Raw genomic sequence first — 46,578 nt, 5'->3', positions numbered from 1 at the left:
CACACCGGCATCAGCGGCCAAACACCAGCCAGCCGCGTCACCAACCTGTCCGGCCAGCACACCTAGGGGGTGTCTCGGCGATCATGCCGGGCTCGCGGCGCCTGGTGCCGCACCTCGCCGCGTTGTCGTCGGTCGCCGATGCTCCGCATCGACTCCCTCCTCCGCCTTGCGAGGCACGGCACCAGCCACCGCTCCCTGATCCGCCCTGATCGACGAGACACCCCCTAGTGCTCGGTGCGGCCCGCGGCGGTAACGGGACCGCGGGGGCGCCCGCTACTGCAGGCTTCGGAAGTCGTCGAGCCAGGCGTAGCCCGGTGCCGACATCCCGGCTCCGCGGGGCTGGACCGTGAGGGTGGCGAACACGCTGTTGAGTAGCCACGGCGGCTTGTTCGCGTTCCAGCCCGCCGTCATCGACGGCACCTGCCGGAACCCGTACATCGCGGCGGCGAGCCGGCCCGTGCTCCGGAACCGCGCCATCTCGTCGCGGAGCAGATGCTTCTCGGACTCGAACCACGGGCTCTCGGCGAGCAGGTCGTCCCACTCGCGCGACGGGAACGGGTGCGCGATCGCGTCACCGATCACCTGCCACACCTGGGTGTCGGGGGCATAGCCGTACCGCTTCGCGAACGTGGCCGGGATCGGGTCGCTCATGTGCTGCTGCCAGCGCCAGACCAGGGAGAACTCCGTCACCAGGAATGTCTGGTCGGAACGCAGGCGGGGCAGGGTGTAGTCGAGGAACGGCTGGATCGCGTCCTCGTCGGGCACATGGGGGTGCAGGTCGACGCCCTCGAGCTCGGGCGTCTCGCGGACGAATCCGAGGTACCGCTCCACCGCCGGAGTGCGGTTGGCCGGTATGTCCAGCCGGTTCAGGGCACCCATGTACAGGTGGGTGGGGCACCCGGACCCGCACAGCCGCTCCCGCGCCTCGATCACGTGCCGCGCGACGGTCTCGTAGAACCGGTTGAGTCGCTGATCGCGCTCGGCGGGGATGCTCTCGATGAACGGTTCGTTGCCGATGGTGACGATGTCGGCGATGCCGAGCACCAGCGGCAGCACCCGGTCCAGACGGGCCAGCTCCGCATCCATGGCTGCCGTGCCCGGCTGCGGGAACGAGCGGTCGGCCATCGGGAACTTCAGGCTCAGCACGGTGTGGAACCCCCGCGCGTGTGCGTCGTGGAGGGCCACGATCGTGCCGCTCCGCGCGGGCGGCACCTGGTCGGCTTCGGGCAGGGCGTAGAACCCCCGGACCCAGTCGGCGCGCGCCGTGCGCAGCTCCGGGTAGCTGAGCTGGTCGAGGTTTTCGTTGAAGTTGGCCCCCAGCACCCCCAGTGCGGGCAAAGGCGCGACCTGGCCCTCATGTTCGTCCACGGCCGATGCCCCGCCCCCGGAGAGCGAGACGGCAAGCGTGGTGGCGCAGGCGATGGCGAGCTTGGACAGTACACGTCGGTGTCGCGACATGGTGTGGCTCCTTCTGGGCTCAGCCCCGCAGCGTGCGGCCGTGGTTCCGCCGTCGGGCGAAGCTGTGGTTGCTCGGAGGGACGGGGCGCTCGTCGGCGGCACGCCGCGGGTGGGGGGACCGCCCGGGCAACGCCCCGGGCACCGCACCCGCGGTCCACCCGCGGGTCAGCTGGTCGTCCCGCCTCCCGCAGCTTGTGTTCCAGCACCCTGCGCCATGTCGTAGGTGTGCACGTAGTCGAACTTTGCGGTGGCTCCGGCGGTGTTCATGGACACGAGACCGATGCGCAGGTCGCCCTGGTCGGACAGGGACCACGTACCGCCCCACTCCCAGCGTTCACCGTCGGTGCTCGATGCCATGCGCACGTCGTACTCGTCGTGAACGACGTCATGCCGGACGTACAACCGCAGCCAGGTCGTCTCTGCGGGGGCTGCCCCGAACATCGGGCCGTTCGCCACGGCGACCGGCGGAGTGGCCGTCGGGCGCTCTGCTTCCTTGCCGAACTCCGTCTGGTGCAGAAGCTGGCCGGGCTTGCGGTTGAGCGGCAGGAGGGAGTGCACCAGCTTCAGGTACCGGTCGTCGTTCTGGTAGAGAACCAGCCCGGCCTGCTGAGAAGCCCGGCTACCGTCGAAACTGAGCTTCGTCTCGACGAGGTAGTCCGACCGGGGAGCGTCCCGGAGCAGCACCGAAGCTGTGTTGCTGCCCGTGTACAGCTCAGCGGCCTGGGTGGGCCACACGAGCCGGCCGCCCTCCAGCCGCGGCCCCGCGGCGGGCTGCCGCACCCACGACCACGCAGAGCCCCCCGTTCCCGGCATGCCGGTCCCTTCGAAGTCGTCGGAGTATTCCGTGAGCAGTCGGCCCGGCACGGGGTCGGGAACGCGCTCGGTGACCGGTCGAGCCGCCGGGGCAGCGCTCACGTTGTCGACGTCGCCACCGCGGCGCGCGCTCACCGCGATCGCGCCGCTCGGAGTCGCGTTCCTGAGTGCCGTCGCCGTCGTCACCGCGAGCGGATCGATGAGATCGTCCTCCGACACCGATGCTGTGACGTGATCGCCGACCCAGTCGAGCGTCAGCACCTTCCAGGTACTCGCGTCGAACGCCGCCGGCAGCGGAGCGGCCGAGCGGACGGTCGTGTCACCGTGCGTGACTTCGACGCGGAGCTCGCCGGCCTGGGCGTCGAGCCACGCGACGGCGCCGTTGCGCCCGTTGACGCCGGCGCGGAGCCCGACGGCTCCACCCGGCGAAGTCCGCACGTCTGCCCGTGCGTGCAGATCGCCCTCGACACGAACCTTGCTCGTGAGCGCGGCCCCATCACCCAGACGTGCGAAGCGGCCGGGGTCCGTCTCGTCGCCGACGACGGCCGGGCCCCGGGACACCCAGGCGCCAAGTCCTGTGGCGAAGCTGTCGTCGACAGGTCCGGTCGTCACGGGCGCCGCTGCCCCGGAGACGCTTCCGCCCGCGCCCGCGTTGGCCACGGGCCAGCCGTCGATCCAGGCCAGCCGATCGATCAGCATCGGGCGCTTGGAGAGCTTCAGTTCGCCCGCGCGCGACTGCACCGGCGGGAAGTCGGGGTCCGCGTTCGAGATCCCGTGGTAGACGATCCAGTCCTGGCCCGACAGATCGGTCTGGACCGCGTTGTGCCCGACGCCCGTGAACCCGTTGCCGTTCGGGGCGAGGACGAAGCCACCCTTGCTCGAGAGGCTCATCAGATCGGTTCCCTCGTCGTCCTCGAACGGGCCGTAAGGACTGCGACTGCGCCCCACCTTGACGGTGTAGCCGCTGAACGCTCCGTCGCAGCATCCGCCGTCGGAGTACATGAGGTAGTAGAAGTCGCCGTGCTTGACGACGAACGCGCCTTCCATGCGCCGCCCCTGGGCGACCTGGGTGACGGGTCCCGTGAGTGCGGTCGCGTCGGCATTCGTCTTGGAGACGCAGATGACGTCGTAGCTGCCCCAATAGAGGTAGTGCGTGCCGTCTGTGTCCGTGAACAGCGCCTGGTCGATGTTGCCCGTCGGGCAACCGGCCACCGCCGCGCTCGGGACGAGGAGACCGTGCTGAGTCCACGGACCTGTCGGCGTCGGCGCCGTCGCCAGCGCGATGCCCCCGGTCGAGAGCGCATACGTCAGGTGGTACTGACCGTCGACGTAGCGGATGTCCGGCGCCCAGGCGCGGGAGTTGCTCTGCCAGAAGGGGGGAATCGCGTCAGGCGAGACGACATCGCCCACGTAAGTCCAGTCGACCATGTTGTCGGAGCGGAGAACGGGGAGGATGTGCTCGCCCGGCTCACCCGCGCTGTTGAAGATCGGGTTCGTCGTTCCGTACGCGTACCACGAACCGTCCTTGCCCCGGATCATCGCCGGATCCGGGAACGTGTCCACCACATTGGAGGTGATCGGGTTGGTGTAGGTCGCGGACGGCGATCCGGCTCCGTGGGCGGTCACCGCGTCGGCCGGTGCGACCGCCGAGAGCCCGCCGGCCAGCAACAAGCCGACCGACAACACCGTCGCAGCCGACCGCGCCGGCCTTCCTCGCAATCCCATGACAATTCTCTCCCCATTGAAGAACCTGCGCCTTGGGCGCAGCGAGGGCAGGAACGACCGAAGCCGCCCCCGCACTCATGCAACGGATCTCGAATTTTTCCGTCAAGGGGTCGGCAGAACAGAAGTGATGATGGGCGTCCTGGATCGGCCGGGGTGAATTCATCCGGGCCGATCCGGACGAATTCTCCGACCTGTTGACGAAAATCAGAAAGGCTTCGCATGCTGGGCTCAGTGCATTCAGAAGATTCCTTGTTCGAGCTGCTGCGTGCGCCGGTGCCGGCGTGCGGAACGACGAAGGTGAGTGCGATCGATGAGCACCGGTCCCCAGAAAGGGACGCCCATCGGCCGACGGGCGCTGTTGGCCGGGGCGGCCAGGACGGCCGGCGCGGCCGGTGCCGTCGGCCTCGCCGGTGCGGCCGGATCGCTGGGCGTGGTGGCGCGGGCGGCGGCCGCGGTCCCCACGGACGGCACGGCGAGCGGGCGCTACCCGTCGAACTGGCCCGACCTCGAGCCGTACGGTCTCGCGGACACCCGCATGGATCTCTGGCCGAGACAGGACAACTCCTTCGTCCTGCCGCTCGAGCTGCGTCCGCGCGACGAGGAGCTCGGCCGGGTCTGGATGCGCGACACCTATGTCAACTGCTTCAGGATCGCGGGCCGCCGCCCGCTCTACGTCGCCACCGGCACCACCCGCGTACCCGGCCTCGACACGGCCGGCCCCTGGAACGACGGGATCTTCATGTGGACGGCGGGTTCTCTGCGCGGCCCGTGGCATCTGGTCGACACGACCGGCATCCGGCCCGGCGCCGAGAAGGGCAAGGTCTGGTCGCCGGAGTTCGCCGACGAGAACCGGCCCGGGCGCACGGTCGTCGCCCCCTGGCAGCAGTACTGGTACGACGACCGGTTCGGCAAGCGCGGCAACGTCTGGGCACCGGAGGTGCACTACTTCCGGGACACCTGGTACATCGTCGCGTGCATGGGCGACCGGGCACGCAAGGTCGGCTCGTTCCTGCTGGTGAGCGAAGGCGGCGTCGAGGGACCGTACCGGCTCGTCGAGGGCAACCTCGACAAGCCCTTCGGCGATGCGCTCCCCGACGCGCCGAACATCGATCCCGGGGCACGTTTTCACATCGACGGCAGCATGTACACCGAGGGCGACGACGCCTGGCTGGTGCTGCACAACAACCTGTACGCCCGCTTCCGGGACGACATGGAGGACATCGTCCCGACGACGGGACTCCCGGCGTTCCGACAGCAGCCCTACACCCCTGAGCCCTACCTGGAGGGTGCGTACGTCTTCAAGCACGGCGGGAAGTACTACCTGCTGCACGCCGCGTGGGACCGCACCTCGACGGACGCCGACGGCAGCATCCGCCACGCCTACGACACGCCCGCCCCCGGCCGGACGCAGTACCACTACGACGCGATCGTGGCCGTCGCCGACCACTTCGAGGGGCCGTACTCCCGCCGCTGGACCCTGGGCGTGGGCGCCGGCCACAACAACATCTTCGCGGACGTCGACGGCCGGCTGTGGGCGACGTTCTTCCGCAACCCGAACTTCGGCTACTGGGCCGACCCGGCACGCATCGCCGACGCCGCGGTACCCGGCGTCGTCCGCCTGGAGTGGACCGGCCCGCAGGGCAACCGCCTGTACGTCCGGCGCCAGAGCCGAGGCCATGCCGTCAGCGAGTGAAGGCCCAAGGCGACGCGATCTCCGGTTGCGGGGCGTCAACCCACGTGGCATGCCGCTTGGTTGATTCGCGTCCCCGCCCGATTGCTCCGATCGCGTTCTCCTCCTGGAAGGGAACACTGTGACCTGCCCGACCGCCCCCAACATCGTGTTCGTGATGACCGATCAGCTCCGCGCCGACTTCACCGCCGGCGTCGGCTTCGACCTGGACACGATGCCCTTTCTCGACTCCATCGCGGCCCGGGGCACCCGCTTCCGTCGCGCGTACACCACCGCCCCGGCCTGTGTCCCGGCGCGCACCAGTCTGCTCACCGGCAGATGGCCCAGCACCCACCGGGTACGGCAGAACTCCACCACCGACCCGCAGGACGTGTCCCGCGGAGACGACCTGATCGATGTTCTGCGCGGCGCCGGCTACCAACTGTTCTACGCCGGCAAGACGCACATGTACCGAGACGATCCGGACGACTACGACGCCTTCTCCGGCCCGTACGGCCACACGAAGGGGCCGGACACCACCACCGAGCAGCGCGCCTTCACCGCCTGGATGAACTCCATCGACATGGGCCCGACGACTGCGCCCACCCCGTTCCCGCCGGAGCAGCAGTACGCGTACCGGATCGTCTCCGACACCATCCGGCAGGTGGACGCCCGGGACCCCGACAAGCCGTTCTTCGCCTGGGTCTCCATGCCCGAGCCGCACAACCCGTACCAGGTGCCGGAGCCGTACTTCTCGCTGTTCGACGAGGACGAGATCCCCGACCGCTCCTGTGGGCCCGAGGCCGCGGAGGCCAAGGGCGGCGCCTACAAGTGGCTGCGCGAGCTGGTGGAGGAGAAGCGCCCCGGCTACGACAAGCTCTGGCGCCGCTACCGCGCCACCTACTGCGGCATGCTCCGCCTCATCGACGACCAGTTGCGCCGGCTCGTCGGCCATCTGAAGGAGCAGGGCCTGTGGGAGAACACCCTGCTGGTCTTCCTCGCCGACCACGGCGACTACGTCGCCGACTACGGCCTGCAGCGCAAGGGTGCCGGCATCCCCGAGGTCCTGGCGAACATCCCGATGATCGTGCACGGCTGCGGCGTCGAAACGCGGGACAACGACAAGGACTTCGTCTCGATCGCCGACCTCCTGCCCACCGTGTGCGAGGTGGTCGGCCGCCCCATCCCCCTGGGCGTCCAGGGCCGCAGCCTGTGGCAGATGCTCACCGGCTCCGACTACCCGGCCGCGGAGTTCGCCGACATCGTCACCGAGCGCGGCTACGGCGGTCTGCCCTATCCCGACGACGCCCGGCCACCGCTGCACTTCCCCTACGAAGGCACCAGGTACGACGAGCTGAACAGCGTGACCCAGAGCGGCTCGTCGCGGATGATCCGGCACGACCACTACAAGCTCTATGAGCATGTCGCAGACGTCGGTGAGCTGTACGACCTCGACAAGGATCCGATGGAGCTGGACAACCGCTGGGACGATCCGAGCCTGCGCAAGGTCAAGGCCGATCTCATGCAGCGGCTCCAGCGATGGTCGGTCCGGCTCACCGACGACCTGCCGAAAGGGGTCTACGAGCCCAGGCTCGCCCGGCACAACTGGTACCGGACCTCACAGGAGGACGGAGCATGACGGAACCGATCCGCAGCAGCGACGGCAACCGGCAACCTCCCCCGTCACGCCGTACGGTGCTGCGTGGTGCCGCCGCCGTCACCCTGGCCACGGCAGCCACCCCCGCAGCCGCCACCGGCACCGCTTCCGCGGCCGGCGACGGCTCTCACCCCGCGGTCGTCGACCATCCGGGCGCGCAGTGGCTGCCCGCCGACCCCGCCAACTACCGGACCGCGCGGCGCCCCCGTAGCCATCCGGTCGACCACGTGATCATCCACGTCACGCAGGAACACTTCGACGACGCCGTCGCCGTCTTCCAGGATCCCGGCCGGAGAACCTCGGCCCACTACCTGGTCCGCTCGGCAGACGGCCACATCGGCCAGTGCGTCCGCGAGAGGGACATCGCCTGGCACACCGGTGATCCCTCCTACGACAACCGCAGCATCGGCATCACACACGAGGGTTGGGTCAACTCCTCTGCCTGGTTCACCGAGGAGATGTACGCCTCGTCCGCGGCGCTCACCGCGGCCGTGTGCGCGCGCCATGCGATCCCACTGGACCGAACCCACATCCTGGGTCACCACGAGGTGTCCAGCGCCACCCACACCGACCCCGGAGCCAACTGGGACTGGGACCACTTTCTCGAACTGGCACGGAAGGTGAGAGCCGACACGACCGCTGTGAAACGCAGGCCCGTCACCACTGGGCGATGAGCGGCGTGTCCGGTTCGCGCTGGCGCCAGGCTTCGATGAGGCGGGCAATGCGGGTGGGGGCGGCGATGCCGCGCACGGTCGCGATCCTGCCGTTGGCGACGTCGAACGTCACGGCGCCGACGACCTGGTCGCCGACCACGAAGAGCATGGCGGGGGCGCCGTTGACGAGCGCGTAGTGGACGGCGGGCGTGCCGCCGGCCAACCGCCGTTTCGCGGGTGTGGGCTTGAGGCCGGCGCGTACGACGGCGGCGATGCGCTGTGGAGTGTCGTAGTGCAGCAGCGTCTTCGCCAGGCCGGCGCCGTCGGAGATCGCGGTCGCGTCGTCGGTGAGCAGCGCCACCAGCCGTTCGGTGCGGCCCGAGGTGGCAGCGGCGAGGAATTCCTCGACGATCCTGCGGGCGGATGCCGGGTCGACTTCGCCGCCGCCGCGGCGCGCGGTGGTGATGCGGCGGCGGGCCCGGTGGAGGTGCTGCTGGCTCGCGGACTCGGTGATGTCGAGGATCTCGGCGGTCTCGGCGTGGCTGTAGGAGAACGCTTCGCGCAGCACGTAGACGGCCCGCTCGAGGGGCGACAGGCGCTCCATGAGAGTCAGCACGGCCAAGGAGACCGATTCGCGCTGCTCGAACGTGTCGGCCGGGCCGAGCATCGGGTCGCCGTCGAGGAGCGGTTCGGGCAGCCAGGCGCCGACGGCGCGTTCGCGGCGGGCCTGTGCCGAGCGGAGCCGGTCCAGGCACAGGTTGGTGACGACCTTGGTCAGCCACGCTTCCGGCACCCTGATCCGCTGCCGGTCGGCGGCCTGCCAGTGCAAGAACGCGTCCTGCACGGCGTCTTCGGCGTCGGTTGCCGAGCCGAGGAGACGGTACGCCAGCGAGGCCAGCCGGTTCCGGCTGGCCTCGAACCGACTGGTGTCGAAGCCGTCAGCGGCGGTGCTTTCCACGCGGACCACCCTAGGCGGCTATGCGACGGCCTTCTCCGCGGAGGTATGCGCGGAGGTGTGCGCGGACGTATCCGGGGCGGCGGTCAGGCGGCGTCGGCGCTTGGGCATGCCGAAGGTGGGGTGCGAGGTGGCCCACAGCGAGGTCTTGAGGATGCCCGACTTGATCCGCGCGGCCTTCCGGCCGCCGAGGTACTTCGGCTTCGCCTGCGCTTCCTCGTCGACCATCTGCAGGATCCCGTCCCGCCGCCCGAGGCTGATGTGGTTGCCCACGTACTCCAGCTTGGTGTGCGGGATCTTGCGGCCGGTCAGACGCCCCACGATCGCGCCGATCGCCTGCATGCTGGTGTAGCCGGCCGAAGCGCAGGACATCGGCAGCGGCCGGCCGTTGTCGCCGATGGCGTAGGCGCTGTCGCCGGCGGCGTAGACATTCGGGTGGGAGACCGACCGCATGGTGCGATCGACGACGATCCGACCGTTCTCGGTGACCTCCAGTCCGCCGGCGGCGGCGATGGGACTGACCGCGAACCCGGCTGTCCACACGGTCGCGTCGGAGGCCAGGGCGGTGCCGTCGGCGCACAGCACCCGCGCCGCTTCGACGGCCTCGACGCGGGTGTGCTCCAGGACGGTGACGCCCAGCCGGTCGCAGGCCCGGCGCAGGTGGCTGCGGGCTCCGGCGGAGAGCCGGGCGCCCAGCTCGTCGTGGGCGACCAGCGTCACCGACAGGCCGGGCCGGGACTCGGCGATCTCGGCGGCGGTCTCGATGCCGGTCAACCCGTCACCGACGACCAGCACACGCCCGCCGGCGCCCAGGCCGTCCAGACGCTCGCGCAGGCGCAGCGCCGACGGCCTGCCGGCGACGTCGAAGGCATGCTCGGTCACCCCGGGCACGCCGCCGTCGGCGACGTGGCTGCCGAGCGCGTAGAAAAGCGTGTCGTAGCCGAGTTCGCCTTCTGCCTCGCCGCCGCCCTCGGTGTCGGCCACGGCGACGACCTGACGCTCGGGGTCGACGGCGGTGACACGGGCCACGCGCAGCCGTATCCCCGTGCCCGCAAAGACGTCGGCAAGCTTCCGAGTCTCGATCTCCTGACCGGCCGCCAACTGATGCAGCCGCAGCCGCTGGACGAAGTCCGGCTCAGCGTTGACCACAGTGATCTCGGTGTCCGCCGGGGACAGCCGACGGGCCAGGTTCCCGGCCGTGTGGGCCCCGGCATAGCCGGCGCCGAGGACGACGATGCGGTGCTTCATCTGCAGCTCCTGTTGATTCGCTCGCTTCTCGTGACCTTGAGCGGAGCGGCGACCCGATTCCTGACAGGAACCGCATGTGACGTGAGTCACATGTCGACAGGGCCATCGCGAGACCGACCCGGGGCGGGGCGCCCGGTCGACGAAGCCTGAAAGCCTCTCGTCGCGTCTCCATGTGTGATCGGCAGACGGCACCGGGAGATGTGCGGCATCCGGCTGCTGCGGCTGACCCGCAAGGGTGAACCAGAGCGGTCCGGAGCCGAGCACTTCAAACCACTGAGGCAGGTCATCGAGTCGGTCAACGAGACCTTCAAGGGCCGGCTCAACCTCGAACAGCACCACGGCCCCACACCCGTCGGCGTCGTCGCCCGCATCATGCAGCGCATCCTCACGCTGACCACCGCCATCGGGAACAACGACCAGAGCGGACAGCCCGTCCTGCGCTCACTGACCGCCTACGACCACTGACCCTCGGGAATGATCATCTAGTTGGACGGTGCCAGGGTGCGCAGGACATCGAACTCGTTGCCCTCGGGGTCGGCCATGACCACCCAGCTCCGGCCAGGGCCCTGGCCCACGTCCACCTTGGCGGCGCCAAGGCCAAGCAGCCTGGCCACCTCGTCGTCGGTACTGCCGTCGATCGGGCTGACGTCCAGGTGGAGCCGGTTCTTCACGCTCTTGCCCTCGGGCACCCGGATGAACACCAGGGTGGGCGGCATCTGGCGGACCCGGACCTCCTCGACGGTCGGCTCCCAGGAGCCGATCTCGACCTTGCCCTCGCCCCGGTCGATCACCTTGAAGCCCAGCACCGCGCACCAGAAGGCCGCGAGCCGCTCCGGATCGTGACAGTCGACAACCAACTCGGTGAACCTACTGGTCATTTACCCCCCCAGACGGTGCGCACGAGGACTCAGCCTATGGGACCGCGCCACCCCTCCGGTCCGGAATCGCTACGACCACCAACCCTTGGAATCCATCATCTAGGCCAAGGGGTGCACCGTCGCCCAGCTCGCCATCGCCTGGATGGCCGCAGGGCGAGGACATCGTGCCGCTTGCCGGCGCCCGCATCCGCGTCCCTGTGGGGCACCATCCTGCGTACCCTCGGCACCGCTCGACGAGCGCTCCCCGTCCGCCGCCAAGGTCCAGCTCATGTGTGACCACGAGAACACCGAGAACACCGAGGCAGCCGCCTGGTGACCAGCCCCGCACCACCGGCCGTCCTGCTCGGGGTGAGCCTGAAGATGTACTTCGGCCACCACCAGACCCTCAACTGGGGCCGCAGGATCGCCACCTCGCCAAGCACCACCCGGCCGTCACCTCGGGGGAGGCCCGCCTGTTCGTCCTGCCCGCCTTCCCGGCCATCGTCCCCGCCGCCGGCATCCTCACGCCGTACGGCATCGCGATCGGCGCGCAGGACATCGCCGCCGAGGACACCGGCCCCTACACCGGCGAGGTCGGCGGCCCGGTCCTGAAGGAGAGCGGCTGCCGCTACGCCGAGGTCGGTCACGCCGAGCGCCGCCGTCTGTACGGCGAGGGCGACACGGTCGTCGCCGCGAAGACGGCCGCCGCGTTGCGCAACGTGCCTCACCCCGGTCCTGTGCGTCGGCGAACGCGACCAGGCCGACCCCCGCGAGGCCGCCGAGCGCACCCTGGCCGGGGCCGAGCGCCTGCTGCGCGGCCTGGACGGAGCCGTCGTCCTGGCCTGCGAACCCCAGTGGGCCATCCGGCCGCAACCGGCCGCCGCCGTCCACATCGCGAGGCCCGTGGTGGCGAGGTGCCCACCTGGGTCGGGCCGGCGGTCATCGGCATAGTCGTCCTGCTCGTCTGGGCGATCTACGAGAGGCACCGGCGCTCGAAGTCCGGCAAATGAAGCCCGCACATTCACAGGCCGCGGACCAGGCCGCCGTCGCAGCGCAGCGCGGTCCCGGTGACGTACGAGGCGGGGGCGCCGCACAGGAAGGCGGCGGCCGCGCCGAACTCGGCCGGGGTGCCGTACCGTCCGGCGGGGATCGCGGCTTGAGAGGCGGCCTCGACCTCGGCGACCGGGCGCTGCTCGCGCTCGGCCCGTGCGGCATCCAGAGCCGCCACCCGCTCGGTCGCGATCCGGCCGGGCAGCAGCAGGTTGACGGTGACGTTGTCGGCGGCCACCTCGCCGGCGAGGGTTTTGAGGTAGGCAGCGAAAGCGGCCCGTCCGGCGTTGGACAGGGCCAGTCCGGGCAGCGGCTCGGCGACCCCGCTGGAGCCGATCGCCAGGATGCGGCCCCAGCCGCGACGGCGCATCGCCGGCAGGGTCAGCGCCACCAGCCGCTGCTGGGCCAACAGCAGCGAGTCCACGGCCGCGGCGAGGTCGCTGGTGTCGAGGCCGACGGCGGTACCTGGCCGCGGGCCGGGGCCGTTGAGGACCAGGATGTCGGGATCGCCGTAGGCCTCGCGCGCCACCTGGATCAGGGACTGCGGCCCGTCCGGGACGGTGAGGTCGACCTGGACACCGATCGCGTCCTGCAGCCCTGCGGCGATCTTTTCGGCGACGTCGCCGCGCCGCCCGGACACCACGACCGAGGCGCCCTCGGCGGCCAGCGCTTCGGCCACCGCCCGGCCCATGCCGCCGGTGGAGGCGGCGACCACGGCGACCCGGCCGCGGATGCCGAGGTCCATCACCGCACCTCCTTGGGCAGTGCGGCCAGGTGCCGTTCCAGCTGCGGGACCAGGGCCTCGGGCAGCTGCGCGGCCGGCGGCCGCACTCCCGACTCCATGATCAGGCCGCGACGCCGGACGGCCTCCTTGCGCAGCGCCAGCCCGATCCGGGCCTGCGCCTCGAAGTTGACCAGCGGCAGGTACGGCAGGTAGGCCTCCCGGGCCGCCTCGTAGCCGCCGCTGCGCCAGGCCTCGACACAGGCGATCAGTCCCTCGGGGCAGGAGAACCCGGTCATCGCTCCGGCGGCGCCGGCCGCCAGTTCGTCGAGCAGGCCCAGCCCGCCCAGACCGCCGAAGACCGGTACGTCCAGTTCGGTGGTCAGCAGGGCGACGGTCGCCGGAGTGGGCGGCGCCTCGGCCTTGACCGCGACCGTGGAGGGGACCGCGCGGACGGCGCGGACCAGGTCGGAGGTGCGGATCGTGACCCGGCTTGTCTCCGGGTAGTCCTGGACCACGATCCCGGCGCCGGTGGCGTCGTGGACCGCGTTGAGGTGAGTCGCGACCACCTGCGGGTCGTGGGAGTTGATCTGCACCATCACCCCGGCGAGCCGGTCCCCGGCAACCTCGCGGGCCAGCCGGGCCTCTTCCAGCACCGGCGCGGTGGCAAGAGCGGTGACCCCGACGACCAGCGGCAGGTCGACGGCGTCGGCCACCGCCTCCAGCACGGTGCGGCGCTCCTCGGTGGAGAGCCGGGCGGCCTCGCCGAAGACGCCGAGCACCGTCAGACCCGTGGCCCCGATCCGCTCGTAGTGCTTCACGAGCCGGGCCAGACTGGGCTCGTCCACCTCGAGGGCGGAGCCGAGGAAGGGCGTGGGGACCACACCCCATACTCCGGGGGCGAGTTGTGCGGACATCAGTGGGCTCCCCTCATCGTCCGGGCCAGACGGGCGGCCGCTTCTGCTGGAAGGCGAGCACGCCCTCCTTGGCGTCCTCGCTGTCGAGCGCCGCCATCAGCGCCGGGGTGCGCAGCTTGTGGGCGTCCTGCGCCGACAGCCCGTCCCCATGCTGGACCATCTGCTTGATGGCGCGCAGCGAGGTGGGGGCGCAGGCGAGGATGTCGGCGATCCAGCGGTCGACGGCCTGGTCCAGCTCCTCGGCCGGGACCACCTCGTTGACCAGACCCATCCGGTGCAGTTCGGCCGCCGAGGCGCGGCGGCCGGTGAGCAGCAGCCCCATGGCCTGGGTGTGCGGCAGCCGGCGGACCAGCTGGAAGACGCCGCCGTCCAGTGGGATCCGGCCGACGCGGGGTTCGGTGAGGCCGAACCGGGCGTGGTCGGCGGCGACGACGATGTCGCAGCCGAGGACCATCTCCATGCCGCCGCCCAGGGCGTAGCCGTTGACCCGGGCGATCACCGGCACGTCCAGGGTGGTGCGAAGGCTCAAGCCGCCGAAGCCGTTGGGGTCGAGGCCGGCCCAGTACTGAAGGCCCGTCTTGTCGACCGCGTCGGCGGACATGTCGGCGCCCACGCAGAACGACCGCTCTCCGGCACCGGTGACGACGACCACCCGCACGTCCGGGTCGGCCTCGATGTCGGCCCAGATCTCGTTGAGCCGGGCGTTGGTCTTGACGTCCACCGCGTTGAGGACGGCGGGACGGTCGATGGTGACGTAGGCGATGTGCCCGTCCCGTACGTAGCGGACCTCGTCGGTCATCGCAGGACACCCTTCTCGCGCAGGAGCTCGATCTGCTCGGTGGTGTAGCCGAGTTCGGCGAGCACTTCGGTGCCGTGCTCGCCGAGCCGCGGCGGGACCCGGCGTATCTCGGCGGGGGCGGCGGAGAGGTGGAGCGGCGCGTTGAGGGCGCGGATCCGGCCGGCGACCGGGTGGGCCATCTCGACGATCATCGCGTTGACCGCGGTCTGCTCGTCGTCGAGGGTCTGCTCCAGACTGCGCACCGGGGCGCAGAGGATGTCCTCGTCCTCGAGCCGCTTGACCCAGTGGCCGGTGGTGTTGCCGGCCACCGCCCGGGCGAAGATCTGCTGCAGCTCGGCCCGGTGTGCGAACTGCAGGTCGAGGGTGGCGAATTCGGGGCGCTCCGACAGGTCCTCGTCGAGTTCCAGGGCGCGGCTGATGTGGTGCAGCGGGTCGGCCTTGAAGCCGCCGACCATGATCAGTGCACCGTCGGTGGTGCGGAACACCCCGGTGAGCGGCATCGCGGCCCAGTTGATCTCGGAGCCGCGGTTGAGCTGCTGGCAGGCCTCCTGCATCTGCATGTGGAGCATCGAGTCGTACATCGACACCTCGACCTTCTGCCCCTGGCCGGTGCGGTCGCGATGCAACAGGGCCAGCAGGATGCCCTGGAGCAGGTGCATTCCGGTGGTGTAGTCGCACAGGGTGGTCGGGTAGAGGGTGACGGGGTCGTCATCGGAGACCCGGCGCCACATCACTCCGCTGTACGCCTGCGCGATGGCGTCCTGCCCGCCCTTGTGGGCGTACGGGCCCTGGGTGCCGAAGCCGGTGCCGGAGGCCCAGATGATCCGGGGGTTGACGGCGCGCAGCGCGTCGTAGCCGAGGCCGAGCCGCTCCATCACGCCGGCCCGGAAGTTGCTCACCACGACGTCGGCGGAGCGCACCAGTTCCTGGACGGCCTGCCGGCCCTCCTCGGTGCGGGTGTCGATGGCGATGCTGCGCTTGTTGCGGTTGATCGACAGAAAGATGGGGTTGTCCAGGCCGGCCGCGTCCGGGATGGAGGTCCGGGAGATGTCACCGGTGCCGGGCCGCTCGACCTTGATCACGTCGGCGCCGTAGTCGCCCAGCATCTGGGTACAGGACGGGCCCATGAAGACCTGGGTGAAGTCGATGACGGTGACGCCGCTCAGCGGCTGTGCGGTGGCGGTCATGCCACGGCCTCCTCGGGCTGGTCGACGGTCGCGTTCTGCGCGGGGATGTCACCGGGGTCGGCGCCCTGCTCGCGCATGCGGTGCTGGATGACGGCCGGGTCGATGTCGCGGACCGGTACTCCCTGCTCCACCGCGGTGGCGGCGGCGATGCCGGCCGCCTGGCCCATGGCCATGCAGGGCGGGATCTCGCGGGAGATCCGCTGTGCCTCCGGGGTGGCCGAGTAGTGCCGGCCGGCGACCAGCAACTGGTCGACGCCGCGGGGCAGGAGCGCGCGGTAGGGGGTGTAGTAGTCGCGGCCTCGGGCGACGCTGTCGGTGAAGTGACGGCGGGAGGTGATGTCGTCCTTGGTGACCACGTACTCGCCCTGCAGCAGCCGGGTCTGCCGGACGCCCATCTGCTCGGCGACGTCGAGGAGATAGGCGTTCGCGAAGCCGGGCAGGTCGGACTTGATGTGGTCCAGGACGGCGCCGATCCGGGCCCGGGCCTCGAACTCGGCCTCCGTGAGCGAGCGCGGGTCGGTACCGTCGAAGCCGGTCATGTGCGGGCAGTTGCACCAGACCACACCGGGGACGGGCGTCTTGAGCCACCACAGCTCCCAGGCGCCGCCGAGCATCCGCTTGATCTTGCGGTTGACGGCCCGGGCCTCGCGCGGGTTCTCCTGCTCGAAGCGCTCGGCGGCCGCGGTGTCCACCCCGCCGAGCCGGAACACCAGGGTGACCAGGTAGTTGTCCTGCGTGTAGGAGGCGCCGGCCCGGGAGGCCACGTCGATGTCGCCGGTGGTGTCGACGACCACGTCGCCCATCACCGCCTGCGGGCCGGCCTTGGTCTCGCAGACCACGCCCTTGACCGCGCCGTCCTGCACCACCGGCCGGGAGAACCAGCTGTGCAGCCGCAGGTTGACGCCGCTTTCGCGGATCAGGTCGTTGGAGACCCGCTTCCAGCCGTCGGGGTCGAAGGCGACGGCGTAGCAGATCGGCTTGGGGTTGGTGTGGGAGTGGAAGTCGAAGGCGCCCCAGCGGCCCCACCTGGCCCACGTCTCGGGCGACGAGTAGCGGTCCTCGGGCGGCGGATAGACGGCGAGTCCGAGCTTGGCCATCCGCTCGACGTACTCGTCGACGATCCCGGTGACGGTGATCTCGTTGTCGTTGATCATGTCGTCGAGGACCAGGACCATGCCGCCGGAGGCCAGGCCGCCGAGGGCCGAGTAGCGTTCCAGCAGGGTGACTTCGGCCCCGGTGCGGGCCGCGGCAACGGCCGCGCTGACCCCGGCCGGTCCGCCGCCGACCACGATGACGTCGGACCGCTGGACCACGGGTGCCTCGATGGCGTCGAGAGAGACGGTCTGGGGCATCTGAGTTCCTTTCAGCTGCCGACGCGGACGCCACCGCGGCGGAGGACGAGCACGTAGAGCAGGACGCTGAGCAGACAGAGGGCCGCGCCGTAGACGGGGAACGCCCAGCCGGCGCCGAGGTCCTGGAGCCACAGCAGGAGGTAGGGAGCGGTGCCGCCGAAGCCGGCCACGCCGATCGCGTAGCCGAGGCCGACGCCGGTGACCCGGCAGCTGGTCGGCATCAGGGTGGCGGCGACGGTGTTGTACAGGCCCATGGTGAAGGCGAGCACGGGTGCGCCGACCAGCATCACCACGGTGAACATCGCGATGCCGGGCTGCTGGTAGGCGAGGACGATGAAGATCAGCGGCACCACGGCGAGCCGGGAGGCGAGGAAGGTGCGGGAGATCCGCTTGCGGTCGGCGAGCCGGCCGACGAGCGGGTAGAGCGCGGCGACGCAGATCCCGGCGAGGGTGGAGACCAGGAAGACGGTGTCCGGGTTCTCGTGGTAGGCGGAGCGGGCCAGGTTGGGCAGTCCGGTGGCCCAGGTGTAGTTGAGCGCCTGGGCGCCGGCCACGACGAAGACGATCGCCAGGAGTGCCAGCCGGTGCTGCCAGACCTCGGCCCAGACCTGGCCCACCCGGGCCGGCCCGGTCTGTGGCTGGCTCGTGGTGTGCAGGGTTTCCGGCAGGGCGCGGCGCAGCCAGAGGAAGGCCAGTCCGCCGACGGCGCCGACCGCGAACGGGATGCGCCAGCCCCAGGACGCCATGGCGTCGGGGGCGATGACCGAGGTGGTCAGGAAGCAGACCAGGGAGGCGCCGACGATCCCGGCCTGTACGTAGATGCTGATGATGCTGCCGAAGCGGGCGGTGCTGCCCTCGGGTGCCAGTTCCACGATGTACGCGGAGTTCAGTGGGGCCTCGATGCCGGTGGACAGTCCCTGCAGGATGCGGCTGGCCAGCAGGATGACTCCGGCCCAGACGCCGATGCTCGCATGGCTGGGCAGCAGGGCGATGATCAGGCTGCTCAGCACCATCGAACCGATGGAGAAGAGCATGATGGCGCGTCGGCCCATGCGGTCGGCGAGGGTGCCGAAGACGATCGCGCCGAGCGGTCGGGCGGCGAAGCCGACCGCGAAGACGGCCAGCGCGGACATGGTCTCGGCGACGGAGTTGCCGGACGGGAAGTAGAGCGGGCCGATGTAGGAGGCCAGGAGCCCGTAGACCATCCAGTCGTACCACTCGACTGCGTTACCGCCGCCGAGGGCCAGCAGGGCGCGACGGTGGGAGAGGGATTTTCCGGTGGCGACAGAGTTTCTGCCGATGAGTGATGCCATGGTGGGGCACCTCATGGGGAGGCGCACGGGACAAGGCCGTGCGGGACCGGCGCCCGGGCCTGAGGCGGGGGCGTTGGGGACGGGGCGGCGTGGGGCCTCGCCTACCAGCTGGGCGGCGTGACCACCCAGATCGAGGTGGCGGGCTCGTCACCGGGGTTGACGTACCAGTGGGGAATGCTGGAGGAGTACGTGATGGAGTCGCCTGCTTCGAGCCGGTGCCGGACGCCGTCGAGATAGACGTCCTTCACACCGGAGAGCACGATGCCGAACTCCTCGCCGTTGTGACGGAAGGGGTTGGCGCTGGTGTCGTGGCCCGGCTGGGTGACCACCCACAGGACCTCCAGAGCGCCGTTGAGCGACGGGGTGAGCAGCTCGAAACGGTCGCCGTCCGCCACGTCCGAGCCGTGGAATTCCAGGCTGCGGCGTTCGTGGGCACGGACCACCGGGCTGACCTGCTCGACGAGGTGGAACAGCCGTCCGATCGGGACGTCCAGACCGTGGGCGATCTGTACCAGGCTGGTGAAGGAGGGGTTGCCCTTTCCTCGCTCGACCTGGCTGATCAGTCCGGTGCTGATGCCGGATCGGCGGCTGAGTTCGTCCAGGGTCAGGCCGGCTTGCTTGCGCAGTGCTTTGATCTGCAGGCCGACCGTGGCGGCCAACACATCGAGGTCCGGCCGGCCGTCCGGCATCGGTGCGTCGGTGTCGTGCACGGTCTCCACCTGTCCCTGGAGGGCTGTGTTCTGCGACATATTGAAGACCTTCACGATGCTGAAAAACAACCCCCTGATGTTCATCTTGTTGGTGCCGGGCAGGCCCCGGCCCGGAGGATCGACAGAACCCGCAGCTCAGGGTGCGCACCAGGCAGGCTGATGCACGATGGGGGACCGCGGCGAGCGCACCGGAGCCGTCCCTGGCGGTGGTGCCCCTGATTTCGGCGACCCTGGGCCCAGTGGTTCCCTTGGATCCGCACGACCGACTTGGCGGTGGCGCGCCCCTCGAAGGTGGCCTTCCAGGCGCCCTACCCGGAGAGGCCGTTGAGCGCTGCTGAGGCTGCCGCGATGGATCTGTCTACCTGCTCATGCCGGAATGTGGCCAGTTGGAGCTGTCGTCAGCTCGCAGCGTCGGTCGGGGACTTGAGCGACGGGATCGCCTTCCCTCGCCTCCCGAGCGGGCGCCGCTCGAACCGCGGATCCTCACAGCTTCCCGTGATGAACACGATTTCATCACTACATCTCCACAAATCACTGCGGGCGCGGGAAGATTCATGGCTCAAGCAATCTTCTGGGGGGACCATGAATCACGACATCACGCCACCGCCCATGCCGAGCTACGGGCCGCCCGTGCCACCCGCGCCGCAGCCCCAGGCGAAGAGGCACCGCACGGTCGTCATCGCCGTGGCCGCGGCCGTCGTTGCTGCGGCTGTCTCCGCCGCCGTCACGGCCGGCGTCACCGGCGAGGGCGACACCAAGGCGGCACCCACCGTCACCGTCACGGAGACCGTCGGCGACGACAGTGCCGACGCGGCGTCCGACGACACGACGGCCCCTGCGGACGACGCGACGGACGACGCCACGGATGAGGGCACCGGCGGCGACGTCTACACCCTGACCGACACCGTCGCCTACGAGAACGACGTCGCCGTCAGCCTCTCCGGGTTCCGACGGGCCGTGTCCAGTCAGTACGCGGCACCCGAGAACACCGACTACGTGCGGTTCACCGTCAAGATCAAGAACAGCGGCAGCAAGACCCTCGACACCACCGGACTCACCGTCAACTGCTCCTACGGTGAAGACGGGCACAGCAGCGAATCGATCTTCGACAGCGAACACGGCCTCGACGGAGGACCCGACACCAAGCTCCTCGCCGGAAGGTCCATCAATGTGCCCTGGGGCTGCGAGCTCCCGAAGGCGGGAAAGCTCATCCAGATCGAAGTGTCTCCCGACATGGAGTCAGAAAGCGCGATCTTCACCGGCACCGTGAAATAGACGGCAGTGGCCCCGAGCGGCGTCTGCTGAGCGAAGGCGTGCACCGGCGGTCGAGCCGTCCCGGAGTCCGGAAGTCCCGAAGTCCGGAAGTCCGGAACGGGGCTCGACCGGGCGTGCCTTGGCCACGGGTCAGGCGGTACCTGAACGCCGCGTGTGGGCGAACGGCCGGCGAACGTCAGCCACCCATCAGGTAAGACTCCTTGTACGACGTGCGTCTACGCGCGTATCTTGACGCCAACTTGAAGCATCACACACCCCCCACATCTCCGCCGCGCCTCTGACACAACTGCTCCCGCGAGAAAGAGTCTCACGTGACACGCATACCCCCGGCCCTGCGCGGCCGAGGTGCCAAGGCCCTCCTTGTCGCTCTGCCCGTCGGCCTCACAGGGTCGCTCGTCGCGCTTCCCTTCACCGCGCAGGCCGAGCCCTCCTCGGACGCCGTCATCTCCGAGGTGTACGGGGGAGGCGGCAACTCCGGTGCCTCGTACACGAACGACTTCGTCGAACTGGGCAATGCCGCCACCGCCCCCTTGGACCTGGGGGGCTGGTCCGTGCAGTACCTGCCCGGATCGCCCACCGCCACCAGCAAGTGGCAGGTCACCCCGCTCACCGGCGCCATTCCCGCGGGCGGCACCTACCTGGTCCAGGAGGCCAAGGGCTCCGGCGGCGACACCGCCTTGCCGACGCCCGACGCCTCCGGCACGATCTCCATGTCAGCGACCACCGGCACCGTGGCACTGGTCCACTCGACGACTCCGCTCACCTGCCTGACCGCTGCCGACTGCGCGGCGGACGGCACCGTCAAGGACCTGGTCGGGTTCGGCACCGCCGTGGTCCGTGAGGGGTCTCCCGCCACGGGAGCCGGCAACACCACCTCGGTCTCGCGCGACACGAAGCTCACCGACACCGACAACAACGCCACCGACCTCACGGGCTCCGTGCCGAGCCCCCACAACACCGCGGGTGGCGGCTCCGGCGACCCGTCGCCCACCCCCACGCCCACTCCTACCCCTGGCAGCCTCCGCATCCACGACATCCAGGGCACTAGCCGGATCTCCCCGCAGAGCGGCAGGACCGTCACCAATGTGCCCGGCGTGGTGACCGCTGTGCGCAGCACCGGCTCGAAGGGCTACTGGATCCAGGACCCCGAACCGGACGGCAACCCGGCCACCAGCGAGGGTCTCTTCGTCTTCACGGGCTCCGCCACGCCTCTGGTCAAGGTCGGCGACTCGGTGCTCGTCTCGGGCAAGGTGAGCGAGTACTACCCCGGTGGCAAGAGCAGTGGTTCGCAGTCCGTCACCGAACTGACCGGCCCGACGGCCGCCGTGCTGTCCGCGGGCAACGCGGTGCCCGCGGCCGAGGTCATCGACTCCTCGACGCTGCCCGACGCCTACGCCCCGCAGGCACAGGGCGGGAACATCGAGTCCGTGGAACTGCAGCCCGGTGCCTACGCGTTGGACTGGCTGGAAGCCCACGAGGGCATGCTGGTGCAGATCGGCGACTCCCGCGTGGTGGGCGCCACCAACGCCTACAACGAAACCTGGATCACCACCAAGCCCGCCCAGAACCCGACTCCGCGGGGCGGCACCATCGTCACCGGCTACGACGACCCCAACTCCGGGCGGCTGCTGGTCACGTCGTTGACCGGTGACCAGCTCAAGGCCAACGTGGGCGACACCCTCGCCGGCACCACCACGGGCGCCGTGGACTACTCCAACTACGGCGGCTACAACATCCAGGCGACCACTCTCGGAACGGTCGAGCCGGGCGGACTCACCCCCGACGTGGCGAGCAAGGGCAAGTCCAACGAGCTCTCCGTGGCGACGTACAACGTCGAGAACCTCGACCCGACCGACCCGCAGAGCAAGTTCGACCGGCTGGCCCAGGGCATCGTCACGAACCTGGCGGCCCCGGACATCGTGAGCCTGGAGGAGATCCAGGACGACAACGGCCCCAAGGACGACGGCACGGTCACGGCGGGCACGACCATCGCCCGGTTCATCGACGCCATCAAGGCGGCCGGCGGCCCGTCGTACGACTGGCGCGCCATCGACCCGGTCAACGACTCGGACGGCGGCGAACCCGGCGGCAACATCCGCAACGTCTTCCTCTTCAACCCGCAGCGTGTCACCTTCGTGGACCGGCCGGGCGGCGACTCCACCACGGCCGTCGAAGCCGTCAGCGACGGCACGAAGGGCGTACGACTCTCGGTCTCCCCGGGCCGGATCGACCCCACCTCGGACGCCTGGACGAGCAGCCGCAAGCCGCTGGTCGGCGAGTTCGTCTTCCGCGGCAAGCAGGTCTTCGTCGTCGGGAACCACTTCAACTCCAAGGGCGGCGACCAGCCGGTGCACGGCGCCTTCCAGCCGCCGACGCTGAGCTCCGAGACCCAGCGCACGGCCCAGGCGAAGGAGGTCAACACCTTCGTGTCCGGCCTGCTCGACAAGGACTCCAAGGCCAAGGTCGTCGTCCTCGGTGACCTGAACGACTACCAGTTCTCCAAGCCGCTGGCCGCGCTCACCTCCGGTGGTGTCCTCACGGACCTGATCAACACGCTGCCGGTGAACGAGCGGTACAGCTACGTGTACGACGGCAACTCCCAGACGCTGGACCACATCCTGGTCTCACCCGCCGTGAAGAAGCCCGAGTACCAGGTCGTCCACATCAACGCCGAGTTCTCCGACCAGACGAGCGACCACGACCCGCAGGTGGTGCGCTTCAAGTAGGCGGTGCGTCAGACGTCAGACGTCCGACGTCCACCGTCCGAAGCGCCGGTGTGCCGTGCATGCGACCGTGTGCACGGCACACTTGAATCCGTCAGCGGGTGAATCCGTGAGCGGGTGATCGCGCCGGCTGGGCGACCGGTTGCCTGGTCGATCCGAGTACTTTCAGCCAGGCTGGAAGAACGCAAGCATCTTCCGGCCGGCGTCCGGTGACGCCAGGATTGCCTGGACGTGCGCGGACTGCCGGCCGGCGGCGCTGGTGCGTTCGAACATCTCGCGTTCGTATTCCCGGACGGCGGCGGCAAAGTCGTCCGGGTGTGCGGCCAGTGCCTGGCCGAGCAGGGCGCCGTCGAGCAACGCCATGTTGGCGCCCTGCCCCACAGGGGGCATAAGGTGCGCGGCATCGCCGAGCAGCGTGACACCTGGCGTCGACGGCCAGGTCAGCCCGACCGGAAGAGTGGTGATCGACCGCGGCAGGACCATGTCGTCGCAGGCTGCGATCAGTGCGGTGAACCGGGAGTCCCAGCCGGTGAACAGGTCGATCAGCCGCACCCGCGCGGCGGCTGGGTCGTCGAACGGGATCCCGCTGGTGGCGAACCAGTCCTCGGCGGTGTTGTAGAAGCTGAGGTAGATGCGTACGCGGCCGTCGCCGTTGCGCTGCGCCGACAGGGACTGTCCGTTGCCGAGCACCCAGTAGTTGCCGCGCCCCACCATCGCCGCGAGATCGGGGTGGGTGCGGTCGATGTCGGGAATACCGAGCTCGACGACGTTTTGGCCAGTGTGCGCCGGTCGGGCGTCGGTGAGCAGGGCGCGGACCCGGGAGCCCGCGCCGTCGGCGCCGACCAGCAGGTCGTACGTCGCACTGCTGCCGTCGGCGAAGTGCAGCAGGCCGTTGTCGGCGGACTCGAACGTATGCCCCCAGCGCACCGCGTGGGCGGGGAGGGAGTCCAGCAGCAGGTCGCGCAGATCGGCACGGTCGACCTCAGGTCGTTCGAGCGGGGCGTCGTCGGGCGTGTCCTCCTGGAGCAGCAGGGTGCCGTCCGGCTCGAGAAGGCGTAGATCCTGGCCCGCACGACGGGCGATCGCGTGGAACTGGTCGATCAGGCCGGCCTCGCGCATCGCCCGCTGCCCGGTCCCGGAGTGCAGATCGAGCATGCCGCCCTGGCCGCGCGCGCCACGCGACGACTCACGTTCGTACACGACGGCGTCGATCCCGTTCACGTGCAGCACACGGGCAAGGGCCAGGCCGCCCAAGCCGGCCCCGACGATGGCGATGGTCATGTTTGCCTCCGATAAGCCGTATGCCTCTGCCGGGAACCTGGTCAGTTGTGGTCGCAGCCGGTTCACCGGCGGAGCCGGGGCCTGAGGACCGTACGCACGGCCTTGGCCACCTTGCTCTCGGCGGATCCGTCCTCTTCCTCGGGTTCCGGTTCCAGCAGGCGCTGCATCTGGAGCAGCAGATGGTTGGTCGACCGCCACAGCGGGACGAACATGCCGGCGACCGGCCCGACGCCCTGGATCAGGCCGTCGGACAGCTCGGTGACCTTCTTGGCGAGCGTGACCGTTGCCGGGTCCCGCAGGATCAGGTGCACTTCATCATCGACCAGCCGGATGTCCATCTTGCGCGCCGCGGCTTCCTCCGGGTTCGCGTCCGTGGTCGTCTCCGGATCCAGTTCGTCGATCTTGGCGGCGACCGTGTCCGGGTCGACGCCGAGTTCGCGCAGCACCCTGGCCGCCATGCTGTTCTCCGCCCGCAGCATCGCCTCGAGCAGGTGATGGCTGCCGACCGGTGCGCCACCGGCCAGCGCTCTGGCGGCGGCTACGGTGTCCTCGGTGGCGGGTGTGCCTGCCGGCCATGAGCCGGCCGCGACATCCTGCGAACCTTCCACGGATGCCAGCACCGCGGCACGGACCTTGCTGATCGGACTGATCCGTTGGGCAAGCACCTTCGCGCCGGCGCCCCCTCCTTCCCTGATCAGGGCGAGCAGGATGTGTTCCGTACCGATGTGGTTGTGATGAAGCTGCTGCGCCTCGCGCAGCGCGAGTTCCAGCGTCTCCTTCGCGTGCGGTGCGAACGGGATATGTCCGCTGAGCTCCTCCGTGCCGGGCTTGACCACCGCGGCGACGTCGACCTGCGCCGTCTCCTTGTCGTATCCGAGTTGGTGGAGAACTTTCGCCGCCACGCTGTCCTGCACGTCGAGCAGCCCCAACAGGAGGTGCTCCGTGCCGATGTGGTCGTGCTTGAGCAGCCTCGCCTGCTCCTGGGCCGCGACGACCACCCGACGGGCTTTCACCGAGAACCTTTCAAAAGTCATGGCTCTATGGTCGCAACCATGTCAATACACTGTTATTGATAGGGCTCCATGCCAAAGGGAGGGGTGTGGGTGTGATGGAGACACCGTCGGACTGGGAGGACCGGCTCGCGCGCTGGCAGAACGAGCTGGAGTTGTTCGAGCAGTTGGACGAGAGCCGCTGGGTCACGTTGGCCAAGGCGGAAGCAGAGACCGGCGTTTCCCGCTCGGCCCTGCGCTCCTGGTACCGCAACGGCGAGATCCAGTCCCGGCTGGTGGACGGCCCGAACGGGCCACAGCGCCTGGTCCAGTTGGAGGCGGTGATCCAGCGCGCCGCCGCGTCACCGCGCATCCAGCGCAGGGCAGAACGAGAAGTCAGCCTGGAAGCCCAAGTCACCCTGCTTCGGCACCGGGTTGACCAGCTTGAGCTGCGCCTGGCCGCGTTGGAGCGGAAGTGACCGGCGCGAGAAGCACCGCGCCGTAGGTCCGGAACAGTTCCACCGTCGCCGGATCCGCTTGCTCATCCACCGCAGGGTCTGCTCGCGGCCGGCGGCCTCGGCGAGGTCGGCCTTGAGGTCGGCGCCGATTACCGGCGGTGGGTCAAGCACGACCGTCTCGACCACGGCGGTGTCATATCGCCATAACCGTCGGCCATGGCAGCGACGGCGTCCCACTACACCACGATCACCACCTTGACGGGTGACGCACTGCCCTGCCATGATTTCGTCACCGCCTCAACCGGTGATGCATGTCGAGCGTGAACGGAGAGGCGTCACATAGGAACCGACCCGCATGGGGAGCGCAAGCCATGGCAGTCAGCTACACCGCCGTCGTCAACGTCGACGGAGAAGGCCGCAACGGCGGCCACGTCCATTCCTCCGACGGCCTGCTCCAGACCGGCCTCGCCCTCCCCAGGGAACTCGGCGGCGTCGGCACCGCCACCAACCCCGAACAGCTCTTCGCCGCCGGCTGGGCTGCCTGCTTCCTCGGTGCTCTGCGCCGTGCCGCCGGCATCCGCAAGATCAGGCTCACCAGCACGGTCATCACTGCGGAGATCACCCTCACCCACGGCGACGACGGCGAATTCTCCCTCTCGGCGACCCTCAACCCGACCCTGGGTGGCGTCGACCAGCAGACCGCCGAAGAACTCGCGCACGCCGCGCACCAGATCTGCCCCTACTCCAAGGCCACCCGCGGCAACATCCCCGTCACCATCAACGCCGCCGCCGCCTGACCTGCCCCCTGGCCGACCCCAACCCGCACCTTCCCCTGCCACCAACCACACCGGTGCCGACCGGACAGAGACGGGCCAAGGCATGACCTCCATGACGTACACACCCGCACACATCGCCGAGCAGCGTCGGTCCGCCGGCGTCGGACTCTCGGCCACGGCCACCGTCGGTTCCTCCGCCGCCGTCGACACATCCGCGGCCTTCGGTGTCGCGCCGTCCGAGGCCCCCGATATCCCGGGCGGCGACTGGCCCGATGCCACGCAGGTCTGGAGCTGGGCAGCCGACGCGGCGATGTCGGGGTACGGTCCGGCAGGTTCCCGCTTCGACTGACGACTGTCACCACTTGAACAGGTGACGATAGTGAAGTCGGACGGCTCGCCGGTGTGCACACGTGTGTGCGGCCGACCGCTGCCGTTCACACGGCGGCGTGCCGCCGGGATCGTCGCCCCCTCGAAGGAGCACTGACCATGGCAGAAAAGCCGAAGCGCACGCCCGCCGGCGCACCCGTAGGGCGGCGGGCGATGCTGGGCATGCTGGGCGCGGGAGCCGCGGGCCTGGCCGCCGCCCCGTATCTGCAGCGCGGCTGGGAAGGGTTCCTCGGCGCCGCTTCGCAGGTCGACGCGACGGGCATCACCGGGCTTCTGCCCAATCCGGGCGGCTTCCGCTACTACAGCGTCGTCGGCTCGGTGCCCCGCAAGAACGAGACGAACTACCAGCTTCGCGTCGGCGGACTGGTGGACCGGCCGAGGACGTACACGCTGCCCGAACTGCGTGCGATGCCGCAGACCCGCGTTGTCGGCGACGTCGTGTGCACCGACGGATGGCGGGTGGACAAGACGCCCTTCGAAGGGGTGAAGCTGGCCGACCTCCTGGACGCCGCCGGGGTGCGTTCCGAAGGTGCGGCGGTCCGGTTCAGATGTTTCGACGGCGCCTACACCGAAAGCCTCACTCTGGAGCAGGCGCGCCGCTCGGACGTCCTGGTGGCACTGAACATGCAGCACAAGCCGATCACCCACGAGCACGGCGGACCGGTCCGCCTCTACGTGGCCCCCATGTACTTCTACAAGTCGGCCAAGTGGCTGTCCGGCATCTCGGTCACCGACAAGGTCGTCCCCGGCTACTGGGAGGAGCGCGGTTATGCCGTCGACGGCTGGCTCGACGACGCCGAGCGGCACAACGACGCGGCCTGAGCCGCCCGACAGGGTTCGCCGTTTCAGTACTGCCGAGCGCATGATTCACCGGGCCACCGGGTGGCTGATGCTGCTCTGCCTGGTGACCTCCGCCTGCCTGTACATCGCTCCGCTCGCCCAACTGGTCGGCCGGCGTCCCCTCATGGTCACGATCCACGAGTGGTCGGGCATCGCCCTTCCGGTGCCCTCCCTGCTGGGACTCCTCTCCTCCGACTTCCGCGCGGACCTGCGCAGGCTGAACCGCTTCGCTGTGTACGACAGACAGTGGCTTCGGAGCGTCCGCAGGCGCCGCACGTCCCCCGAGGCGCGCCCGGCCGGCAAGTTCAACGCGGGCCAGAAGATCTACGCGGGCTGGATCGCGGGTGCGGTGCTCGTGATGATGTTCACCGGACTGCTGATGTGGTTCATCGGACTGCTGCCCTTGGTCTCGCGCACCAGCGCCATCTTCGTGCACGACTGTCTCGCCTGGGCGATCGTCATCGTCCTGCTCGGCCACATGCGCAAGGCGTTCGAGGATCCGGAGGCAAGGCTGGGAATGCGCACCGGCCACGTCAGCCGGTCCTGGGCGGACCGGCACCACGCCCGGTGGCTGCGCGAGGAGTCCGTTGCCGGCGTGCCCGAGAAGGCGGACACGGTCTAGCGGACTCATGGCCCGGAGTCCAGTGCCTGTACCGTCGCGGGCGGTCGGCCTCCGCCAACTACACTGTGCGCATGCCGACCCCGACGACGATCGAGCCTCTCAGTCAGGACGAGGAGGCGTTCCTGCGCGTTCTCGGCAGGGTGATGACACAACTGCCTCGCGTCGTCGACGCCGAGATGCTCAAGGAACAGCCGATCACCGGCGGGGAGTACATGGTCCTGGTGCACCTTTCCGAAGCACCGGACAACCAGCTGCGCATGAGCGAACTGGCCCAGGCCTGCGGGCTCTCCCTGAGCGGCATGACCAGAGTGGTGAACCGCCTGGAATCGCAGTCGCTCGTGCTGCGCCAGAAGTGCCCGGAGGACGGGCGGGCATGGCTCGCCGTGCTCACCAGTTCCGGCTGGACACAGCTGAAACAGGCGTGGCCCACGAATCTTGCGAGCGTGCGACGTCACATCTTCTCCCGTCTGGAAGGCTGCGACATCGTTGCGGCCACGCGGGTGCTGGAGCGCATAGCGCCCATGTGACGGAAGCGCGCCGACGTCCGTCCACCGGTTACCACCTTGATAGGTGACGAGAGTACCCTCATCCTGGTGGGTCCTGGTCGGTTGCCAGGCAGGTCTCCTAAGGAAAGACGATGCGCCATGACTGACGTGCACGAAAAGGCCGTACTGGCGGGCGGTTGCTTCTGGGGTATGCAGGAGCTGATCCGGACGCTTCCCGGTGTGGTCACGACGCGGGTGGGCTACAGCGGCGACGACATGCCCCATCCCACGTACCGCGACCACGGGAAGCATGCCGAGTCGATCGAGATCACTTTCGATCCCGCTGTCACCGACTACCGCACCATCCTGGAGTACTTCTTCCAGATCCACGATCCGAGCACGAAGAACCGGCAGGGCAATGACGTGGGCCTCAGCTACCGCTCCGCCATCTTCTATCTCGACGACGAGCAGCGACGCATCGCGCAGGACACCATCGCCGATGTCGAGGCGTCGGGGTTGTGGCCGGGGCCGGTGGTGACCGAGGTCGTACCCGCCGGCCCGTTCTGGGAGGCCGAGCCTGAGCACCAGGACTACCTCCAGCGTTACCCGGACGGCTACACATGCCACTTCCCGCGCCCCAACTGGAGGCTGCCGAAGCGCGCAGCGTCCTGATCGGTGACGGACCCGGCGTACCTTGCCGGAGTGCCGCGCGGCCGGGGCGCCAGGAGACTTGTCGTGCTTCTCGTCACCTGCCAAAATGGTGACATGGTGCATGTCTTCAAGTGCGGTGCTCCGGTGCTGGACTTCGTCGGAACGCTGCGCGCACGGCGCAATGCCGTGCCCACCGAAATGCTCACGAGTCCGGAGAGTCTCGAGGCCTGGTTCCGTGAGTCCGGTCTCGTCGACGGGGACACGCCCTGCAAACCGTCCGACGTGGAGCGGGCGATCGCTCTTCGTGAGGCGGTCTACCTGCTCCTGGTCGCCACGCTGGCGGGCGACGACTATGACGCCGCCGCTCTGGAGCTGGTCAACGGCACGGCGCGTACGCCGTCCGCAGTGCCCCAGCTCACCCGGGAGGGGCGCCGCGTCGATGCGACGCCGCAGCAGGCGCTGTCGTCGATCGCGCGGGAGGCCGTGCGGTTGCTCGGCGGACCGGAAGCGGCGTTGCTCAAGGAATGCAGCAGGCCCGAGTGCACCCAGGTCTATCTCGACCGGTCGCACGGAGGCCGCCGGGAGTGGTGTGCCATGGACCCGTGCGGCAACAGGATCAAGGCGGCTGCCTATCGTGCGCGCAAGCGGACCGAGGCACGGGGAGCCTCGCCCGCGCGGGCGGCCTCGCCGTCGCGGTCGCGCCGGTAGCGCTGTGGCGCAGGCCTTCCGCGTGCCGACAGCGTGAGTGCCGGTCCGGCCGGACCACGCGTCAGCGAGCGGGTGCGCGACCGCGTCCGCCGGGTCAGACCTGCACCGGTGTACGAGCACCCAGGAGTGCCAGGCAATTGGTCCAGAGGGCGTTGAGCGGAGAAGTGTTGTTGTAGAGCTTGGCGAACAGCACCTGGCCCTCGAGCTGGGCGACGACCGACTGGGCGGCGGTACGCGTGTCCGCCACGGTCACCTCGCCGCGCGCACGGGCCTCGGTGATGACCGCCTCGACCATCTCGACCTGGGCTTCGAAGATCTCTTGGAGCCGTTCGCGTACGGCCTCGGTCTGATTGCTCATCTCCAGGGAGAGATTTCCGAACATGCAGCCCGAGATCGTTCCGCAGCTGTCCTGGCCGGCCTGCTGAGTGGCCTGTGTCGCCTCGAACAACTGCCGCAGTCGCTGAAGTGGCTCCGCGTCGTCCTTGAGGATCCGGGTCCACTCGCGTCGTTCTGCGGCCCAGTGTTCGTCGATCACGGCGAGCGCGAGCGCCTCCTTCGACTCGAAGAAGTAGTAGAAACTGCCCTTCGGCACGCCTGCCGTCTTGCAGATCTCGGCCACGCCCAGAGCCGAGTAGCCGCGCAGCTCGATGAGTGACCGCGCGGCGGTCAGGATCTTTTCCTTGGCATCACTTGTCCGGCCCATACCACGAGTATACGACCGATCGACTATGACAGAGTAGGCCGGCTGCCGACGTTTCCTCTCTCCGTACGAGGCTGAGGCTCCCAGCATTGAGGATGCCGGTCCTGGATCGTGCCATGGTCGCGGGCGCACCCTGAGGGCATGGTGAGCGGACGGACCGGTACCCCGGAGGCAGCACCCGACCTCGGCCATCTTGCCGCCGCGCGGAGGAACGCAAGCGCACGGCTCCCGACAGGCAGCGCCACCCACGACCGGTGCGCGACTCGGAGCGTCACATGACTGCCGCGACGCCGCGAAGCGGCGCCGGGCCACCGCGCGAACTCCTGCCCCGTCACTGACGTATCGAGGACCGCCGAGGAACATCACATGACCTCAACACCGTCGCAAGGCCATCTGCACGCCGCGGGAGGGCGGCCTCCTTCGCCGTGGGTCCACGTCGCCCAAGCCGCCGCCGCGCTGGCGACCGGCATGGGCGTCGGCCGCTTCGTCTACACCCCGATCCTCCCGCTGATGCACGCCCAGGCCGGACTGTCGGCCGGCGCCGGAGCGAACCTGGCCACCGCCAATTACGTGGGGTACCTGATCGGCGCTCTCGCCGGAACGCTGCTCCCGGCGCTGGTGCGCTCCGCGGCCGTACTCCGCGCTTGCCTGCTGGCGCTGGTCGCCTCTCTGGCGATGATGCCACTGACGCACACCACCGCCGTGTGGGTGCTCCTGCGGCTGGGCGCGGGTATCTTCAGCGCGCTGATCTTCGTGATCGCCGTGAGCTCGCTGCTCAGTCACCTGCGAGACCACCCGGCCCACCTGCCCGGCTGGGCGTTCGGTGGTGTCGGCGCCGGCATCGCCCTGTCCGGTGTGCTCGTCCTGGTACTGCGCACGGCCGGCGACTGGGAGACCGCGTGGTGGGCCTCCGCGGCCCTGGCCGCCGCGCTGACCTTCGTCGCCTGGGGTCTGCGGCCCGAGCCGGTCGCCCCGCAGCCCGCGTCCGCTCCGGAGTCCGCGGCACCGGAGCGGCCGGCCGGTCCGCGCCTCCATCGCTCGTTCAGTGCCCTGTTCGCGTCCTACACGCTGGAGGGTGTCGGCTACATCATCGCCGGGACATTCCTGGTCGCGGCCATCGAGCAGACCTCGCCCGGCTGGATCGGCAGCGGTGCGTGGGTGCTGGTGGGCCTGGCGGCCGTCCCCTCCTCCGCGCTGTGGGCGGCGCTGGGACGCCGCTGGTCCCGCCCGGACCTCCTGCTGGCCGCACTGGGCGTGCAAGCCGTGGGCATCGCCCTGCCCGCGCTGGTCGGCGGGGTCGCCGCCGCACTGATCTCCGCGGCGCTCTTCGGTGCCACGTTCATAGGCGTGAGCACGCTGGCCCTCGCAGCGGGCGCACACCTGCGGTTCCCCCGCGCGGTGGCGCTTCTGACGGCCGGATACTCGGTCGGCCAGATCCTGGGCCCACTGGCCGTCACCCCCCTGCTCCACCACGGCTACCACCAGGCCCTCGTCCTGGCCGCTGCCGTCGTCCTGGCCGCGGCGCTCGCCGCCTTCGTCCTTCGCTTCGGGTTCCCGCACCATCTGCCCACGCCGGGTCAGCCGGTCCGGCGCTCGCAACCCACCGCTGAACACCGGCTCGCCTCCATGGACACCGACGAAGCTCGGTCGGCCGAGTGACCGCTGCCCGGCCCGGGCCGCCGCCGCGTGGCCGCCATCCACGGTCGGCTCGGCGACGGCCTGGGCGAAGGCGATGGGACGTGTGGATCGCCCCTTGAGGGACGCGGGATTGACGCGCCATCAGAACGGCACGGCTGTGGACGCCTGTGAAGTGACCCCCCTCACAGCACTTTTGCCGGCCGTCCCGGAATGCGTCGGCGGCGGCGGAAGTTCTTGTGATCATTCACCCCGCCCCGCCCCGTCGCACCGTCGTTGCCTCGAGCGCTGCGGGCATCACATGTCGACGCGACGTTGGGAGAAGCGATGAAGCGCCCCCGGTTCAGAGACGAGCGGCCTCGACTGCGCCGCGTCCGCCTTCCCGGCACCGTCATGCCGTCGCCTCCGGCGGCTGCCCGGCCACCGCGCGAGGAGGAGACGGCCTCCTGCGCAACGGACACGGCCCAGCCCGTCGGGAAGTGAGCCCGGACAGGACGGGACCGCGTCCGGCGGCGCGGCCACCATCTTGCGCGCCTTGAGCGGTTGCCGGTGGGGGTGGTCGGTCGTCTGCGGCGAGGGAGGCGGGTACGGAGCCCGCGAGGATCTCCATCGCCGAAGTCGGCTCGCTAGGACGCCGCCCCTACCCCCTTGTAGTCGACCGGTCGGTTAGAGTCACCAACGGTTCGCCGTGGGGACGGCCAGTCGCAAAGGGGCGACCCATCGCCCAACCGACGAGTGCCTCGAGAAGCGAGCCATGAGCCAAGCCTTCATCATCATCTCGATCACCCCCGAGCCCTGGCGCGTACGGCACCTGCGAGCCGTGAGCCGAGCTCATCTGACCGAGTGGGGGTTGGCCGCACTCACCGACACGATGGAGGTCCTCGTCAGCGAGATCGCCGGCAACGCCGTCCGGCACACACGCAGCGACCGCATCACGCTGTCCTTGTCGGTCGCCGACGGCGTCGTCCGCCTGGAGGTGGACGACAACACCCACGGCCACCCGCAGCTGCGGCACCCGGGGCCGGAGGAGGAACGCGGCCGGGGCCTGCTCATCGTCGATGCCTTGGCCACGGATTGGGATACGAGCGAAGACGGCTCGGCCACCTGGTGCACGCTCGCTGCATGACGAAGGGGGCGTGAGACCTGTTGGGCCCCACTCAGCATGTACTGCGCCACGCGCCGGCTCCGCCGCGGCCCGTTTCACCCGCGACGGCAGGGGTTGCGGCGCCGACGGGACTGCGTATTGCTGCCGTCCAGCGCGGTCCAGCGGAGCCCGGTCGGGGCCGCCCGGAGTTCGTGGGCCGATCGACCGGGCCCTGGTGCGTCAGCCGAAGTCCGGCCCGCCGGTGCGCGTCCGCTTGATCTCGTAGAAGCTCGGCGTGGAAGCGACGGTGATCAGGCCGTCCCAGAGCCGGGCGGCGTCCTCGCCCTTGGGGGCGGGGTTGACGACGGGGCCGAAGAAGGCGATGGGGTCGCTGCTCGCGTCGGCGCCGGGGACGGCGATGATCGGACTGCCGACGTCCTGACCGACCAGGGTGATGCCCCGGGTGTGGGACGCTCGCAGTTCCTCGTCGTAGCGATCCGTGTCGCCGGCGGCAGCCAGGTCCACGGGCAGTCCTGCATCCCGCAGAGCCGCTTCCAGCGTGGCCCGGTTCTTGGGCTGCTGCTGGAGGTGGTAGCGGCTACCGAGGGCGGTGTAGAGGGGTTCCACCACCTCGGGCCCGTGGGTGAGGCGGGCGGCGGTCAGGACGCGTACCGGTGCCCAGGCCTCGCCCATCAGCACACGGATGCGCTCGGGCAGGTCGTCCAGCCGGTTCTCGTTCAGGATGGACAGGCTCATGACGTGCCAGGACACCTTGACGGGGCGCCTGTCGGCGACCTCGAGAATCCAGCGGGATGTCAGCCAGGTCCACGGGCACACGGGGTCGGCGAAGAAATCGACGGGGATCGGGGACGTGTGCGAGGCGGATGCCTCCATCGGAACTCCTCTTGCTGTTGCTACGGGTGCCGTGGTGGCACGGGGCGTGATCAGTCGTCGGTACGGAAGTCGGTGGAGGCCGACAGCTCGGACCAAGCGGCCAGATCGTCGGCGAGTTGCCGCTGTCCCTGCTCGACCAGGCGCACGGCGTCGCTGCCGAGCACGAGATGGACGGGCGGCTTGTCACTGTCGAGGACCTGAAGCACGGCCCTGGCGGCACGCGCGGGGTCGCCGGCCTGCCGTCCGTCCTTCGCCTGCCGGGCGGCCCGGATGGGGCCGAACACCTCGTCGTAGTCCGCCACGGTGCGCGGGGTGCGGACCATCGAGCGGCCGGCCCAGTCCGTGCGGAACGAGCCCAGGGCCAGCGAGGTCACGTGGATGCCGAAACCGGCGACTTCCTGGGCCAGCGAGGCGGCGATCCCCTCCATGGCGAACTTGCTCGCGCCGTAGAAGGCGACGCCGGGCAGCGCCGTCAGCCCGGCCATGGAGGACACGACGAAGATGTGGCCGCCCCGTCGCCGCCGCATGTGGGGCAGGACGGCCTTGATGACGGCGACGCTGCCGAACACGTTGACGTCGAACTGCCGACGCGCGTCCTCGATGCTGGTCTCCTCGACGGTGCCCTCCAGGCCGTACCCGGCGTTGCTGATCAGCACGTCGACGGGGCCGACGGTCCGCTCGACGTCGTCGAACACCGTCGCGACTGCCCGATCGTCGGTCACGTCCAGCAGCCTGCCGACGGCGCGCCCGGGGGCCAGCGCCTCGAAGAGTTCGACCTGCTCCGGACTGCGGACGGTGCCGACGACGAGGTTGCCGGCGGCCAGTGCTTCCCGGGCGAAGGCCTGGCCCAGGCCGCTGCTGACGCCGGTGATGAGAAACGTCCTGCTCATGAGTGTCTCCTGCGGAACGGGCAGTAGTGGTGACGACTGTCGGCCATCCGGTTTCCGGTCCGCTCGGCTCCACTGTGTGCCTGCCCTGTCGCAGGGCAGCCGACGCTGCCGCGGGCTGTATCCGATCCCATATCCGACCGGTCGTCTACTAACCTAATTGATCAGTTCACGAGTGTCAAAGGGCGGGCTGGACGCGGAACGTTGCCGACTTGCCGGACCGTGATGCCGGGCGTGGAATGGAGAAGCTCGGCAAATGCCTGGTCACGTATGAATCTGAGCCGAACTCCATAGGTTCACCGGTCAGGGGACCAGGAGGTGTGTGCCATGGCGAGAGTCCTCTTCATCGTGAGTGGGGCGAGGTACTGGGTGCTGAAGGACGGCACCAGATATGCGACGGGCTACTGGGCCGAAGAATTCGCGATGCCGTACAAGAAGGTCACGGAAGCCGGCCACGAGGTCGTGGTCGCGACACCGGACGGCGTGATTCCCAACGTCGACATGATGAGCCTGCGTCCCTCCATGGCCGGTGGTGAGGAGGGAGCGCTCGAACTGGAGGCCATCATCCGATCCGCCGAGGTGATGCGGCGGCCGCTGAAGCTGTCGGACGTCCGCCTGGAGGACTACGACGCGGTGTACCTGCCCGGTGGTCATGGTCCGATGGCGGACCTGGCGTTCGACGCCGACGCCGGCCGACTGCTGACGGCGCAGCTCGCCTCGGGCAGGCCACTTGCGATCGTGTGCCACGCCCCCGCCTCGATGCTGGCCACCAGGATCCACGGCGAGTCGCCGTTCAAGGGCTACCGGGTCACGTGCTTCACCGACGAGGAGGAAGAGGCCGTCGGCCTGGCCCCCAGGGCACCGTGGCTGCTGGAGACCGAGCTCAAGGAGAAGGTCGGCGTCGACTTCAGTCGCGGTCCGATCTGGGAGCCGTACATGGTCGAGGACCGCAACCTCATCACCGGACAGAACCCCCACTCGGCCGGGGTACTCGCAGACCGGCTGCTCGAGATCCTCAAGTGACCGTTGCGGAAGCCTGGAAGGCGTGCCGGTCCAGGGGAGACGAGCCCCGCCGACGGCAGGTCCCTCCGTCCGTGCCGAGGCGCACCCGGCACGGGTTCGGCACGCTCAGTGCTCCTTGATGGCCCACAACTCCCAGGCGATTCCGTCGGGGTCGGGTACGGAGATGAATTCCGCGTAGCCCGCATCCCGCACCGGCGAACGGGGCACCCCGAGATCGTCCAGGCGCCGGGCCCAACCGTCCAGAGCTGCACGGCCGGACACGGCGAGCGAGAAATGATCGAGTCCGGTACGGGACGGGTCGAACATGTCGTCGCTGCGACGCAGCGGCTCGTGCACGGCCAGGACGAGTCCGCTGCCGGAGTGATGCATGATCTGCCGGGGATGCCCCGCCTCGACGGGTCCGGGCCTCGCCTCGCCGACGGGCTCGAATCCGAGCGCGCGCCCGTACCAGTCCACGCTGGCAGCCATGTCGCGTACCACGACGGCTATGTGGGCGATCCCGGTGAACGTGCTCATGGTGCGATGTGGTCCTCTTCTTCGTCGGCCGCCGGTCATGAGGGCCAAAGCGGCGCTGCCGGATCGGCCACAGGGTGCGCATCGAGTTCCTCGACGCGGTGGACCAGTCGTCACGCAGACCCGGCTCTGCGCAGGGTCAAGGGCACCGACTCCGGGCTGCTCCCCGGAGCCGAGAGCCTGGGATGTGACGTACCGGCCGTGTCGCATGAGCCCAGACTGCCCTTGCCACCTGCGTAGACTCCAGGACCGCCTTCCTCCCTGCTGGGAGTGTCGGCCTCCCACTGGCCATTTCAGAATGCGCTGCGGAGCTTCACCCGCGGTCGGTGGCAGGAGCGCTCAGGCGTCTCGCCCCCGGATCTCTGCGGCGGCGCGGTGCAACTCGGCAAGGACTGTTCGGACGGCGTTCCGGGCAGTGCGCTCGGGTCGGTGGAGAACGTCGATGTGGCGACGGGCGTGCACTCCGCTCAGCGGCCTGAGGACCACGTCGGGGTGCGCACGGGCGGTCCAGCGCGGCATCAACGCCAGGCCGCCGCCGGCGGCTACGGCCTCGGCGACCACCGCGAATTCGTTGATGCGGTGGACGATGTCGAGCCGGCGGTTGGCGACGCTGGCGATGGCCTCGATGGTGGCCATCAGCGGGAAGCCGTCGTGAACGGTGATCCACGGCTGGTCTGCCACGTCCTGCGGTGTGAGCAACGGTTTGGAGGCCAGTGGGTGGCCGGCCGGCAGGGCGATGTCGAGGGGCTCGTGCAGGAGCGTGGTGGAGGCCACGGTGCGCGGCCAGGGCGGACCATGGTCGAGGCGGTGAGCGAGCACGAGATCGTAGTCACGCGTGAGTGCGGGGAAACGGTCCTGGGCGACGTCTTCGTCGCCAAGGGTCAGGCGGGGGCGACCCTGGCCGGCGAGCCTGCGCAGCAGGACCGGAAAGAACGCGGAGGCCGCACTGTGGAACGCAGCCACCGATACGTCGCCGTCGGGCTGCTTGGCGAAGTCGGTGACGGTGTGACGTGCCCGGGCCAGGGCGCTCTCCACCTCGATGGCCGCCGCGGCCAGGGCTTGCCCGGCGTCGGTCAACACCACCCGACGCCCCGCACGCTCGGTGAGCGGGACGGGTAGCGAGCGCTGCAGCAACCGCAGCTGCTGCGAAATCGCGGACGGCGTCACGTGCAGAGCCTCGGCGACCGCGCTGACACTGCCCAGATCTCCCAGCTCACGCAGGATCCGCAGCTGCCGTTCATCCATGCCGACAGTGTAGAGCTGCTACATCTTTGTTTTAGAAGTTGGTCATAGCCTTCAATGTTCCAGGGTGACAGCGTTGGCGCCATGCCTGTTGCCCGCCGTACCGATGCGGTACTTGTCCTGGTCGCCCTGGTCTGGGGATCCAGCTATCTCTCGGCCAAGACGGCCACCGTCGCGCTCCCGGTCATGACGGTGTTGTTCGTCCGGTACGCGATCTCCGCGCTCGCCTGCGGCGCCCTGGTCGCCTCCCGCCGAACGCGCCGCTGCACCCGCGAAGAGCTCCGCGCCGGGCTGCTGCTGGGAGTCACACAGGCGGCCGTGCTCGTGCTGGAGACCTACGGGGTGGCGCATACCAGCGCCGCGAACGCCGGACTGATCATCAGCCTGACCATTGTGCTGACACCGCTGCTGGACCGCACCGGCAGCCGCAGGCTGCCCTCGACGTTCTCCCTGGCCGCCGGTCTGTGTGTCCTGGCCGTCGGGCTGCTCACCTCCAGCACCGGACTGCACGCACCACGACTCGGAGATGCGCTGGTACTCGCCGCCGCAGTCGTCCGGGCCGGACACGTCGCGCTCGTCGGACGGCTCACCGTCGGCCGCCCCCTGGACCCGCTCAACCTGACGACCGTACAGACCGTCGTCGGCTCAGCCCTGTTCTTGACACCGGCCCTCACCCGCCTGCCCGACCTGGCCCACAGCAGTGCCACCACCTGGACTCAACTGGTCTATCTCGCCCTGTTCTGCAGCGTGTTCGCCTTCCTTGCCCAGACCTGGGCCGTGCAGCGCACCTCCGCCAGCCGGGCCAGCCTTCTGCTGGGCACCGAACCGATCTGGGCCGTCGCCTTCGGGATCAGCCTCGGCGGTGAACGGCTCACCCTCTGGGCCACCCTCGGCGCCATGCTCATGATCGCCGGAACCTACTGGGGCCAGGCCATCGAACGCACCCACCGCACCACCACAGCAAGAACGACGAAAAAGGACGGAGAGCGCCCGGCAATGACACCTAGCGGCGCCTGACCGCGCCCTGCTCGCCACCAGACGCCCCGGGCCTGGGCAGATCTGGTAACAGCTGTTACCATGTCGGCATGGCCAAGACGCAGCTGGGCGCGCGCGTGGATGAGGACGTTGCGGAACTCGCGAAGAAGCGCGCCGCCGACCTGGGATTGAGTGTCGGGGACTACCTCGCCCGGCTTGTACAGGATGACGCCAGCGGTCTGCGTGCCCGTGCGGTGGACGCGGCCGCCCACTTCCTGGCCGAACACCAGGCGGTCTTCGACGAGGCCGAGGAAGCCCAGCAGACACCTCGGGGACCACGCGCGGCCTGATGGATCTGCACATCGACGTCGCCTGGATCCTGCAGGTCGCAGAGGCTGCCGGGGCGAACGATCCGGCCCCTGACGACTACGGTGTTCCCGTGTCGGCGGTCGCCCGTCACCGGGCCGAGCTGTTCGAGCAGCCGATCTACGACGGCCCCTATGCCAAGGCCGCGGCCTTGGTGCACACGCTGGGCCGGTGCCGTTGGCTGGAGCGCTCCAACCTGGCCGTCGCCGCCGCCACCGGCGTCATGTACCTGGACGCCGTCGGGATTCCCGTCAAGCCCGCCCGCGAGGATGCCATCGCCCTCAAAAACCTGCTCCTCGACCCCGGCTGCACCGCCGGGAAGATCGCCACCCTGCTGCGGTCCTGGCCCACCGCCACCTGACACCCGCAGACCCCGTGCGGACGTCGGCACCCAGCCGGTCAGCGACGTCCCGCTCCAGGTCGCCGGTCGTGAGCCGGTGCATCGGCTCGCTCCGCCGTCGACGCGAGCCTTCGCCGTCTGGGCACCGATCACATCGACCTCTACCAGCTCCACCGCGTGGACCCGGAGGTTCCTCTCGAGGAGACCTGGGGCGCCCTGGCCGAGGCCGTCGCGGCCGGCAAGGCGCGTCACATCGGTCTGTCCGAGGTGAGCGTGGAGCAGATCCAGCGCGCGCAGGCCATCCACCCGGTGACCACCGTGCAGTCGGAGTTCTCCCTGTGGACCCGCGACGTCCAGGCCGAGGTCCTGCCCTACTGCAGGGAGCACGGCATCGGCCTGCTGCCGTACTCGCCACTGGGCCGTGGCTTCCTCCTGGGCCGCTTCAGCTCCTTCGACGAACTGCCGGAGAACGACCAGCGGCGGCGTCTGCCCCGCTTCCAGCAGGACAACCTCCGGGCCAACCTGGACATCGCGGCCAGGGTCCGCGGCGTCGCCGACCGGATCGGCGCCACTCCGGCGCAGGTGGCCCTGGCCTGGCTCGTCGCCCAGGGCGAGCACGTTGTGCCCATTCCGGGCACCAAGACCCCCAAGTACCTCGCCGACAACGCGGGTGGCGCGGACGTCCAGCTGTCCCCGGCCGACCTCGCCGACCTCGATGCCATCCCGGCCCCCATCGGCGCCCGCTACTGACCCACCCACCCGAGCAAACTCGTCCTCGACGCTCCAACTGCGGGAGCTCTGCCGCAGCAGTCGTACGGCAGCGGCCCGCCGGAAGTCCGGCGGGCCGTCACTGACATGCGTACGCGAGCAGGAGGTTTCCGTCCTTGGCGCACGGTGCCGGTGCGACCAGGTCACGCGGCTTGCAGCGGAAGCGTCGAGAGCTGCAAGGACCTATCCTTCTGAGTGCCGGAACATCGTGCGCCCGTATGTACGGCGCCGCCCGCCTCGGTCTCGCTCAGGCGGCTCCAGCTCAGGGAGAACGGGCATGCCTCTTTATGATCCTTATAAGAGGTTGCCTCCCGTGCAGAAGTTCACGCTGCGCAGCGCCGATATCGCGGACGGGGAAACTCTGAACGTGGCCCAGTGCAGCGGCCTGTTCGGCGGTCCCGGTCAGGACCGCTCCCCGCACTTGGCGTGGACCGGCTATCCGGCCCGGACGCTGAGCTTCGCGGTCACCTGCTACGACCCGGACGCGCTGACGGTCAGCGGCTTCTGGCACTGGGCGGTCTACGACATTCCGGCGTCGGTGGACGAACTGCCTACAGGTACGGGCGACGCCAGTGGGGAGAACCTGCCTGCCGGGGCGAAGATGCTGGTCAACGACGCAGGCCGGCGCGGCTTCCTCGGCGCCGCGCCACCGCCGGGAGATCCGCCTCACCGATACATGTTCGTCGTCCACGCGTTGGACGCCGCCACGCTCGATGTCACCACGGAGGCGACCCCAGCCTGGCTCGGCTTCCGGCTCGTGGAGCACGCCGTGGCGCGGGCCGGACTCACGCCCGTCTTCGGGATCCCCGGCGGATCGGACGCGATCCGATGAGCGGCTGCCCTACCTGGGGCGCCGCCCACGACCATTCAATGTCCCCCCTGGCCTTTTGGAGGAGCTTCACCCCGTAACGGTGTGACGACACCTCCCGTGCTGCCTCTGCCCCTCTGCCCACACTCGCCCGTCACCGCCTTGACAGGTGACGCAAGCGGATGCAGTCTGGGCTTCGTGCGCAAAGGGCGCGATCTGAGAACGGCAGAACCCGCAGAACCGGCAGAGCGGAGAATGACCATGAGTGACGACGGCGCGGTGGATCTCGCTGCTTCGGCGCGGATTGCGCGGTTCGGCAAGCTGCCCGAGCGTATCCGCTACGAGGACATGACCGAAGTGAGGGAGGTCTCGCCGAACGGGGGGATCGGCGCTTCCTACAACCCCGAGGGATCCTGGCAGTACTTCTCCTGCCTTGCCCTGGATCTCGGACTCTGACGGGGAGCCGCGAGATGAGGCGATTCCTCGCCGCTCTGTCCCACGGCGACAAGGACCAGGAGGCCATGACGTCTCTCCTTCGCCGGGTGAACTGCCAGGACCGGCGTGAACCGGACGGCGACGTGGAGAAGGCCGTCCTCGATGCGCGCCGGCTCGCCGCGGTGACGCTGCTCGGTTCGTTCCTCTGAGCCTGGGCGGCTGAGCCCCGTCGGCGAAAACGGCTCCGGCGTGTCGCGTGGCGAGGCCCATCGCTACAGGCTGGAGCCCCGTCGGCTGTCCGGCCCCGCACCACCTCACCGCCCCGCTGCGCAGGGCGGACACGGTTGCCGGCGACACCCGTCTCGTCCATCTGTGGGCCGGAACGGGGCGCCGTCAGGCGAAGGAAGAGCCCGCCGCACCCACGATCCAGCGGCTCGCCGGCCTGCTCTGACCCGGAGGAGCGGGGGAGCGGCAGGCAGATCGACGTGGGTTCGGTGCCCGGCGCTCCGACCGAGGTGGCGTTGCCCGACCGGCCGGCCCGGTACACCCTGCCGCCCGATCCCCGACCGGTCTGGGCCGGGCCGCGTCACTGCCCGGCCGGCGTCGCCCCGGCCTGCCGGGCAGTGACCTCGCCCCACCGTCGGTGTCTCAGGCGGCCACGTCGAGCACGACGCGGAAGCGGGCCTTGCCCGAGAGCATCCGCTCGTATCCCTCCATGGCTCGGTCGAAGGACATGACCTCCACGCTGGGACGAATGCCGTGGGCCAGAGTGAACGCGAGGTTGTCCTCGTTCTCGATGGCGGAACCGGTCAGACTGCCGACGACCGAGCGGGTACCGAAGATCAGGTCGGGGGTCGCGAGGGTCAGCGGATCGGGGGCGGCGCCGACCACGATCAGCCGACCGTTCGGGGCCAGTCCCTGGACCAGCGGGTTCATGGAGGAACCGCTGGAGGCGGTGGCGATGATGATCGAGGCGCCGCCCAGGTCGCGCAGTGCGGCTCCGGGGTCGGTGCTGGTGCTGTCGATGTACTCGTCGGCGCCCAGCCGGCGGGCGAGTGCCTCCTTCTCGCCGCCCCGGGCCACGGCCGCGACGCGGTGACCGAGGCTGCGTGCGTACTGCAGGGCCAGGTGACCGAGCCCGCCGATGCCCTGCACGGCGACCAGGGACCCTGCGCGGGCCTGGCCCCGCTGCAACGCGGCGAAGGTGGTCAGGCCGGCGCACAGGAGCGGCGCCGCGTCGAGCGCGGAGATGCCGTCAGGGATGCGCACCAGCCCGCTGGCCCGGGCGTAGGCCACCTCCGCGTAGCCGCCGTCGGTCGTCGTTCCGGTCTGCTCCTGCTTCAGGCAGTTGACGAAGTCACCGCGGCGGCAGGGCTCGCATTCCCAGCAGTGTCCGTTGAGGAAGCCGACACCGACGCGGTCGCCGGGCTGCCAGGCGGTGACGCCGGCTCCGACTGCGTCGATGACGCCGACGATCTCGTGTCCCGGGACGACCGGCTGCGAGGGGTCCTGGCGCAGGCCCTCCACGGCCAGCACGTCGGTGTGGCATATACCGCAGGCCTCGACCCGCAGCCGGACGTGCCCCGGTGCCGGATCGGCCAGTTCACGCTCGACCAGGCGGAGGTTGTGGACACCGGTCGCCTCGAAAGCTCGGTAGGTGGACATGTGCTGCTGCTCCTGAGTGTTGTTCCGGAGCCCTGCGCGCGAGAGGGGAGCCGGTCCCCTGGGGAGTGGCGCACCCGGTGTGCCTCTACGGCACGGGCTCGGGCCGGGACGGCGACGAGACGTCGTCGGACTCCAATATGACCGGTCGACTTACCTGATGTCCAGCCGACGCCGCCGCGTCCCGGCGTTTGACTCCTGGCAAGGCGACCGGCCATATTTGACCGGAGGTGATGGAGATGGGACGTGCGTCCAAGCGGGAGGAGATCGCGCAGGCTGCTCTCCAGCAGTTCCGCGCGCGCGGCTTCAACGCCACGGGCATCAGTGACATCACCAAGGCCGCCGGCGTCCCCAAGGGGTCGTTCTACAACCACTTCTCCAGCAAGGAGGAGAGCGCGCTGGAGGCGCTGAGCCGGTACGCCGACACCCTGCGCCTCGACATGCTCACCGCGCCCGGACGGCCTGCGCTGGAACGGCTCCGGGAGCACTTCGAGTACCTCGGCGGGGACACCCTCGACAACGGGTTCGTCCGCGGGTGCCTCGCCGGCAACCTCGGCGCTGAGGTGGCGGACCACAACGAGGAGATCCGCTCCGCCGTCCAGCGCGGGTTCGACCGTTGGGCCTCACACATCCGGCAGGTCCTCGTCGAGGCCCAAGAGGCCGGCGATCTCGACGGCGCCCTCGACACGACGGCCGCCGCGCTGTTCATCCTGAGCGCCTGGGAGGGTGCGCTGATCGCGGCCCGGGCCGACAAGTCCGCGGCGCCGGTCGAGGCGTTCTTCCACATCGTCTTCGGCGTCGTCCTGCGGTAACACCCCGCACACCCGCGCCGCCCGGACGACGCGGCTGCGCCCAGACGACGGCTTCGCCCGGACAGCGCCGACCGGACCCCTTCACGAGCACCGTCCCGTGGACCGGCGGCGCCTGCGCGCCTGCCGGATCCAGCGACCTTGACTTCAGTAGACCGGTCATCTAGCATAGGCGACCGGTCGTCTTATTCGTCGACCGTGCGTCCGACGAGTAACCCCGTGGGCGAGGCCGCCAGGACCGCGTCCCGCATCCAGGCCACCCCTCGCCGAATCGCACGCAGGACCCCGACAATCGTCCGCGGGCGGCGGGTCATGGCGGTTCCGCCGTGACCGGGCCGGACGGGCGGCCACGCCTCGCCGGCCGACGGTGATCGGCGGAGCATACTCCCATCCCCCCTGTGCACTACCGGCTCGCCCGGCCCGCGGGATGCCGCCCCACCCGAGGCGGTGCACCCCACGACACCGGCAGCCGACCGAGAGAGGACGAAAGACGATGAAGGAGTTCCTGGTCGTGCTCACCACGACCGTGCCCGAGGGTACCGATCCGGACGAGGTCACCCGGCGCCGTGCCGCCGAGGCCGTCCGGGCCAGGGAACTGGCCGCCACCGGTCACCTGGCCCGGTTGTGGCGCCCGGTCGGCGAGCTCCGCAGCATCGGCCTGTGGCGCGCGGACGACGAGGCCGACCTGCGCGAGAAGGTGCTCGGCACCCTCCCTCTGTGGCCCTGGATGACCGCCGAGGTCACCGCCCTGCAGCCGCACCCCAACGACCCGGGCCCGGCCGGCGGACCCGGAGCCTGATCCCCAGCGGTCAGGAGGTCACGGCCCGCAGCCCGCACCCCCCGCCACCGCGTCATGCCGCCCACCCGGGCCGCACAACAACTCACGGAGGAAAGATGAACCGTACAGCGGCGCAGGAAGCGATTCTGCGTGGCGTCATGGACCGGTGGAAGGCCGCGGTCGACGCGCACAAGCCGGAGGAGGCCGCCTCGGTCTTCACCGAGGACGCCTTCTTCCAGGGGCTTCGCCCCCACAGCGTCGGCCGTCAGGGAGTGGCCGAGTACTACGAGTCCCAGCCGATCGGGCTGGCGGCCGACTACGAGGTGCTGGCGGCACGGAGCCTCGCCGAGGATGTCCTGCTCGGCTACCTCGATGTCGACTTCTCGTTCACCGACCGACCGACTCTCCAGGTGACCCTCAGCGTTGTGCTCCGGCGCATCGCCGACGAGTGGTACATCTGCCACTACCAGGTGTCCAAGCTCGGCTGACGCGCACTTGAGTAGCGGGTCAGGGTGGTGGCGTGAGGGTCGTTCGGGGTGGTCATGCTGGTGTTCGGCGGATGTCTCGGGTGTAGATCATCTGTCGGGCCCGTGACGCGGCGTTCCAGCGCCTTCACGACGCCGTCGCTGCGCACTTCAGCCCGGAGGAGATGCTCGAGATCGTCGGCGTCGTCGTCAATTTGACCTCCTCCCCCGCCTAAAGGCGGGGGATTCCAGCGGTCGCCCGCTGGGGTTCCTGCTTCACCGACGACCGCCCCGTCCGGGAGGACTCCCGTTGAGGTCTTACACCGTCTCCACAGGCAGACGCCGCCAGCCCGGCGGCCAGGATGTTGCGTGCCGCGTTCACGTCGCGGTCGTGCACCGCGCCGCAGTCGCACGTCCACTGGCGGACGTTCAGCGACAGCTTCGCCGCGACCGTGCCGCATGCCCCGCACAGCTTCGAGCTGGGGAAGAAACGGTCGATCACGACGAGTTCACGCCCGTACCAGGCGCACTTGTACTCCAGCATCAAGCGCAGTTCCGTCCACGACGCATCCGAGATGGCGCGCGCGAGGCGGCCGTTCTTCAGCAGATTGCGGACGGTGAGGTCCTCGATCACGACCGCTTGGTTCTCACGGACAAGACGAGTCGACAGCTTGTGCAGGAAGTCCCGGCGACGGTCGGTGATCCGCGCGTGGACCTTGGCGACGCGACGCCGGGCCTTCTCCCGGTTGTTCGAGCCCTTCGCCTTCCGCGACAGCTCACGCTGCGCGCGGGCCAGCCGGGCGCGGTCACGCCGCTCGTGCTTGGGGTTGGCGATCTTCTCCCCGGTGGACAGGGTCACCAGGGAGGTGATCCCGGCGTCCAGGCCGACCGCGTTCGTGGTGGCAGCGGCCGGGGC

General features: G+C 69.7%; 47 protein-coding genes and 3 pseudogenes. 29 read left to right on the top strand and 21 right to left on the bottom strand.

Annotated elements, in window-relative coordinates; genetic code table 11:
• Positions 1 to 273: 273 nt before the first annotated feature.
• Together IE318_RS38615 and IE318_RS38610 are read right to left on the bottom strand one after the other, a co-directional pair.
• A complete protein-coding gene (locus tag IE318_RS38615) occupies positions 274 to 1,458 on the bottom strand; it encodes a hypothetical protein (RefSeq protein ID WP_229904038.1) in 1,185 nt (394 codons plus the stop codon).
• A 165-nt stretch (positions 1,459 to 1,623) separates the two neighbouring features.
• Positions 1,624 to 3,957: a family 43 glycosylhydrolase gene (locus IE318_RS38610; RefSeq protein WP_229904037.1), complete on the bottom strand. Its 2,334-nt coding sequence runs from the start codon at positions 3,955 to 3,957 to the stop codon at positions 1,624 to 1,626.
• 349 nt (positions 3,958 to 4,306) lie between these two features.
• Between IE318_RS38610 and IE318_RS38605 the strand changes: the two genes are divergently transcribed.
• The 3 genes from IE318_RS38605 to IE318_RS38595 all read left to right on the top strand — a co-directional run bounded on the left by IE318_RS38605 (position 4,307) and on the right by IE318_RS38595 (position 7,996).
• Positions 4,307 to 5,689, top strand: a complete 1,383-nt coding sequence (locus IE318_RS38605) for a family 43 glycosylhydrolase (protein ID WP_189907571.1) — start codon at positions 4,307 to 4,309, stop codon at positions 5,687 to 5,689.
• A gap of 118 nt (positions 5,690 to 5,807) precedes the next feature.
• Positions 5,808 to 7,304, top strand: coding sequence for a sulfatase family protein (locus IE318_RS38600; RefSeq protein ID WP_189907570.1), 1,497 nt, complete (start codon positions 5,808 to 5,810; stop codon positions 7,302 to 7,304).
• Positions 7,301 to 7,996, top strand: a complete 696-nt coding sequence (locus IE318_RS38595; protein WP_189907569.1) for an N-acetylmuramoyl-L-alanine amidase — start codon at positions 7,301 to 7,303, stop codon at positions 7,994 to 7,996. The genes IE318_RS38600 and IE318_RS38595 overlap by 4 nt, the downstream gene beginning before the upstream one ends.
• On the opposite strand, the gene IE318_RS38590 is transcribed toward IE318_RS38595, so the two are convergent.
• Complete coding sequence (locus IE318_RS38590) at positions 7,980 to 8,933, bottom strand: sigma-70 family RNA polymerase sigma factor (protein WP_189907568.1); 954 nt, start codon at positions 8,931 to 8,933, stop codon at positions 7,980 to 7,982. The two genes, IE318_RS38595 and IE318_RS38590, sit on opposite strands and share 17 nt — an antisense overlap.
• Before the next feature lie 18 nt (positions 8,934 to 8,951).
• A complete protein-coding gene (locus tag IE318_RS38585) occupies positions 8,952 to 10,178 on the bottom strand; it encodes an NAD(P)/FAD-dependent oxidoreductase (RefSeq protein WP_189907567.1) in 1,227 nt (408 codons plus the stop codon).
• 204 nt (positions 10,179 to 10,382) lie between these two features.
• On the opposite strand from IE318_RS38585, the pseudogene IE318_RS38580 reads away from it, so the two are divergent.
• A pseudogene (locus IE318_RS38580) lies at positions 10,383 to 10,643 on the top strand (IS982 family transposase); the annotation flags it as partial.
• 17 nt (positions 10,644 to 10,660) lie between these two features.
• Here IE318_RS38580 and IE318_RS38575 read toward each other — a convergent pair.
• Complete coding sequence (locus IE318_RS38575) at positions 10,661 to 11,056, bottom strand: VOC family protein (protein WP_189907565.1); 396 nt, start codon at positions 11,054 to 11,056, stop codon at positions 10,661 to 10,663.
• 312 nt (positions 11,057 to 11,368) lie between these two features.
• Between IE318_RS38575 and IE318_RS38570 the strand changes: the two are divergent.
• Positions 11,369 to 11,932, top strand: a pseudogene (locus IE318_RS38570) (triose-phosphate isomerase); the annotation flags it as partial.
• Positions 11,933 to 12,056: 124 nt separating this feature from the next.
• Here IE318_RS38570 and IE318_RS38565 read toward each other — a convergent pair.
• The 7 genes from IE318_RS38565 to IE318_RS38535 all read right to left on the bottom strand — a co-directional run bounded on the left by IE318_RS38565 (position 12,057) and on the right by IE318_RS38535 (position 19,123).
• Positions 12,057 to 12,830: an SDR family oxidoreductase gene (locus tag IE318_RS38565; protein ID WP_189907564.1), complete on the bottom strand. Its 774-nt coding sequence runs from the start codon at positions 12,828 to 12,830 to the stop codon at positions 12,057 to 12,059.
• The gene (locus IE318_RS38560) at positions 12,830 to 13,723 is read right to left on the bottom strand and encodes a dihydrodipicolinate synthase family protein (protein WP_189907563.1); all 894 of its coding nucleotides are present in this window, start codon (positions 13,721 to 13,723) and stop codon (positions 12,830 to 12,832) included. The genes IE318_RS38565 and IE318_RS38560 overlap by 1 nt, the downstream gene beginning before the upstream one ends.
• Before the next feature lie 13 nt (positions 13,724 to 13,736).
• Positions 13,737 to 14,522 carry an enoyl-CoA hydratase-related protein gene (locus IE318_RS38555; protein ID WP_189907562.1) on the bottom strand — a complete coding sequence of 262 codons (786 nt, stop codon included), beginning with the start codon at positions 14,520 to 14,522 and terminating at the stop codon, positions 13,737 to 13,739.
• Positions 14,519 to 15,709 (bottom strand): CaiB/BaiF CoA transferase family protein, encoded by a 1,191-nt coding sequence (locus tag IE318_RS38550; protein ID WP_189907561.1) that lies wholly within the window; start codon positions 15,707 to 15,709, stop codon positions 14,519 to 14,521. Before IE318_RS38550 ends, IE318_RS38555 begins: the two co-directional genes overlap by 4 nt.
• Positions 15,706 to 17,061 carry an FAD-dependent oxidoreductase gene (locus IE318_RS38545; protein ID WP_189907560.1) on the bottom strand — a complete coding sequence of 452 codons (1,356 nt, stop codon included), beginning with the start codon at positions 17,059 to 17,061 and terminating at the stop codon, positions 15,706 to 15,708. Before IE318_RS38545 ends, IE318_RS38550 begins: the two co-directional genes overlap by 4 nt.
• Before the next feature lie 11 nt (positions 17,062 to 17,072).
• Positions 17,073 to 18,374, bottom strand: coding sequence for an MFS transporter (locus IE318_RS38540; RefSeq protein ID WP_189907559.1), 1,302 nt, complete (start codon positions 18,372 to 18,374; stop codon positions 17,073 to 17,075).
• Between the two features lie 101 nt (positions 18,375 to 18,475).
• Positions 18,476 to 19,123, bottom strand: a complete 648-nt coding sequence (locus IE318_RS38535; RefSeq protein WP_229904035.1) for a helix-turn-helix domain-containing protein — start codon at positions 19,121 to 19,123, stop codon at positions 18,476 to 18,478.
• A 543-nt stretch (positions 19,124 to 19,666) separates the two neighbouring features.
• Between IE318_RS38535 and IE318_RS38530 the strand changes: the two genes are divergently transcribed.
• Positions 19,667 to 20,359, top strand: coding sequence for a hypothetical protein (locus IE318_RS38530; protein ID WP_189907558.1), 693 nt, complete (start codon positions 19,667 to 19,669; stop codon positions 20,357 to 20,359).
• A gap of 311 nt (positions 20,360 to 20,670) precedes the next feature.
• Positions 20,671 to 23,085: a DUF8508 domain-containing protein gene (locus IE318_RS38525; RefSeq protein ID WP_229904034.1), complete on the top strand. Its 2,415-nt coding sequence runs from the start codon at positions 20,671 to 20,673 to the stop codon at positions 23,083 to 23,085.
• A 162-nt stretch (positions 23,086 to 23,247) separates the two neighbouring features.
• Here the strand turns inward: IE318_RS38525 and IE318_RS38520 are convergent, their stop codons facing one another.
• Both IE318_RS38520 and IE318_RS38515 read right to left on the bottom strand, forming a co-directional pair.
• Positions 23,248 to 24,363, bottom strand: a complete 1,116-nt coding sequence (locus IE318_RS38520) for an FAD-dependent oxidoreductase (RefSeq protein WP_189907578.1) — start codon at positions 24,361 to 24,363, stop codon at positions 23,248 to 23,250.
• Positions 24,364 to 24,425: 62 nt separating this feature from the next.
• Entirely contained in the window at positions 24,426 to 25,397 is a 972-nt protein-coding gene (locus tag IE318_RS38515) for a Clp protease N-terminal domain-containing protein (protein WP_189907557.1), read from the bottom strand.
• A gap of 74 nt (positions 25,398 to 25,471) precedes the next feature.
• Between IE318_RS38515 and IE318_RS38510 the strand changes: the two genes are divergently transcribed.
• The 8 genes from IE318_RS38510 to IE318_RS38475 all read left to right on the top strand — a co-directional run bounded on the left by IE318_RS38510 (position 25,472) and on the right by IE318_RS38475 (position 30,279).
• On the top strand, positions 25,472 to 25,831 hold the full coding sequence (locus IE318_RS38510) for an excisionase (RefSeq protein ID WP_189907577.1): 360 nt from the start codon (positions 25,472 to 25,474) through the stop codon (positions 25,829 to 25,831).
• 350 nt (positions 25,832 to 26,181) lie between these two features.
• A complete protein-coding gene (locus tag IE318_RS38505) occupies positions 26,182 to 26,607 on the top strand; it encodes an organic hydroperoxide resistance protein (protein WP_189907556.1) in 426 nt (141 codons plus the stop codon).
• A gap of 91 nt (positions 26,608 to 26,698) precedes the next feature.
• Complete coding sequence (locus tag IE318_RS38500; RefSeq protein WP_189907555.1) at positions 26,699 to 26,935, top strand: hypothetical protein; 237 nt, start codon at positions 26,699 to 26,701, stop codon at positions 26,933 to 26,935.
• 137 nt (positions 26,936 to 27,072) lie between these two features.
• Positions 27,073 to 27,795, top strand: coding sequence for a molybdopterin-dependent oxidoreductase (locus tag IE318_RS38495; RefSeq protein ID WP_189907554.1), 723 nt, complete (start codon positions 27,073 to 27,075; stop codon positions 27,793 to 27,795).
• Entirely contained in the window at positions 27,743 to 28,435 is a 693-nt protein-coding gene (locus IE318_RS38490) for a cytochrome b/b6 domain-containing protein (RefSeq protein ID WP_189907553.1), read from the top strand. The genes IE318_RS38495 and IE318_RS38490 overlap by 53 nt, the downstream gene beginning before the upstream one ends.
• A 71-nt stretch (positions 28,436 to 28,506) precedes the next feature.
• Positions 28,507 to 28,962, top strand: coding sequence for a MarR family winged helix-turn-helix transcriptional regulator (locus tag IE318_RS38485; RefSeq protein WP_030179846.1), 456 nt, complete (start codon positions 28,507 to 28,509; stop codon positions 28,960 to 28,962).
• Between the two features lie 117 nt (positions 28,963 to 29,079).
• Positions 29,080 to 29,592, top strand: coding sequence for a peptide-methionine (S)-S-oxide reductase MsrA (gene msrA / locus IE318_RS38480; protein ID WP_189907552.1), 513 nt, complete (start codon positions 29,080 to 29,082; stop codon positions 29,590 to 29,592).
• A gap of 93 nt (positions 29,593 to 29,685) precedes the next feature.
• Positions 29,686 to 30,279: a CGNR zinc finger domain-containing protein gene (locus IE318_RS38475; protein WP_189907576.1), complete on the top strand. Its 594-nt coding sequence runs from the start codon at positions 29,686 to 29,688 to the stop codon at positions 30,277 to 30,279.
• 94 nt (positions 30,280 to 30,373) lie between these two features.
• On the opposite strand, the gene IE318_RS38470 is transcribed toward IE318_RS38475, so the two are convergent.
• A complete protein-coding gene (locus IE318_RS38470) occupies positions 30,374 to 30,982 on the bottom strand; it encodes a TetR/AcrR family transcriptional regulator (RefSeq protein ID WP_189907551.1) in 609 nt (202 codons plus the stop codon).
• Positions 30,983 to 31,447: 465 nt separating this feature from the next.
• Between IE318_RS38470 and IE318_RS38465 the strand changes: the two genes are divergently transcribed.
• Together IE318_RS38465 and IE318_RS38460 are read left to right on the top strand one after the other, a co-directional pair.
• A complete protein-coding gene (locus IE318_RS38465) occupies positions 31,448 to 32,638 on the top strand; it encodes a YbfB/YjiJ family MFS transporter (protein ID WP_189907575.1) in 1,191 nt (396 codons plus the stop codon).
• Between the two features lie 730 nt (positions 32,639 to 33,368).
• Positions 33,369 to 33,740 (top strand): ATP-binding protein, encoded by a 372-nt coding sequence (locus tag IE318_RS38460; protein WP_189907550.1) that lies wholly within the window; start codon positions 33,369 to 33,371, stop codon positions 33,738 to 33,740.
• Between the two features lie 198 nt (positions 33,741 to 33,938).
• Here the strand turns inward: IE318_RS38460 and IE318_RS38455 are convergent, their stop codons facing one another.
• Both IE318_RS38455 and IE318_RS38450 read right to left on the bottom strand, forming a co-directional pair.
• On the bottom strand, positions 33,939 to 34,592 hold the full coding sequence (locus IE318_RS38455) for a mycothiol-dependent nitroreductase Rv2466c family protein (protein WP_189907549.1): 654 nt from the start codon (positions 34,590 to 34,592) through the stop codon (positions 33,939 to 33,941).
• A gap of 50 nt (positions 34,593 to 34,642) precedes the next feature.
• The gene (locus IE318_RS38450; protein WP_189907548.1) at positions 34,643 to 35,482 is read right to left on the bottom strand and encodes an oxidoreductase; all 840 of its coding nucleotides are present in this window, start codon (positions 35,480 to 35,482) and stop codon (positions 34,643 to 34,645) included.
• Positions 35,483 to 35,806: 324 nt separating this feature from the next.
• Here IE318_RS38450 and IE318_RS38445 point away from each other — a divergent pair, with 324 nt between their 5' ends.
• On the top strand, positions 35,807 to 36,502 hold the full coding sequence (locus IE318_RS38445) for a type 1 glutamine amidotransferase domain-containing protein (protein WP_030179825.1): 696 nt from the start codon (positions 35,807 to 35,809) through the stop codon (positions 36,500 to 36,502).
• Between the two features lie 105 nt (positions 36,503 to 36,607).
• Here the strand turns inward: IE318_RS38445 and IE318_RS38440 are convergent, their stop codons facing one another.
• Together IE318_RS38440 and IE318_RS38435 are read right to left on the bottom strand one after the other, a co-directional pair.
• The gene (locus IE318_RS38440; protein WP_189907547.1) at positions 36,608 to 37,018 is read right to left on the bottom strand and encodes a VOC family protein; all 411 of its coding nucleotides are present in this window, start codon (positions 37,016 to 37,018) and stop codon (positions 36,608 to 36,610) included.
• 336 nt (positions 37,019 to 37,354) lie between these two features.
• Positions 37,355 to 38,260 carry a LysR family transcriptional regulator gene (locus tag IE318_RS38435; protein ID WP_189907546.1) on the bottom strand — a complete coding sequence of 302 codons (906 nt, stop codon included), beginning with the start codon at positions 38,258 to 38,260 and terminating at the stop codon, positions 37,355 to 37,357.
• Between the two features lie 81 nt (positions 38,261 to 38,341).
• Between IE318_RS38435 and IE318_RS38430 the strand changes: the two genes are divergently transcribed.
• The 8 genes and pseudogenes from IE318_RS38430 (at position 38,342) to IE318_RS38395 (ending at position 42,400) form a co-directional block, all read left to right on the top strand.
• Positions 38,342 to 39,274, top strand: a complete 933-nt coding sequence (locus tag IE318_RS38430) for a DMT family transporter (RefSeq protein ID WP_189907545.1) — start codon at positions 38,342 to 38,344, stop codon at positions 39,272 to 39,274.
• A gap of 68 nt (positions 39,275 to 39,342) precedes the next feature.
• Entirely contained in the window at positions 39,343 to 39,582 is a 240-nt protein-coding gene (locus IE318_RS38425) for a hypothetical protein (protein ID WP_030179814.1), read from the top strand.
• Positions 39,582 to 39,959, top strand: a complete 378-nt coding sequence (locus tag IE318_RS38420; protein ID WP_030179812.1) for a hypothetical protein — start codon at positions 39,582 to 39,584, stop codon at positions 39,957 to 39,959. The genes IE318_RS38425 and IE318_RS38420 overlap by 1 nt, the downstream gene beginning before the upstream one ends.
• Positions 39,960 to 40,046: 87 nt before the next feature.
• Positions 40,047 to 40,688, top strand: a pseudogene (locus IE318_RS38415) (aldo/keto reductase); the annotation flags it as partial.
• A gap of 295 nt (positions 40,689 to 40,983) precedes the next feature.
• Positions 40,984 to 41,538: a YbhB/YbcL family Raf kinase inhibitor-like protein gene (locus IE318_RS38410; protein ID WP_189907544.1), complete on the top strand. Its 555-nt coding sequence runs from the start codon at positions 40,984 to 40,986 to the stop codon at positions 41,536 to 41,538.
• Positions 41,539 to 41,775: 237 nt separating this feature from the next.
• Positions 41,776 to 41,970 (top strand): hypothetical protein, encoded by a 195-nt coding sequence (locus IE318_RS38405; protein WP_189907543.1) that lies wholly within the window; start codon positions 41,776 to 41,778, stop codon positions 41,968 to 41,970.
• 14 nt (positions 41,971 to 41,984) lie between these two features.
• The gene (locus IE318_RS38400) at positions 41,985 to 42,158 is read left to right on the top strand and encodes a hypothetical protein (protein ID WP_189907542.1); all 174 of its coding nucleotides are present in this window, start codon (positions 41,985 to 41,987) and stop codon (positions 42,156 to 42,158) included.
• Between the two features lie 47 nt (positions 42,159 to 42,205).
• A complete protein-coding gene (locus IE318_RS38395; protein ID WP_229904033.1) occupies positions 42,206 to 42,400 on the top strand; it encodes a hypothetical protein in 195 nt (64 codons plus the stop codon).
• Positions 42,401 to 42,597: 197 nt separating this feature from the next.
• Here the strand turns inward: IE318_RS38395 and IE318_RS38390 are convergent, their stop codons facing one another.
• Positions 42,598 to 43,614: an alcohol dehydrogenase catalytic domain-containing protein gene (locus IE318_RS38390; protein WP_189907541.1), complete on the bottom strand. Its 1,017-nt coding sequence runs from the start codon at positions 43,612 to 43,614 to the stop codon at positions 42,598 to 42,600.
• Positions 43,615 to 43,850: 236 nt separating this feature from the next.
• On the opposite strand from IE318_RS38390, the gene IE318_RS38385 reads away from it, so the two are divergent.
• The 3 genes from IE318_RS38385 (at position 43,851) to IE318_RS38375 (ending at position 45,686) form a co-directional block, all read left to right on the top strand.
• Positions 43,851 to 44,423: a TetR/AcrR family transcriptional regulator gene (locus tag IE318_RS38385; RefSeq protein WP_189907540.1), complete on the top strand. Its 573-nt coding sequence runs from the start codon at positions 43,851 to 43,853 to the stop codon at positions 44,421 to 44,423.
• Between the two features lie 490 nt (positions 44,424 to 44,913).
• The gene (locus tag IE318_RS38380) at positions 44,914 to 45,219 is read left to right on the top strand and encodes a muconolactone Delta-isomerase family protein (RefSeq protein ID WP_030179798.1); all 306 of its coding nucleotides are present in this window, start codon (positions 44,914 to 44,916) and stop codon (positions 45,217 to 45,219) included.
• A 95-nt stretch (positions 45,220 to 45,314) separates the two neighbouring features.
• A complete protein-coding gene (locus tag IE318_RS38375; protein ID WP_189907539.1) occupies positions 45,315 to 45,686 on the top strand; it encodes a YybH family protein in 372 nt (123 codons plus the stop codon).
• Positions 45,687 to 45,894: 208 nt separating this feature from the next.
• Here the strand turns inward: IE318_RS38375 and IE318_RS45635 are convergent.
• A partial coding sequence (locus tag IE318_RS45635) for an RNA-guided endonuclease TnpB family protein (protein WP_229904032.1) occupies positions 45,895 to 46,578 on the bottom strand: 684 nt, incomplete at its 5' end.

The sequence above is a fragment of the Streptomyces spiralis genome (genome assembly GCF_014654675.1).
GTDB lineage: Bacteria > Actinomycetota > Actinomycetes > Streptomycetales > Streptomycetaceae > Streptomyces > Streptomyces spiralis.
The sequence above is the reverse complement of the archived record's forward strand: the minus strand, read 5'-3'. Positions and strand labels throughout refer to the sequence as shown.

What these genes read in the sequence shown, in the direction of transcription:
- IE318_RS38615 (WP_229904038.1), bottom strand. Translation starts at nt 1,458, where the DNA reads ATGTCGCGACACCGACGTGTACTGTCCAAGCTCGCCATCGCCTGCGCC.
- IE318_RS38605 (WP_189907571.1), top strand. Translation starts at nt 4,307, where the DNA reads ATGAGCACCGGTCCCCAGAAAGGGACGCCCATCGGCCGACGGGCGCTG.
- IE318_RS38595 (WP_189907569.1), top strand. Translation starts at nt 7,301, where the DNA reads ATGACGGAACCGATCCGCAGCAGCGACGGCAACCGGCAACCTCCCCCG.
- IE318_RS38585 (WP_189907567.1), bottom strand. Translation starts at nt 10,178, where the DNA reads ATGAAGCACCGCATCGTCGTCCTCGGCGCCGGCTATGCCGGGGCCCAC.
- IE318_RS38575 (WP_189907565.1), bottom strand. Translation starts at nt 11,056, where the DNA reads ATGACCAGTAGGTTCACCGAGTTGGTTGTCGACTGTCACGATCCGGAG.
- IE318_RS38565 (WP_189907564.1), bottom strand. Translation starts at nt 12,830, where the DNA reads ATGGACCTCGGCATCCGCGGCCGGGTCGCCGTGGTCGCCGCCTCCACC.
- IE318_RS38560 (WP_189907563.1), bottom strand. Translation starts at nt 13,723, where the DNA reads ATGTCCGCACAACTCGCCCCCGGAGTATGGGGTGTGGTCCCCACGCCC.
- IE318_RS38555 (WP_189907562.1), bottom strand. Translation starts at nt 14,522, where the DNA reads ATGACCGACGAGGTCCGCTACGTACGGGACGGGCACATCGCCTACGTC.
- IE318_RS38550 (WP_189907561.1), bottom strand. Translation starts at nt 15,709, where the DNA reads ATGACCGCCACCGCACAGCCGCTGAGCGGCGTCACCGTCATCGACTTC.
- IE318_RS38545 (WP_189907560.1), bottom strand. Translation starts at nt 17,061, where the DNA reads ATGCCCCAGACCGTCTCTCTCGACGCCATCGAGGCACCCGTGGTCCAG.
- IE318_RS38540 (WP_189907559.1), bottom strand. Translation starts at nt 18,374, where the DNA reads ATGGCATCACTCATCGGCAGAAACTCTGTCGCCACCGGAAAATCCCTC.
- IE318_RS38535 (WP_229904035.1), bottom strand. Translation starts at nt 19,123, where the DNA reads ATGTCGCAGAACACAGCCCTCCAGGGACAGGTGGAGACCGTGCACGAC.
- IE318_RS38530 (WP_189907558.1), top strand. Translation starts at nt 19,667, where the DNA reads ATGAATCACGACATCACGCCACCGCCCATGCCGAGCTACGGGCCGCCC.
- IE318_RS38520 (WP_189907578.1), bottom strand. Translation starts at nt 24,363, where the DNA reads ATGACCATCGCCATCGTCGGGGCCGGCTTGGGCGGCCTGGCCCTTGCC.
- IE318_RS38515 (WP_189907557.1), bottom strand. Translation starts at nt 25,397, where the DNA reads ATGACTTTTGAAAGGTTCTCGGTGAAAGCCCGTCGGGTGGTCGTCGCG.
- IE318_RS38510 (WP_189907577.1), top strand. Translation starts at nt 25,472, where the DNA reads ATGGAGACACCGTCGGACTGGGAGGACCGGCTCGCGCGCTGGCAGAAC.
- IE318_RS38505 (WP_189907556.1), top strand. Translation starts at nt 26,182, where the DNA reads ATGGCAGTCAGCTACACCGCCGTCGTCAACGTCGACGGAGAAGGCCGC.
- IE318_RS38500 (WP_189907555.1), top strand. Translation starts at nt 26,699, where the DNA reads ATGACGTACACACCCGCACACATCGCCGAGCAGCGTCGGTCCGCCGGC.
- IE318_RS38495 (WP_189907554.1), top strand. Translation starts at nt 27,073, where the DNA reads ATGGCAGAAAAGCCGAAGCGCACGCCCGCCGGCGCACCCGTAGGGCGG.
- IE318_RS38490 (WP_189907553.1), top strand. Translation starts at nt 27,743, where the DNA reads ATGCCGTCGACGGCTGGCTCGACGACGCCGAGCGGCACAACGACGCGG.
- IE318_RS38485 (WP_030179846.1), top strand. Translation starts at nt 28,507, where the DNA reads ATGCCGACCCCGACGACGATCGAGCCTCTCAGTCAGGACGAGGAGGCG.
- msrA (WP_189907552.1), top strand. Translation starts at nt 29,080, where the DNA reads ATGACTGACGTGCACGAAAAGGCCGTACTGGCGGGCGGTTGCTTCTGG.
- IE318_RS38475 (WP_189907576.1), top strand. Translation starts at nt 29,686, where the DNA reads ATGGTGCATGTCTTCAAGTGCGGTGCTCCGGTGCTGGACTTCGTCGGA.
- IE318_RS38470 (WP_189907551.1), bottom strand. Translation starts at nt 30,982, where the DNA reads ATGGGCCGGACAAGTGATGCCAAGGAAAAGATCCTGACCGCCGCGCGG.
- IE318_RS38465 (WP_189907575.1), top strand. Translation starts at nt 31,448, where the DNA reads ATGGGCGTCGGCCGCTTCGTCTACACCCCGATCCTCCCGCTGATGCAC.
- IE318_RS38460 (WP_189907550.1), top strand. Translation starts at nt 33,369, where the DNA reads ATGAGCCAAGCCTTCATCATCATCTCGATCACCCCCGAGCCCTGGCGC.
- IE318_RS38455 (WP_189907549.1), bottom strand. Translation starts at nt 34,592, where the DNA reads ATGGAGGCATCCGCCTCGCACACGTCCCCGATCCCCGTCGATTTCTTC.
- IE318_RS38450 (WP_189907548.1), bottom strand. Translation starts at nt 35,482, where the DNA reads ATGAGCAGGACGTTTCTCATCACCGGCGTCAGCAGCGGCCTGGGCCAG.
- IE318_RS38445 (WP_030179825.1), top strand. Translation starts at nt 35,807, where the DNA reads ATGGCGAGAGTCCTCTTCATCGTGAGTGGGGCGAGGTACTGGGTGCTG.
- IE318_RS38440 (WP_189907547.1), bottom strand. Translation starts at nt 37,018, where the DNA reads ATGAGCACGTTCACCGGGATCGCCCACATAGCCGTCGTGGTACGCGAC.
- IE318_RS38435 (WP_189907546.1), bottom strand. Translation starts at nt 38,260, where the DNA reads ATGGATGAACGGCAGCTGCGGATCCTGCGTGAGCTGGGAGATCTGGGC.
- IE318_RS38430 (WP_189907545.1), top strand. Translation starts at nt 38,342, where the DNA reads ATGCCTGTTGCCCGCCGTACCGATGCGGTACTTGTCCTGGTCGCCCTG.
- IE318_RS38425 (WP_030179814.1), top strand. Translation starts at nt 39,343, where the DNA reads ATGGCCAAGACGCAGCTGGGCGCGCGCGTGGATGAGGACGTTGCGGAA.
- IE318_RS38420 (WP_030179812.1), top strand. Translation starts at nt 39,582, where the DNA reads ATGGATCTGCACATCGACGTCGCCTGGATCCTGCAGGTCGCAGAGGCT.
- IE318_RS38410 (WP_189907544.1), top strand. Translation starts at nt 40,984, where the DNA reads ATGCCTCTTTATGATCCTTATAAGAGGTTGCCTCCCGTGCAGAAGTTC.
- IE318_RS38405 (WP_189907543.1), top strand. Translation starts at nt 41,776, where the DNA reads ATGAGTGACGACGGCGCGGTGGATCTCGCTGCTTCGGCGCGGATTGCG.
- IE318_RS38400 (WP_189907542.1), top strand. Translation starts at nt 41,985, where the DNA reads ATGAGGCGATTCCTCGCCGCTCTGTCCCACGGCGACAAGGACCAGGAG.
- IE318_RS38390 (WP_189907541.1), bottom strand. Translation starts at nt 43,614, where the DNA reads ATGTCCACCTACCGAGCTTTCGAGGCGACCGGTGTCCACAACCTCCGC.
- IE318_RS38385 (WP_189907540.1), top strand. Translation starts at nt 43,851, where the DNA reads ATGGGACGTGCGTCCAAGCGGGAGGAGATCGCGCAGGCTGCTCTCCAG.
- IE318_RS38380 (WP_030179798.1), top strand. Translation starts at nt 44,914, where the DNA reads ATGAAGGAGTTCCTGGTCGTGCTCACCACGACCGTGCCCGAGGGTACC.
- IE318_RS38375 (WP_189907539.1), top strand. Translation starts at nt 45,315, where the DNA reads ATGAACCGTACAGCGGCGCAGGAAGCGATTCTGCGTGGCGTCATGGAC.